Source organism: Streptomyces sp. UG1 (assembly GCF_049974585.1).
Taxonomy (GTDB): Bacteria; Actinomycetota; Actinomycetes; order Streptomycetales; family Streptomycetaceae; genus Streptomyces.
Window position 1 is genome coordinate 115,344 of sequence record NZ_JBNGGG010000016.1, and the last position, 54,635, is coordinate 169,978.

The 54,635-nt window shown below is 72.1% G+C and carries 54 protein-coding genes and 2 pseudogenes (1 of these 56 only partly in view); 26 read left to right on the plus strand and 30 right to left on the minus strand.

From position 1 onward, the window contains the following. Positions 1 to 19 precede the first annotated feature (19 nt). Positions 20 to 715: an ester cyclase gene (locus tag ACP4J3_RS19555; RefSeq protein ID WP_426536058.1), complete on the minus strand. Its 696-nt coding sequence runs from the start codon at positions 713 to 715 to the stop codon at positions 20 to 22. A 113-nt stretch (positions 716 to 828) separates the two neighbouring features. Continuing rightward, a complete protein-coding gene (locus ACP4J3_RS19560; protein WP_426536060.1) occupies positions 829 to 1,344 on the minus strand; it encodes a hypothetical protein in 516 nt (171 codons plus the stop codon). Positions 1,345 to 1,485: 141 nt separating this feature from the next. Here ACP4J3_RS19560 and ACP4J3_RS19565 point away from each other — a divergent pair, with 141 nt between their 5' ends. Beyond that, positions 1,486 to 1,734, plus strand: a complete 249-nt coding sequence (locus ACP4J3_RS19565) for a hypothetical protein (protein WP_426536062.1) — start codon at positions 1,486 to 1,488, stop codon at positions 1,732 to 1,734. An 8-nt stretch (positions 1,735 to 1,742) separates the two neighbouring features. On the opposite strand, the gene ACP4J3_RS19570 is transcribed toward ACP4J3_RS19565, so the two are convergent. From ACP4J3_RS19570 to ACP4J3_RS19580, 3 genes are read right to left on the minus strand one after another with little or no spacing between them, the layout of a single operon-like run. After that, the gene (locus ACP4J3_RS19570; RefSeq protein WP_426536064.1) at positions 1,743 to 2,183 is read right to left on the minus strand and encodes a PRC-barrel domain-containing protein; all 441 of its coding nucleotides are present in this window, start codon (positions 2,181 to 2,183) and stop codon (positions 1,743 to 1,745) included. A 4-nt stretch (positions 2,184 to 2,187) separates the two neighbouring features. Next, positions 2,188 to 2,757 (minus strand): PRC-barrel domain-containing protein, encoded by a 570-nt coding sequence (locus tag ACP4J3_RS19575; RefSeq protein WP_426536066.1) that lies wholly within the window; start codon positions 2,755 to 2,757, stop codon positions 2,188 to 2,190. Then, complete coding sequence (locus ACP4J3_RS19580; protein WP_426536068.1) at positions 2,754 to 2,894, minus strand: hypothetical protein; 141 nt, start codon at positions 2,892 to 2,894, stop codon at positions 2,754 to 2,756. The genes ACP4J3_RS19575 and ACP4J3_RS19580 overlap by 4 nt, the downstream gene beginning before the upstream one ends. A gap of 344 nt (positions 2,895 to 3,238) precedes the next feature. On the opposite strand from ACP4J3_RS19580, the gene ACP4J3_RS19585 reads away from it, so the two are divergent. Next, positions 3,239 to 3,568 carry a hypothetical protein gene (locus tag ACP4J3_RS19585; protein WP_426536070.1) on the plus strand — a complete coding sequence of 110 codons (330 nt, stop codon included), beginning with the start codon at positions 3,239 to 3,241 and terminating at the stop codon, positions 3,566 to 3,568. A 49-nt stretch (positions 3,569 to 3,617) separates the two neighbouring features. Next, on the plus strand, positions 3,618 to 5,042 hold the full coding sequence (locus tag ACP4J3_RS19590) for an FAD-dependent oxidoreductase (RefSeq protein ID WP_426536072.1): 1,425 nt from the start codon (positions 3,618 to 3,620) through the stop codon (positions 5,040 to 5,042). Between the two features lie 36 nt (positions 5,043 to 5,078). Here ACP4J3_RS19590 and ACP4J3_RS19595 read toward each other — a convergent pair whose 3' ends face one another. After that, entirely contained in the window at positions 5,079 to 5,543 is a 465-nt protein-coding gene (locus ACP4J3_RS19595; protein WP_426536074.1) for a winged helix-turn-helix transcriptional regulator, read from the minus strand. 90 nt (positions 5,544 to 5,633) lie between these two features. On the opposite strand from ACP4J3_RS19595, the gene ACP4J3_RS19600 reads away from it, so the two are divergent. The 3 genes from ACP4J3_RS19600 to ACP4J3_RS19610 all read left to right on the plus strand — a co-directional run bounded on the left by ACP4J3_RS19600 (position 5,634) and on the right by ACP4J3_RS19610 (position 7,473). Beyond that, positions 5,634 to 6,134 (plus strand): PaaI family thioesterase, encoded by a 501-nt coding sequence (locus ACP4J3_RS19600; RefSeq protein WP_426536076.1) that lies wholly within the window; start codon positions 5,634 to 5,636, stop codon positions 6,132 to 6,134. Between the two features lie 154 nt (positions 6,135 to 6,288). Next, the gene (locus ACP4J3_RS19605; protein WP_426536078.1) at positions 6,289 to 6,951 is read left to right on the plus strand and encodes a hypothetical protein; all 663 of its coding nucleotides are present in this window, start codon (positions 6,289 to 6,291) and stop codon (positions 6,949 to 6,951) included. Positions 6,952 to 7,092: 141 nt separating this feature from the next. Further along, positions 7,093 to 7,473 (plus strand): thioesterase domain-containing protein, encoded by a 381-nt coding sequence (locus ACP4J3_RS19610; protein WP_426536080.1) that lies wholly within the window; start codon positions 7,093 to 7,095, stop codon positions 7,471 to 7,473. A 24-nt stretch (positions 7,474 to 7,497) separates the two neighbouring features. Here ACP4J3_RS19610 and ACP4J3_RS19615 read toward each other — a convergent pair whose 3' ends face one another. The 4 genes from ACP4J3_RS19615 to ACP4J3_RS19630 all read right to left on the minus strand — a co-directional run bounded on the left by ACP4J3_RS19615 (position 7,498) and on the right by ACP4J3_RS19630 (position 10,514). Beyond that, positions 7,498 to 9,165 (minus strand): dolichyl-phosphate-mannose--protein mannosyltransferase, encoded by a 1,668-nt coding sequence (locus ACP4J3_RS19615; protein WP_426536215.1) that lies wholly within the window; start codon positions 9,163 to 9,165, stop codon positions 7,498 to 7,500. 84 nt (positions 9,166 to 9,249) lie between these two features. Further along, complete coding sequence (locus tag ACP4J3_RS19620; RefSeq protein ID WP_426536082.1) at positions 9,250 to 9,837, minus strand: 2'-5' RNA ligase family protein; 588 nt, start codon at positions 9,835 to 9,837, stop codon at positions 9,250 to 9,252. An 84-nt stretch (positions 9,838 to 9,921) separates the two neighbouring features. Next, the gene (locus ACP4J3_RS19625) at positions 9,922 to 10,203 is read right to left on the minus strand and encodes an exo-alpha-sialidase (protein ID WP_426536084.1); all 282 of its coding nucleotides are present in this window, start codon (positions 10,201 to 10,203) and stop codon (positions 9,922 to 9,924) included. Beyond that, positions 10,200 to 10,514, minus strand: a complete 315-nt coding sequence (locus ACP4J3_RS19630; protein ID WP_426536217.1) for a hypothetical protein — start codon at positions 10,512 to 10,514, stop codon at positions 10,200 to 10,202. Before ACP4J3_RS19630 ends, ACP4J3_RS19625 begins: the two co-directional genes overlap by 4 nt. Before the next feature lie 69 nt (positions 10,515 to 10,583). Here ACP4J3_RS19630 and ACP4J3_RS19635 point away from each other — a divergent pair, with 69 nt between their 5' ends. From ACP4J3_RS19635 to ACP4J3_RS19645, 3 genes and pseudogenes are all read left to right on the plus strand, one after another. Next, positions 10,584 to 10,736, plus strand: coding sequence for a hypothetical protein (locus ACP4J3_RS19635; protein WP_426536219.1), 153 nt, complete (start codon positions 10,584 to 10,586; stop codon positions 10,734 to 10,736). 147 nt (positions 10,737 to 10,883) lie between these two features. After that, positions 10,884 to 10,928, plus strand: a pseudogene (locus ACP4J3_RS19640) (hypothetical protein); the annotation flags it as partial. 51 nt (positions 10,929 to 10,979) lie between these two features. Continuing rightward, positions 10,980 to 11,114: a hypothetical protein gene (locus tag ACP4J3_RS19645; RefSeq protein ID WP_426536086.1), complete on the plus strand. Its 135-nt coding sequence runs from the start codon at positions 10,980 to 10,982 to the stop codon at positions 11,112 to 11,114. Here the strand turns inward: ACP4J3_RS19645 and ACP4J3_RS19650 are convergent. Together ACP4J3_RS19650 and ACP4J3_RS19655 are read right to left on the minus strand one after the other, a co-directional pair. Next, on the minus strand, positions 11,111 to 11,242 hold the full coding sequence (locus ACP4J3_RS19650) for a hypothetical protein (protein WP_426536088.1): 132 nt from the start codon (positions 11,240 to 11,242) through the stop codon (positions 11,111 to 11,113). The genes ACP4J3_RS19645 and ACP4J3_RS19650 overlap by 4 nt on opposite strands. 146 nt (positions 11,243 to 11,388) lie before the next feature. Then, on the minus strand, positions 11,389 to 12,396 hold the full coding sequence (locus ACP4J3_RS19655) for an esterase/lipase family protein (RefSeq protein WP_426536090.1): 1,008 nt from the start codon (positions 12,394 to 12,396) through the stop codon (positions 11,389 to 11,391). Between the two features lie 464 nt (positions 12,397 to 12,860). Here ACP4J3_RS19655 and ACP4J3_RS19660 point away from each other — a divergent pair, with 464 nt between their 5' ends. Beyond that, positions 12,861 to 13,601 carry a DUF1775 domain-containing protein gene (locus tag ACP4J3_RS19660; protein ID WP_426536092.1) on the plus strand — a complete coding sequence of 247 codons (741 nt, stop codon included), beginning with the start codon at positions 12,861 to 12,863 and terminating at the stop codon, positions 13,599 to 13,601. A gap of 48 nt (positions 13,602 to 13,649) precedes the next feature. Here ACP4J3_RS19660 and ACP4J3_RS19665 read toward each other — a convergent pair whose 3' ends face one another. Then, a complete protein-coding gene (locus ACP4J3_RS19665) occupies positions 13,650 to 14,789 on the minus strand; it encodes an FAD-dependent monooxygenase (RefSeq protein ID WP_426536094.1) in 1,140 nt (379 codons plus the stop codon). A 136-nt stretch (positions 14,790 to 14,925) separates the two neighbouring features. Continuing rightward, positions 14,926 to 15,582: a hypothetical protein gene (locus tag ACP4J3_RS19670; RefSeq protein WP_426536096.1), complete on the minus strand. Its 657-nt coding sequence runs from the start codon at positions 15,580 to 15,582 to the stop codon at positions 14,926 to 14,928. A 175-nt stretch (positions 15,583 to 15,757) separates the two neighbouring features. Between ACP4J3_RS19670 and ACP4J3_RS19675 the strand changes: the two genes are divergently transcribed. The 4 genes and pseudogenes from ACP4J3_RS19675 to ACP4J3_RS19690 all read left to right on the plus strand — a co-directional run bounded on the left by ACP4J3_RS19675 (position 15,758) and on the right by ACP4J3_RS19690 (position 16,953). Continuing rightward, positions 15,758 to 15,904, plus strand: coding sequence for a hypothetical protein (locus ACP4J3_RS19675; protein ID WP_426536098.1), 147 nt, complete (start codon positions 15,758 to 15,760; stop codon positions 15,902 to 15,904). A 96-nt stretch (positions 15,905 to 16,000) separates the two neighbouring features. Then, a complete protein-coding gene (locus tag ACP4J3_RS19680) occupies positions 16,001 to 16,207 on the plus strand; it encodes a hypothetical protein (protein WP_426536100.1) in 207 nt (68 codons plus the stop codon). A gap of 22 nt (positions 16,208 to 16,229) precedes the next feature. Next, a pseudogene (locus ACP4J3_RS19685) lies at positions 16,230 to 16,430 on the plus strand (DUF1152 domain-containing protein); the annotation flags it as partial. 19 nt (positions 16,431 to 16,449) lie between these two features. Then, positions 16,450 to 16,953: a DUF1152 domain-containing protein gene (locus ACP4J3_RS19690; RefSeq protein ID WP_426536102.1), complete on the plus strand. Its 504-nt coding sequence runs from the start codon at positions 16,450 to 16,452 to the stop codon at positions 16,951 to 16,953. 19 nt (positions 16,954 to 16,972) lie between these two features. On the opposite strand, the gene ACP4J3_RS19695 is transcribed toward ACP4J3_RS19690, so the two are convergent. From ACP4J3_RS19695 to ACP4J3_RS19705, 3 genes are read right to left on the minus strand one after another with little or no spacing between them, the layout of a single operon-like run. After that, entirely contained in the window at positions 16,973 to 17,824 is an 852-nt protein-coding gene (locus ACP4J3_RS19695) for a PaaX family transcriptional regulator (protein WP_426536104.1), read from the minus strand. A gap of 52 nt (positions 17,825 to 17,876) precedes the next feature. Beyond that, the gene (locus ACP4J3_RS19700) at positions 17,877 to 19,262 is read right to left on the minus strand and encodes an alpha/beta hydrolase family protein (protein WP_426536106.1); all 1,386 of its coding nucleotides are present in this window, start codon (positions 19,260 to 19,262) and stop codon (positions 17,877 to 17,879) included. Further along, the gene (locus ACP4J3_RS19705; RefSeq protein ID WP_426536108.1) at positions 19,259 to 20,620 is read right to left on the minus strand and encodes an MFS transporter; all 1,362 of its coding nucleotides are present in this window, start codon (positions 20,618 to 20,620) and stop codon (positions 19,259 to 19,261) included. The genes ACP4J3_RS19700 and ACP4J3_RS19705 overlap by 4 nt, the downstream gene beginning before the upstream one ends. A gap of 249 nt (positions 20,621 to 20,869) precedes the next feature. On the opposite strand from ACP4J3_RS19705, the gene ACP4J3_RS19710 reads away from it, so the two are divergent. Both ACP4J3_RS19710 and ACP4J3_RS19715 read left to right on the plus strand, forming a co-directional pair. Continuing rightward, positions 20,870 to 22,792 (plus strand): sigma-70 family RNA polymerase sigma factor, encoded by a 1,923-nt coding sequence (locus ACP4J3_RS19710; RefSeq protein WP_426536110.1) that lies wholly within the window; start codon positions 20,870 to 20,872, stop codon positions 22,790 to 22,792. Between the two features lie 110 nt (positions 22,793 to 22,902). Further along, on the plus strand, positions 22,903 to 23,229 hold the full coding sequence (locus ACP4J3_RS19715; protein WP_426536112.1) for an SCO4225 family membrane protein: 327 nt from the start codon (positions 22,903 to 22,905) through the stop codon (positions 23,227 to 23,229). 4 nt (positions 23,230 to 23,233) lie between these two features. Here the strand turns inward: ACP4J3_RS19715 and ACP4J3_RS19720 are convergent, their stop codons facing one another. Both ACP4J3_RS19720 and ACP4J3_RS19725 read right to left on the minus strand, forming a co-directional pair. Next, a complete protein-coding gene (locus tag ACP4J3_RS19720) occupies positions 23,234 to 25,681 on the minus strand; it encodes a SpoIIE family protein phosphatase (protein ID WP_426536114.1) in 2,448 nt (815 codons plus the stop codon). Positions 25,682 to 25,870: 189 nt separating this feature from the next. Beyond that, on the minus strand, positions 25,871 to 27,949 hold the full coding sequence (locus ACP4J3_RS19725; RefSeq protein ID WP_426536116.1) for a SpoIIE family protein phosphatase: 2,079 nt from the start codon (positions 27,947 to 27,949) through the stop codon (positions 25,871 to 25,873). 141 nt (positions 27,950 to 28,090) lie between these two features. Between ACP4J3_RS19725 and ACP4J3_RS19730 the strand changes: the two genes are divergently transcribed. Further along, positions 28,091 to 31,465 carry a pyruvate carboxylase gene (locus ACP4J3_RS19730; protein ID WP_426536118.1) on the plus strand — a complete coding sequence of 1,125 codons (3,375 nt, stop codon included), beginning with the start codon at positions 28,091 to 28,093 and terminating at the stop codon, positions 31,463 to 31,465. Positions 31,466 to 31,727: 262 nt separating this feature from the next. Continuing rightward, a complete protein-coding gene (locus ACP4J3_RS19735) occupies positions 31,728 to 32,546 on the plus strand; it encodes an aminoglycoside adenylyltransferase domain-containing protein (RefSeq protein WP_426536120.1) in 819 nt (272 codons plus the stop codon). Positions 32,547 to 32,555: 9 nt separating this feature from the next. Here the strand turns inward: ACP4J3_RS19735 and ACP4J3_RS19740 are convergent, their stop codons facing one another. From ACP4J3_RS19740 to ACP4J3_RS19765, 6 genes are all read right to left on the minus strand, one after another. Continuing rightward, positions 32,556 to 32,810, minus strand: a complete 255-nt coding sequence (locus ACP4J3_RS19740) for an EF-hand domain-containing protein (RefSeq protein WP_426536122.1) — start codon at positions 32,808 to 32,810, stop codon at positions 32,556 to 32,558. A 72-nt stretch (positions 32,811 to 32,882) separates the two neighbouring features. Further along, positions 32,883 to 33,950: a FecCD family ABC transporter permease gene (locus ACP4J3_RS19745; RefSeq protein WP_426536124.1), complete on the minus strand. Its 1,068-nt coding sequence runs from the start codon at positions 33,948 to 33,950 to the stop codon at positions 32,883 to 32,885. After that, on the minus strand, positions 33,947 to 34,951 hold the full coding sequence (locus tag ACP4J3_RS19750; RefSeq protein WP_426536126.1) for a FecCD family ABC transporter permease: 1,005 nt from the start codon (positions 34,949 to 34,951) through the stop codon (positions 33,947 to 33,949). The genes ACP4J3_RS19745 and ACP4J3_RS19750 overlap by 4 nt, the downstream gene beginning before the upstream one ends. A 42-nt stretch (positions 34,952 to 34,993) precedes the next feature. Further along, positions 34,994 to 36,034 carry an ABC transporter substrate-binding protein gene (locus ACP4J3_RS19755; RefSeq protein WP_426536128.1) on the minus strand — a complete coding sequence of 347 codons (1,041 nt, stop codon included), beginning with the start codon at positions 36,032 to 36,034 and terminating at the stop codon, positions 34,994 to 34,996. Positions 36,035 to 36,157: 123 nt separating this feature from the next. After that, entirely contained in the window at positions 36,158 to 37,792 is a 1,635-nt protein-coding gene (locus ACP4J3_RS19760; RefSeq protein WP_426536130.1) for a cellulase family glycosylhydrolase, read from the minus strand. A gap of 41 nt (positions 37,793 to 37,833) precedes the next feature. Continuing rightward, a complete protein-coding gene (locus ACP4J3_RS19765) occupies positions 37,834 to 38,928 on the minus strand; it encodes a GDSL-type esterase/lipase family protein (protein ID WP_426536132.1) in 1,095 nt (364 codons plus the stop codon). Between the two features lie 159 nt (positions 38,929 to 39,087). Between ACP4J3_RS19765 and ACP4J3_RS19770 the strand changes: the two genes are divergently transcribed. From ACP4J3_RS19770 to ACP4J3_RS19780, 3 genes are read left to right on the plus strand one after another with little or no spacing between them, the layout of a single operon-like run. Further along, a complete protein-coding gene (locus ACP4J3_RS19770) occupies positions 39,088 to 39,873 on the plus strand; it encodes a cyclase family protein (protein ID WP_426536134.1) in 786 nt (261 codons plus the stop codon). Then, positions 39,870 to 40,964 carry a thiamine pyrophosphate-binding protein gene (locus ACP4J3_RS19775; RefSeq protein WP_426536136.1) on the plus strand — a complete coding sequence of 365 codons (1,095 nt, stop codon included), beginning with the start codon at positions 39,870 to 39,872 and terminating at the stop codon, positions 40,962 to 40,964. Before ACP4J3_RS19770 ends, ACP4J3_RS19775 begins: the two co-directional genes overlap by 4 nt. Next, positions 40,913 to 41,512 carry a thiamine pyrophosphate-dependent enzyme gene (locus tag ACP4J3_RS19780; RefSeq protein ID WP_426536138.1) on the plus strand — a complete coding sequence of 200 codons (600 nt, stop codon included), beginning with the start codon at positions 40,913 to 40,915 and terminating at the stop codon, positions 41,510 to 41,512. Before ACP4J3_RS19775 ends, ACP4J3_RS19780 begins: the two co-directional genes overlap by 52 nt. A gap of 18 nt (positions 41,513 to 41,530) precedes the next feature. Here ACP4J3_RS19780 and ACP4J3_RS19785 read toward each other — a convergent pair whose 3' ends face one another. Continuing rightward, entirely contained in the window at positions 41,531 to 43,618 is a 2,088-nt protein-coding gene (locus tag ACP4J3_RS19785) for a 3-hydroxybutyrate oligomer hydrolase family protein (protein ID WP_426536140.1), read from the minus strand. A 26-nt stretch (positions 43,619 to 43,644) separates the two neighbouring features. After that, entirely contained in the window at positions 43,645 to 44,961 is a 1,317-nt protein-coding gene (locus ACP4J3_RS19790; protein ID WP_426536142.1) for a CitMHS family transporter, read from the minus strand. 143 nt (positions 44,962 to 45,104) lie between these two features. On the opposite strand from ACP4J3_RS19790, the gene ACP4J3_RS19795 reads away from it, so the two are divergent. From ACP4J3_RS19795 to ACP4J3_RS19805, 3 genes are all read left to right on the plus strand, one after another. Next, complete coding sequence (locus tag ACP4J3_RS19795; protein WP_426536144.1) at positions 45,105 to 46,040, plus strand: LysR substrate-binding domain-containing protein; 936 nt, start codon at positions 45,105 to 45,107, stop codon at positions 46,038 to 46,040. Between the two features lie 72 nt (positions 46,041 to 46,112). After that, on the plus strand, positions 46,113 to 47,324 hold the full coding sequence (locus ACP4J3_RS19800; RefSeq protein ID WP_426536146.1) for a CaiB/BaiF CoA transferase family protein: 1,212 nt from the start codon (positions 46,113 to 46,115) through the stop codon (positions 47,322 to 47,324). Next, complete coding sequence (locus tag ACP4J3_RS19805; protein WP_426536148.1) at positions 47,314 to 48,246, plus strand: HpcH/HpaI aldolase/citrate lyase family protein; 933 nt, start codon at positions 47,314 to 47,316, stop codon at positions 48,244 to 48,246. Before ACP4J3_RS19800 ends, ACP4J3_RS19805 begins: the two co-directional genes overlap by 11 nt. Here ACP4J3_RS19805 and ACP4J3_RS19810 read toward each other — a convergent pair. Next, positions 48,225 to 49,670, minus strand: a complete 1,446-nt coding sequence (locus ACP4J3_RS19810; protein WP_426536150.1) for a glyceraldehyde-3-phosphate dehydrogenase — start codon at positions 49,668 to 49,670, stop codon at positions 48,225 to 48,227. The genes ACP4J3_RS19805 and ACP4J3_RS19810 overlap by 22 nt on opposite strands. A 136-nt stretch (positions 49,671 to 49,806) precedes the next feature. On the opposite strand from ACP4J3_RS19810, the gene ACP4J3_RS19815 reads away from it, so the two are divergent. Next, positions 49,807 to 50,766: a LysR family transcriptional regulator gene (locus tag ACP4J3_RS19815; RefSeq protein ID WP_426536152.1), complete on the plus strand. Its 960-nt coding sequence runs from the start codon at positions 49,807 to 49,809 to the stop codon at positions 50,764 to 50,766. 139 nt (positions 50,767 to 50,905) lie between these two features. Beyond that, positions 50,906 to 52,870, plus strand: a complete 1,965-nt coding sequence (locus ACP4J3_RS19820) for a collagenase (protein ID WP_426536154.1) — start codon at positions 50,906 to 50,908, stop codon at positions 52,868 to 52,870. Here the strand turns inward: ACP4J3_RS19820 and ACP4J3_RS19825 are convergent. Together ACP4J3_RS19825 and ACP4J3_RS19830 are read right to left on the minus strand one after the other, a co-directional pair. Further along, positions 52,836 to 54,290, minus strand: a complete 1,455-nt coding sequence (locus tag ACP4J3_RS19825) for an FtsK/SpoIIIE domain-containing protein (RefSeq protein WP_426536156.1) — start codon at positions 54,288 to 54,290, stop codon at positions 52,836 to 52,838. The two genes, ACP4J3_RS19820 and ACP4J3_RS19825, sit on opposite strands and share 35 nt — an antisense overlap. Positions 54,291 to 54,302: 12 nt before the next feature. Continuing rightward, positions 54,303 to 54,635, minus strand: the 3' portion of a protein-coding gene (locus ACP4J3_RS19830; protein WP_426536158.1) for a hypothetical protein. 147 nt of this gene lie beyond the right edge of the window; the window shows 333 of its 480 coding nt (coding positions 148–480); its start codon lies beyond the right edge, outside the window — the gene reads right to left on this strand; the stop codon is at positions 54,303 to 54,305.

Consider the following 54,635-nt stretch of genomic DNA (forward strand, 5'->3'; position numbering starts at 1 on the left):
CGGAAGCTGGTCCTGGAGGTCAGCCCTCCACGGCCCCCAACTGCCGCAGCAGCCCGAGGTCGTCCCAGTTCCACCAGCTCTCGGCGATCTTGCCGCCCTGGCAGCGGAACGTGGCGTGGCCGGTCCCGGAGACGTCCCGGTTGGTGGGCTGCATCCCCTGATAGGTGCCGGTGTGCCGGCCCTGGTAGTTGATCCGGCAGGTCACCAGGTCGCCCTCGGCGATCAGGCTCTGCAGAGTGAGCCTCGGGTTGAAGGCGTTGAGGATCTCGCCGTTCTCGCGCTTGGCCTGGGCGAGGTCGACATCGTCGGAGGAGAGGGCGGGGTCGTGCTCCCGGTAGTCGCCGGTGCACAGTTCGTCGGCGAGGTCCAGGTTCTTGGCGTTGATGACCTCGTCGAAGAAGCGGCGGACGACGATCTTGTTGAGCTGCTCGTCCCGTACGACGTCGAGATCGGTGAAGGTGGGTGTCTCCTCGCAGGCGGCGACAAGTTCCTCGAAGATGCGGTTCGTCTCGGGGAGGTTGGAGTTCCTCATCGCCTCCTCGTACGACGGGAACTCCACGATCTCGACGACATGGGTGGGGTCCGAGTGGTCCTGCCCGACGATCGAGTGTGTGGCGGTCCGCTTGCCCTGGGTCGCCTCGACCCAGGTGTCCATCAGCGCGTTGAGTCGGTCGACGTTGCTTGTCTTGCAGTCGATGAGCTGGACGAAGGTCATGAGCCCCTCCCGAGCAATGGACGAGGCGCAACGAGGCGCGTGGTGAGATTGGGGTTATTTCAGGCTATACCTGACCTTTCATCCTCGCTTCCTCTGCGGCCGGGCGCACCGGCTCAGGCCGCGTCGACCTGCGCCTGGAGGCGGACCAGTCCGGCCACGCCGAACTGAAGCGAGATCGGCAGTGTGTGGTGGGCGGTGATGCCCTGCACATGGCGCAGCAGCACGCCCGGCCCGCTCCCGCCGAAGGTGACCGTCGTGCCGGTCTGCAGCAGGATGCCCGCCACGGACAGTGCCCCGTTGCCCCCGGCCGGCCTGCCGCCCACGAGCGTGCCGCGGCCGCCGCCCGGGGTGGCGACCATGCCGAGGTGCTCGGGAACGCCGTCGTCGTTGCGCACCTCCATGGTCAGCGTGCCGTTGCCCGCGTGGTTCAGGTGAGCGACGGCATGCGTCACTGTCAAGTCCACGCCTGGGGCCCGGACCTCGGCCCGGCCGGGTGCGGTGCTGCGGTCGGCCGTCTCGGGGGCGGAGGTGGCGGAGTCCGCGTTCGTGCAACCGGCCGTCAGCGCGATGAGGGCGGCCGCCGACGCGGCGGCCAGGACCGCGCGGGTACGTTGATTGTTGACTGCCATCTTTGCATTATGCGCGGGTTGTTCGGTGACCTTGCTCGCCCCCCCCAGGGGCAGGTGTCCTTAGAGCACGGAGTCGGCACTTCCTGGTCACAGACACGTCATTCGGCGCATCCGGCGGGGCCGGTGGGGCAGGGCGTAGCCATGTTCGCCTGTGCCTGCGCCGACGTACCCGGTATCGCCCGTTCCACCGTGGCGTTCGGGGTCATGATGCCGATCATGCTCCTGCTGCTCGTCGGAGCCGTCCTGACCGCCGTGTTCGCGGTCGCCTGGGGCGTGGACCGGCTGCTGCGTCCTCGCTCCCACGGCATGGGGAACAACAGCGCCGAGCCCGAACACACTGGCCTGGACGCGTTCACCTGGACCGAGGAAGAGCCGTGGGAGCGGCGTTGAGCCGGAGGTCAGGGCGGGGCGGTGACCACGACCGCGTAGCTGCCGACTCCCAGGAGCTCGGTGCCGGGGATCTGCTCCTCGTCGGTCACCAGGTAACTGATGCTTCCTGTCTGCTCGTCGAATTCGATGTCGCGCACGGTGCCTTTGACGAGACCCGTTTCGGTGAGCAGCGGCTTCCCGACGGGGTCGTGCACCGCATGGGCGTGGTCGCCCGGCTCGATGGTCTTCTCGTCGCGGATGCGGTCGGCCGCTGCCACCGCGATCGCGTCCGGGCCGAACGACTGGACGTCGTCCCAGCCGAGGGTGCGGCGTCTGCGCCCCCGGGTCTTCAGCCGTAGCCCGGCGATGCGCGCCGGTGCCGGCGCCACGGTGCACGCGGACACCGTCCCCACGGTCCCGGCTGTCGTGAGGTCCATGACGTCCCGGCCCCGGACTTTGGTGAACAGCATCGTCTCAGCCCTCCCGCGCGTCGTGCCGGAGGTGGTCGCGCAGGTCCTCGGCGGCGGCGCCGAGCCCTCCCAGGTCTCCTGCGCTGTGCTGCGCGGTGGCGTCCGGAACGAGTACCCGTTCACGGGAGACGGTGACGGGGCCGGTCACGGGCAGCAGGCTACGGCGGTGCTCGGCGGTCTCGATCTCGTAGCCCGCCACCCTCGGCGCCCGCCCCGTCTCGACGACCGCGTCGGTGATGACGCCCAGCCGTGTGCCGCCCCGGGTCATGACCGCTACGCCCAGCACATTGCCCCCGCCGCGCGCTCCGACGTCGGTGCGGGCGGCCGAATCGTCCTCCTCCAGCGCGCTCTCGTCGCGCACCATGACCGCGTGCGGTCCCAGGGCGTGGACGTTCTCCCACAGCAGGGCACGGTGGAGCGGACCCGCCAGCAGGCCGCGGCCGGCGAGGGTGAAGCACCGGATGCTGCCCGTGGAGGGGTCGAAGACGAGGTCCTTGACCTGTCCGATGTCCTCCCCTGCCAGGGTGACCACCGGTTTCTTGGCGATCTCACTGGCCCGCATGTATGTGGTCACGGCCGCCGGCCTCCTCGCCTCGGACGGCCCTGCGCGATGACGCCACCGGAGCGGCGCCGCGCCTGCAGGGACACGAGAAGGGCCGCCGCGGCCGCGATGATCGCGACGGCGATGACGAGCCAGGCCCACCACTCCATCTCCGAACCCCTTTGATCACGTTTGTTCCTGATGTACCTCCTGTTCCCTTTCCAGGGTCTCACCGACCGCGGTGGTGGGGCGCGCGGCGCACAGCGCGGTGTCCACGTGGGCGCATGTGCGGCGGGCCGCGAGCGGCCAAGGGGCGAAGGTGTCCGCCGGAAGGCGGATGAACGTGTGGGGTGGGCGCTGAGGCCGGTGGCCGGTGTGTCGAGGAGGCGGGCCAGGACGTAGGCGGCGGACAGGCTGGTGACGTCGCGGATGGTGCCCGGCGACGGCCGTTCCATCGCCTCCCAGGGCCTGGCCGACGAGCAGGTGTTCGTCACCGAGGACCCCACGGCCTTCCATGGCGGAGGAGTTCTTCGGCCCCCTTCTCACCATGCACGTCTACGACGACGCGGACTGGAGCTCGGTCCTCACCCTCGTCGACGCGACCGGCCCCTACGCGCTGACCTGCTCGATCTTCGCCGCCGACCGGACCGCGATCTCCGAGGCCCTCGGTGTGCTGCGCGACGCGGCCGGCATGACCTACGTCAACGACAAGACCGGTTCCCCGCTCGCCCCCCAACGCTGGATCAGCCCTCGCTTCATTGATCCACGGCTCGACCGGTCGCTGATCGGGCACCCCGCGCCGTCGCCGCAAAGGGCCGGAATTCGGTCAACCGGTTGTTGGTGAACGGGATACTGGTGCCCTGTCACGACGTGGTGATCAAGGGAGTTGATCGGTGAACTCTGCCGGAGGAACGGGCAGTCGGGGCGCGGGCCATGGCCGGGGCGGCCGGCACGCGGTCGTCGTCGGCGGGAGCCTCGCGGGGATGCTCGCAGCGCACGCTCTCGCCGGGTACGCCGACCGGGTGACCGTCGTGGAGCGGGACCGCTTCCCGGACGGGGCGGCGTCGCGGCCCGGTGTGCCGCAGGGCCGGCATCCGCATGTGCTGTTGGAGGGCGGGCAGGAGGCCCTGGAGTCGCTGCTGCCGGGTTTCCTGGCGGAGCTGCGGGCGGCGGGGGCGCCTCGGGTGGGCATGCCGTCGGACATGGTGATGTGCCAGAACGGCCGCTGGTTCCGCAGGTGGCCGTCGACGACGCACATATACACCGGCTCTCGCGCACAACTCGAGGAACTGGTGCGGCGGCGGGTACTCGCCAACCCCGTGATCAGCGTCGCGCAGGGCTGTGATGCCGTCGGACTCGTGGGTGACGCCGCACGCGTGCGGGGCGTGCTGCTGCGGGACCGCTCCGGTGACGACCGCGGTGAGCAGCAGGCCCTCGAGGCCGACCTGGTCGTCGACGCCTCCGGCGGCGGCACGAAGGCCCCGCAGTGGCTCGCGGCGATCGGGGCCGAGGCCCCGCACGAGGAGACCATCGACACGGGGCTCGCGTACGCCTCGCGCGTCTATCGCGGCAAGAGCGGTGTCCTGGATGGTGACACGGTCGGCTACTACGTCTATCCGAGCCCCGATCAGGTGCACGCCGGCGGTGCGCTGCCGCTGGAGGACGGCAGCCATCTGGTCATCGTCTCGGGGCTGCGGGGCAGCGAACCGCCCAGGGGCGACGACGAGTTCGTGACGTACACCAAGAGGCTGCCGCATCCGCTGCTGCACCAGTGGCTGGACGAGGCCGAGCCGCTCTCGCCGGCGTTCGGCTACCGGCGGACCGCCAACGTCCGCCGCCGCTACGACCTGACCGACGACGGCCCGGCCGGATTCCTCGCGGTCGGCGACGCGCTGTGCACCTTCAACCCGATCTACGGGCAGGGCATGGCCGTCGCCGCGATGAACGCGGTCGCCCTGCGCGACGCCCTGGCCGATCCGCGCCGCACTCCCACGACGCGGCGCGTACAGCGGGCGCTCCTCGCCGCCTCCCGGCAGGCGTGGGACATCTCCGCAGGGGCGGACCGCAAGATGCCGGGCGCCATCGGCAACGCGGTCGACGGCCGGCCGGCGGACCGTGTCGCCGACTGGTATCTGCGGCGCGTCCAGGAGTGCTACCCCGGCGACCCCGTCGTGGGGCGGGCCTTCCGAGCCGTACTGACCCTCTCCGCGCCCGTCACCGCCCTGTTCGCCCCGCCCGTGGCCCGAGCCGTCCTCTTCCGGCCGGCCGCGCCGACTCCCACCGAGCCACCGGCGACACGGGAGGAGGCGGCGGGCTGAGCGAGGCCGACAGCTCGGGAATCGACGTGCGTCCGGTCACACGGCGTGCGCTGCCGCGCCAGGCCGGGTGTACGCCTGCCATGGGGTGAGAGGCCCGTGAGCGCCCGCGCAGACGACGACCGTCTCCAGCGGTTCACCGCAGTCACGGTGACGCACCTCCAGGGGCGGACCCTCCGGATCCGCCGTGTACCGGTCGCCCCACTGCTTGAGGGCGAGCATCACCGGCCACAGATCCCAGCCCTTGCGCGTGAGCCGGTACTCGTGACGCGTACGGTGGCCCGGCTCGCGGTACGGGACGGTGTCCAGGACCCCGGCGGCGACCAGCTTGCGCAACCGGTCCGCCAGCACCGCCTCGGACATTCCGACATGCCGGCGGAAGTCGTCGAAGCGGCGTACGCCGTTCATGGCGTCGCGCAACACCAGCAGCGACCACTTCTCGCCGATCAGGTCGAGGGTGCGCTGCACCGTGCAGTTCTCGGTGCTCGTCTCCAGCCAGGTCATGTCGCCATCGTAGGCTGGCTTCGACATTGACAGCCAGGTCCCTGCCGCTCTAACTTCGATTGTTGAAGCCAGAGGGGGAGGAAGAGACGTATGACGAGGTCACGCACGTTCGAGTGGCAGGATCCGAGCATCTCCGCGGAGGCTGTCGGCAGGGAGAGCGGTCTGGACTTCCTGCACAGGATGCTGAGCGGACGTCTGCCCGCGCCGCCCATCACCGCGACCCTCGGATTCACCCTGGAGCAGGTCGAGTTCGGCCACGCCGTCTTCGCCCTGGAACCGGGGGAGGAGCACTACAACCCCATCGGCAGCGTCCACGGCGGCGTCTACGCCACCCTCCTCGACTCGGCCGCCGGCTGTGCCGTGCAGTCCGTGCTGCCGGCCGGCATGGGCTACACCTCGATCGACCTGAGCGTGAAGTTCCTGCGGCAGATCAACGTCGACACCGGCAAGGTCCGTGCCGTCGGCTCCGTTCTCAACCACGGCCGCCGCACCGCCCTGGCGCAAGCCGAACTGTTCGACTCCGAGGACCGCCTGCTCGCCCACGCCACCAGTAGCTGCATGCTCTTCCCCGTCCCCCCGACGTCGGGCTGACAGCGGCGACCGGGTATCTCTATCGTCAGGGGGACGGACCGAGATCGCGGGGGAGCACATTCTGGTGAGGAAGTGGCGGCAGCCGCGCCTGCCGACGGCGGATGAGCAGCGCCCAACGCCTCCCGCATCGCGCCGGTCACAGCGAAAGCACACGGTGTCCGAACTGCGGGCGCAGGGCAGGTACGGCCCCGGACTCTGCGACGTCCTCCCCGCCTTCGCGGGCCTCGGTCTCGCCGTACTCGCCCCTGTGTTTCTACTGGTCTGGCTGCAGCGCCGCTACGGCGTCGCCGGAGTTGCGCTCGGCGTCGGCCTGCTGACCGTAATCGCCGTGGTGGGCCTGCGCCTTCGCCGGGGCGTCGTCCGCCGACGTGGCGGCCGCTACACCCCTCAGGAACTCGACCTGCTGGATGAGCGCGGGCTGGCGGAGGCGGTGGCGCGGATCCTGCGGCGCGACGGCTGGCGGGTGGTCGACCTGACCCTGACGAAAGGGCGGCGGCGCCTGCACGCTCGGGACCGCCAGGGCCGCCGGCTGGACGTCAGATTCCGCGCCGAGGAGACGGGCGAAGGGGAGGACAGCCCCGCCACCCTCGTCGAACCGGGCGACCCGGACGCCGACAGCACGGCCCAGGTCATCATCCACCCCGGCGGCTTCAGCCGCGCCGAGACGAGGTGGGCGTCCCTTCAGGGGAACGTCCACCTCGTGGACGGCGGTCAACTGCAGCGCTGGGCGAGGGGCGTCCCGCTGGACGAGCTGGAGATCACGTCGTCGACTTCAGCGAGAAGATCCGGTCGCCGTCGGACAGGTCGAACGACGTGATGCCCGACCCGGCGTGCGGCGTCGGTGCGCCGTGCGCTCCTGGACTGGTTCGCGGTCACGGGCTTCGGGGTGATCCGCACGCCGAGCGGCTTCACGTTCCGCTGGATGCTCAGGGCGGTCAGCTCCTGCCAGGGGTAGTCCTTGACGTACTCGATGGTCGCCGAGAAGCCCTCGGACGACGGAGACCTCCCCCTGTCCGCCCGCCGTGCTTTCCAGGACGTCCTGGAACTCCCGCACCCCGGGATCGGCGCCGGCGCCGCCGTGCCGGAGGACCGCGCGGCGCTGGCGCGCACCCGGGCGAAGAATGTGCTGCGGCATGTCGGGGACGGGCCTTTCGTGGTCGTAGGACGGTCGGCGGGCGGCAATGTGGCGCACTTGGTGATCCATGAGCTGGAAACCATGGGCCGGGCACCGTCCGGCCTGGTCCTGCTCGACACGTACCACGTCACGCCCGGCAGCAGCGGCGAGGACTGGCTGCTGTCCCTCGCCGCCCCACCGCCGCGGGCGAAGGGAGAGCGGTGAGTTCCGCCGCCACCGCGGCGCGCCTCAGATCCAGGTGCCGAGCCACATCCTCGCGTGCCAGTCGGCGTACGGAATGGTCTGCCCGGTGTAGAGCGGAAAGAAGTAGACGAAGTTCCAGGCGATCAGGAGGACGAGGACGCCCGCGGCCACCGCACCCCGCGTCCGGCGTCCCCGAGCCGCGCCCGGTGGGCCCAGCAGGGCTCCCAGCATCATCGTCACGGCCAGGCTCAGGTAGGGGACGAACACGACCGCGTAGAAGGAGAAGATCGTACGGTCCTGGTAGAGGAACCAGGGCAGATAGCCGGCCGCCACCGCGCACAGGACGGCGCCGGCGCGCCAGTCGCGGCGCAGCGCCCATCGGTAAAGGAGATATACGAGGGCGCAGCACGCCGACCACCACAGGAGTGGGGTGCCCAGGGCGAGGACGGTCTGTGAGCAGTCGGCCGTGGTGTGACATCCGTTCTGACCGGACTTCGGCGACTCGTAGTCGAACAGCACCGGGCGGCCGAGGAGCAGCCAACTCCAGGGGTTGGACTCGTACTTGTGCGGGGTGTGCAGTCCGACGTTGAATCGGTAGACGCCGTACTCGTAGTGCCACAGGCCGCGCAGCGGGGCCGGAACCCATGACCATGTACCGCCGCGGCCGTCCGCCCAGTGGCGGGCGTAGCCGCCGTCGGACAGGAACCAGCCGGTCCAGGCCCCAAGATACGTCACGGCCGCGACCGGGCCGAGGGACAGCACCGACCGCCCGAGATCCTTGCGCAGCACCGCGCGGTACGGGCGGCGCGCTCCCGTGACGCGGCGGGAACCGACGTCCCACAGCACGGTCAGGACCATGAAGAAGGCGAGGAAGTACAGGCCGTTCCACTTGGTCGACGCCGCCAGTCCCAGGAAGACGCCGGCGGCGAGTCGCCACGGGCGCGGTCCCGTCCCGGCATGGTCACCGGTGTCGCTGTCCGGGCGCACCCGGCCGTCCTCGCCGACCGGGAGGGCAGCCGCGAGCCGGGCCCGTGCGTGGTCCCGGTCGAGCAACAGGCATCCGAATGCCGCCAGGGCGAAGAACATGACGATGAGGTCCAGCAGCGCCGTGCGGCTCATCACCACGTGCAGACCGTCCACCGCCATCAGGACACCGGCCAGACAACCCAGCAGCGTCGACCGGAACAGGCGCCGGCCTATTCGGCACAGCATCAGCACGGACAGCGTGCCCAGGACCGCCGTCATGAAGCGCCAGCCGAAGGGGGTGAGGCCGAACATCGACTCGCCGAGGGCGATCACCCACTTGCCCGTCGGCGGGTGGGCGACGAAAGCCCCGGTGTCGGAGAGCGGGACGGTCTGAGGGTGCGCGAGGATCTGCGGGTCGGCGATCTTGCGGTCCGGCCAGGTGCCCTCGTAGCCGAGCCGCAGCAACGACCAGGCGTCCTTGGCGTAGTAGGTCTCGTCGAAGACGAAGTCCCGCGGCCGGCCGAGGCGCCAGAAGCGGATCGCTCCCGCCAGCACGGCGACGAGCACCGGGCCCAGCCATTCCGTCGCCTTCGCGGCGCGGTACGCCGACGCCGGGCTGAGGCCGGCGGACGCCCACAGGTGGGTCGGCGGCTTCGGGAAGGGCGGGACGAGACGCTCGCGGATGTCGGTCGGGTGTCGTCCGACGTATCCGAAGCGGCGCAGTCGTTCCTGGGTGATCAGGCTCATCAGACCCAGAGGGTAGATCACCGCTCGACGATCAGCCGGTCGGCCCAACAGCCTCTGGGCGTACGTCAGCTCGACGCCGGCGGCTCACCGTCGGACCTCCCCGCTGCCCAGCGTGATCACGGCTCGGGGACGCATCGGCTCCTCGCCGCGACGGGAGAGCAGCACCACCTCCTCGACCGCCGCCGACAGCGTGCCGAGCCGGGCGGTGCACTCGGCCGCCAGGCCCTTCGGGTCCTGGGTGCGGCCGAGGGACAGATGGGGGGTGAAGCGGCCGCCACGCCCCTGGCAGAGCGGGAACCGCCGTTGCAGCTCGCGGTGGAGGCGGGCCCAAGGTGCCGGGTCCGCCGCGGCCGGATCGAGCCAGACCGTCGAGTAGTGGCGATGCCGGAAGTACCGCACACCGGCGAGGCGTGCCGTGAACGCCGTGCCGGCCATCGCCCCCGCGGCCAGCAGCGGCACGGCCCGTGCGAACTCCTCCTCCGGCACGAAACCGAACAGCAGGTTCACATGGGGAGGCCAGCGCCGTACCTGCGGATCGTGTTCCCAGCGGATGTCCTGGATCGGCGGCCACAGCTCGCGCGGAGGCAGCCACGCCACCGCCGTCCGGGGCGTCGGCGCCACCTCGAGCGCGTCCACCGGCTCGGCCGCGCCGTAAGCCGCGTTCCGGTCCACGCCCTCATGGTCCCAAACCGGGGCGACGACCTCTACACGGTCGTGTCCGGGCTTCTACGAGACCAGCTCCGACGCATACTCCTACTACCAACCGCACCTCCTAAGGCTCTCGCGGAGCCGGATATGGCGGATGACCTTGCGGTGGTGGGTGTAGGCGATGTGGAGGGCCCCGTCCGGGGTCTGCGCGATCGAGGGATACGACAGCTCCCGGTTTCGGCCGTCGCGGGAGTTGTTGGTGAGGCAGTGACCGTCGCCGGTGACGAGGTCGGCGCGCTGCGGCCAGGTGCGGCCGGCGTCGGCGGACAGGGCGAGGCTGAGCGGGGCGCGGGGGGCGCCCCAGAAGGCGGCCGACGGGGCCTGCTTCACCGCGGTCGCCCTCGCCGTGCCGGAGGGTGAGCAGCGAGCCGTCCGGCAGCCGGTGGACGTTCATGTGGACCAGGCCCGTGGAGCCGGGCACCGGCTGTTCGCGCCAGGTGCCGCCCGCGTCGTCGCTGATCATCACGGCGCTGGTGTCGAGGTCGCCGGACCACTTGGTCCCGGGGGCCCTGAGGCACCGGAAAACGGGCAGCAGTGGGGTTCTGCTCGGAGCGCGCCGGGTCCTGTGAGAGGCGGACCGGGTCGGTCCAGGTGGTGGAGCCGGGAGCGAGGCGCGCGAACCATACGGAGATGTCCGCCATGCCCTCCTGCGTGCCGCCGAACCAGACACAGCCGAGTTCCCCGCCGGACAGCACGGTGGGGTTGGCCGCGTGGCTCTGCACCGTCGGCGCGGGCAGGGTGGTGTCGGTGCGGTCGAAGGCGTCGCGGCCTTCGACATCGCGGGGAAGGGCGTGGCCGAGGCCGGTGGCGTGGTCGAGACCCTGCGCCAGGCAGCCGAGATGTCGTCCGTACCGGCCCCCTGACCGGTCCACTGACCGGCCCTTTGAGACCGCCGCCCAGCGGTCCACGCAGCGAAGGACACCACGACAGACGTCTCCAACGGATCCCAGGCCCGGCGCGACCGGATCCTGCACCTGGCCACCACGAACGGCCTCACCAGCGTCGAGGAGCTGTCCCAGCGCTTCGGTGTCACCGCCTCCACCATCCGCCGCGACCTCGCCAAGCTGACCGCCGACCGCCGCCTCGCCCGCACCTACGACGGCGCCATGGCGCTGACCGCCCACCCCGAGGCATCGCTCAGGCAACGCACCGGCGAGGTGTTCGAGGCCAAGCGGGCCATCGCCAGCCGGGCCGCCACCGAGGTGCGCGCAGGGGAGGCCGTGCTGCTGGACGCCGGCTAGACGGTGGGGCCCTCGCTCAAGAACTGCGCTCGGCGAAGGAACTCACGGTCGCCACCACCGGGCTGACGGCCCTTCAGGAACTCTCCGACGTCGAGGCGGTGCACGTCGAATGCCTGGGCGGCACGCATCACCGTCAACGTGATCGCGCCCCCGGCCCCACCGACACCCCGAACTGTCCGACCCGGCTGCGCCCGCACCCCTGCGGCCCTTCCGCCACTGGGCAGGCTCGTCACCCCCGAAGAGTGGCCGGCTCCTCCCGCAGGCCAGGACGACCTCAGCCGCCCAGCACCGGCAGGGACAGCCCACAGCGGACGGGCCGAGCGTGAGCGGGATCGAGGGCGTTGCTCACGAGCTGGGCGGCGTTGGTGTCGTACGCGAGCGACAGGTGCTCGGACATGTCCTGTGGGCAGATCCGCTGGATCAGGATGTTGCGGACGGTCGCCCCCGGACCCGCGGTCAGGAAGTTGTTCCAGTACGGCGTGGCGTGCTCCTCGTACTTGGTGGCGATGACGGTGTAGCGCACCCCCGGCTGGGTGTCCCCGCCCCGGTCGAGCTTCCTGTTCATCTCGGAGCCGACCATCTGGTCCGACCACGCCTGGCCGACCACGGCGGACAACGTCGGGTTGAGCCCCAGCTTGGTGGTCAGGGTGCCGACGCCGGAGATGTTCCCGCCGTGGTTGGAGGGGGCGAGCCCGATGAGAGCGCGCACCTTGTTCCGCTTCGGATGCGCGGGATCGGTGCCGCCCTCGAACCGCAGGTACCAGCGGGGCGTCGGACCCCCGCCCTGGGAGTGCCCGACGAGATCGACCTGGCGGGCACCGGTCGCCTTCAGCACCCGGTCGACGTAACGGGCGACCTGGCGGGCGGACTCGGGGATGGGCCCCGTGGCCTTGACCGGACTGCCCGGCGCCCCGCCGTAGTTGGGGGCGAAGACGCAGTAGCCCTGCCTCTTCAGCCACGGGGACAGCATGCTCCAGTTGATGAACGCGTTCGCCGCCGACCCGTGCAGCAGCACGACCGGGCGCGGATGCCGGCGCGTGGGCCGGCAACCCCAGTCGTTGGCCCCGGCCGGCGGCGCCTCCGGATGCAGCAGCCCTCCCGCCACCGCCTTGGAGACGTCGAGGATCCGGCCCGGTGGCCGCGGAGGTGAGGGGGCGTCGGAGTCGGCGGTGGCCTCGCCCGACAGGCCGGCCGCCAGTGACAGGGCCAGGCCCGCACCGACCGCGGCCCACCTGGCGCGCCGCCGGTTCGACCGTCTCCGGGAAACCTTCCGATCCGACATCAGGCCACTCCTCGTCTCCATGCCAGCCGGGCGCCGACGCGAAGATGATCGAGGAGAGGGGTTCCCGCAGTGCTCAACAGCCGCTCGCGGCACCTCATATGGAGCAGACGGCTTTCATCCGTCCAGCTCACCGGAGCGTGGTCGAACGCGTGATCGTTGAGGGAACGGATGCGCTAAGATTGAACACGAGCTGGTCGCCGCAACTCGGGGTGACTGGTGTTGCGTTGGTGGTCCAAGGAAAGACGTCCCGCTTCCTGCGGGGAGATGCAGGTGCAAGGCCTGCCCGGCGCTCGATGACGAGGCCCGTCCGCACACTGCGGACGGGCCTCATACGTCTCCCTCATTTTTTCTGGGCTTTTCTGGGCGACCCCGGGAACTCACCCACCCCTGCATCCGACTTGTGTGAAGAGACCGCCGTTCGGCGGTCGGCCAGCGAGCCCGTCATCGGTACAAGGGAGTCGTACGTGTCCCGCTCCACTCTGATCCGCAGTCTGCGCCGTACCGGCGTTCTCACCTCGGCCGCCCTCGCCGTGACCGTCGCCGTCGCGGGACCGGCGGCGGCCCACGCCGAGGTGGAGGCCGAGGGCGCCCGGGCCCTCGACCAGAACGTCGCGCTGACCTTCTCCGCGGAGTCCGAGTCGGCCACGGCCGGGATCAGCAAGCTGGAGGTGATCCTGCCGGAGGGGATCAGCCCGCAGGACATCACCTATGACGAAGGGCCCAAGGGGTGGAAGTTCGCCCCCACCGCCCGGGGATACACGGTGTCCGGGCCGAAGCTTGCGGTGGGTGCGGACGCCGAGTACGTCGTGACCGTACGACAGTTGCCGGACGCGAAGGAGCTGGTCTTCAAGACCCTCCAGAGCTACAGCGACGGCAGGGTCGACCGCTGGATCGAGCTGGAGGAGGAGGCCGAGGGAGACGGGCACGGGCACGGCAGCCCCGCGCCCCGGCTGGAACTGAAGGCCGCCGCGCCCGGCGCCGAGCCGGTGAGCCCCACTCCCACCCAGGACCCGTCCGCGCCTGCCTCGAACCCCGCTTCGGACGAGCCTGCCGCCAAGGAGTCCTCCGCGGATCCGGTGGCGGACGACTCGAAGGACGACGACGGCATGCCGGTGGCCGTGCCCCTGGGCGTCGGTGCGGCCGTCGTGGTGGTGCTCGGCGGCGGAGTGTGGTGGATGAGGAAGCGCCGGAGCAGGGCCGCCTGAGGAATTCCTACGTGGGTCCTGCCCTGAGGATTCCTACGTGCGGTCCGGCTATGGGGCGAGCGCCTCTTCGGCGTCGTAGCCATAGATCCAGCCGTTGCTCACCAGGGGATCGGACTCGGCGAGTGCCGTGTCGCGGGCCTGTTGTCCGGGCCCGTCGGGCAGGTGGTTGATGTCCCGGCGGGCGAGCGCCTGCCCGGGGTCCGCCACGGACCCGGCCAGGCAGCGGGCCAGCACGGCGGCGTCCTCGATGGACTGGGCCGCTCCCTGGGCGAAGAACGGGAACATCGGATGTGCGGCGTCACCGAGCAGCGTCACCCTGCCCAGGCTCCACCGCCGCAGCGGCGCCCGCTCCAGCAGCGCCCAGCGCCCGGGGGCGTCGTCGCCGGCCGTGATGAGGTCGGTCACCCGTGGGTCCCAGTCGGCGAACTCGGCGTGGAACTCCTCGACGGTGGCCCTGGCGCTCCACGACTCGTCGGTGAAGTCTCCGGCCGGGGCGACGGCGACGACATTGACGGTGTCGCCGCCGGAGATCGGGTAGTGCACGAAGTGCCGGCCGGGGCCGAGCCAGAGGGTCTGGGCGGGCCGCCGGGCGAAGTCGGGGGCGGCGTGGGCCGGTACGACGGTGCGGAAGGCGCAGATGCCGGAGTACTCGGGCGGCGCGGGGCCGGCCACCGCACCGCGGACGACGGAGTGCACACCGTCGGCGCCGATGACGACGTCGGCCTCGACGCGGCTGCCGTCGGCGAACCCGATCAGCGCGCCGTCGGACCCCGCGTCGACCGAGGCGCACCGCGCGCCCAGCCGGACCCAGTCGTCGGGCACGGCCGACCTGACCGCGTCGAGCAGATCGGCCCGGTGCACGGTGTACGTCCGCTCGCCGTAGAGCCGCTCGCACACCCCGCTCAGCCTCTCCACCGACAGCACGCCACCGTCCGCCCAGCGACGGAACTCCCAGGCCCACTCCAGCGGCACGGCCCGGCGCAGCAACCGCTCCATCACACCGAGGCGACGCAGCAGCCGTACGGCATTGGGGGCCACGATCAGACCGGCGCCGACCTCCGTGAGGGCCGACGCCTGCTCGTACACGGTCGCTGTCAGGCCTGCGCGGCGCAGGAAGGCCGCGACGGCGAGACCGCCGATGCCGCCTCCGACGATGGCGATGCGTGGGCCGTGCGCGACGTCGGGCATGGGGCGGCTCCTTCGATGTGAGGGCAGACGTCCTGCTCACCTCTTGAGCCTCAACTCAGTCGCCGTCGGTGATCGTCACGTGGAGGGTGGGAGGGACGGCTGGTGCCGGGAGGGCTCGCGGCACCAGCCTCTCGGATCACAGACCGTCGCGCACCATCGCGGCCACGATCTGGACGTGGCGGTCTGCCGCCGTGTTCGAGAACTCGTTCTCGTAGTTCAGGCCGTACGGCCAGAAGTGGCCACCGCCGGTGGAGATCCTGGCGCTCGAACCGTCGTACTGCCGGACCAGCGCCGTCGCCTGAGCGCCTGTCCAGGTGCCGCTGCCACCGAGCCGGGACCAGCCCGAGCTCGTTCCCACGCCGATGGTGTGGGCGATCTCGTGCAGCGCGGTCCGCTCGGTCATGTAGGCGCGGTTGCCGAAGCGGATGGTGCCGTTGATGTTGCCGTCGGCGGTGGGGACGCCGGGGTCGTAGCGGACGGTGATGGTCTTGCCCAGGTCGCTGAGGTTGTTGTAGCGGGCCACCGCGGCGTTCATGGCCCTGGTGATGAGGTCGTACGCCGTGCGCTGATCCTCGGTGGGGTTGCCGGCCCGTTCGAGGGTCCAGGTGATGGTGGCCGCGGCCGACACCTGTCCCTGCGATGCCGGTGCCGGCGCCGATGCGGTCTGCGGGGCGGCCTGCGCTATGCCCGGGATCGCCAGCAGGGCGGCTGCCAGCGCGGCCACGACCGCCTTGCTGCGCCAGGGCGGGGGCGGCGTGTGCCGATCGGGTGTCGCGGCTCGTCGTGGACTCATTGCGGGGTCCTCCTGTGGGGGGATGGCCGTAGCGAGTGGGACCCGGGTCGAGTGAGGCGGAGCTTTGCTGGGGCGTACGGCAGTGACTGCCGAGCGGTGGAAAGCGCTTTCCGCAAGCTGTCCGGATGTAATCCTGTGTTTTGAACATGTCAATGAAGGGGGAAGGGGTCTCCTGATGGCGGCCGACGCATGCGCCCCCCTGTCACGCAGCGCGTACAGCCCACTGATCCGCGCCCTGCGCCGCCGCTTGGCCGGGATGGCCTTCATCCCCGCGTGCAGCGCGGTGCTGCACCTGCGGTACGCGTCCTCGATCGGTGCGTAGTAGGTGAGGGCGAAGTAGGCGAACGGGGCGGGGGGTTCGGGGTCGATGCCGACGGCGCGCAGCCAAGTGGTGCCGCCATGGTGGTAGTAGAAGCGCGTGAGCGACCTGTTCATCGCCGCGGGCGGTGGCGGGGACCCCGTGGGCACCGCGATCACCGAGCACTTCACCGGCCTCGCCCACCAAGCGGGCGTACCGGTGATCACACCCACCCCCGGCCGCTTACCCCGGCCGGCTCCACCCTGCACGACCTCGCCGCGCACCTCCCCGCCCGCCTCGTCCTGCTCGACCCGTGGCAGGGCCTGACGGCACTGGCCGAACAGATCCGGTGCTTCGCGACACCGGGTACGACCACGTGCGCATCGTCGACATCGGCGGCGACATCCTCGCGTACGGCGGCGAGAAGACCCTGTGCAGCCCGCTGGTCGACGCGCTCACCCTCGCCGCCTGCCGGCTCGCCGGAGTGCCCGCCACCGTGTATGTCGCCGGTCCCGGAACGGACGGGGAGGTCCCCCGGCCCGATGTACTGGACCGCATGAACGGCGGCGGTGCCGCCCTCACCCCCTCGCACCGAACCTGGCAGCCATCCGAACTGCCCTGTCCTGGCACCCTCGGAAGCGTCCGCCCTGTTCGCGGCGGCGATCGAGGGCGTGCGCGGTCCGGTCCGTACGGTGAGTCACCTCATCCCGCTCACGGACGAGTCCGCCCGCATCCACTCCACCGGCCTGGACGAAGCCCTCGCCCACAACACGGTCGCGGCACACCTTCTCGGCGCACTGCCGCACACCCTGGAGGCCGCCGCCGACCTCTCGGCCGAGCTCACGGGGATCCACGAGCTCGACCGGGAGCGGGTCGGGGCGGACGTGGCGTCCGTCGGGGGAGTCCTGCCCGAGAGCGCACAGGCGGCACGGGAGGCGATACGCGAGGCGGCCTTTGGTGCCCCGCACGTCACCCTCCGTTTCGCGGCCCGCGCGATCGGACTGACCTGGCGCCGGATCCCCGCACTGCGTGCGCTGTTGGGTGCCGAGGGGCCGGTTGTTTCGGTGGCCTGAACCTCGGTGACAGCGTCGGTCAGCGCAGCGGGATGGTCTCCAGCAGGTCGCGGGCCATCCGCTGCGCGGGCCCGGCGGTGTGGTCGGCGACCTGTCGGAAGGTCTCCTGGGCGGGGCGGGCCGGCCACTCCTGGGGAAGGTGTCGGGCCGGCAGCCGGGGGTCCGTCCGGATGGTCCAGAGCCATTCGCTGACCAGCCGCAGCCGGGTGCCGATCGGGTCGTCCCCCGATCCGGCGTTCAGATGCGCGGTCCAGCGCTTGTCGAAGACGACATAGCGGGCGGCGATGCTCTCCAGGTCCCAGGTGTCCCGGATCATCAGCTCGATGTCGGTGACCTCGTCGGCCCGGGCGTGGAAGATCTTGACGTGGGCGGCCAGGCCGAGCTCCGCGACGATCCCGGCGGCGTCGACCTTCCCCGGCGCGATCCACAGCCCGCTGTACAGCGCGCCGAATCCGGACCAGGTGAGCCGGGAGCGCAGGTCGTGGCGCTGTCGTTTCCAGGAGTCGGGCAGGGAGAAGGCGAGCAGGGTCCAGGAGCCGTCCCAGTCGTCGTTGACCGCGCCCTGCTGCCAGATGCGGACACGGCCGTCCTCGAGGACGCGCGTCGCCTGCGGGGTCAGGCCGAAGAACATCCTGCGGCCCTCGCGCCGGCGGCGCAGCAGCCCCCGGTTGACCATGCGGGTGAGGGTGGAGCGCACGGCCTGTTCACCGACCCCGACGCGACCGAGCACCTCGATGATGCTGCCCGAGTACACCCCCACCTCGCCCTCGTCCAGGACATGGTTGCCGAAGAAGGCGAGCATGAGTGACTGCGGGCGCGGCTGCGGCCCCTCCGAGATGTCCTGGCCGTCCAGGATGTCGTGGTCCTCCACGGTGGCTAGGGTACGACCGCCCGCTGGGGACGGGGCGGGCGGTCGTACCACGTCAGCGGCCGTCGGCGGGGTGGGCAAGGTCGTACGGGCGCGGGTACGGAGCGGGGCGGTACGGCACATAGCGGGCGGGCGTCGTCGGATCGGCCTTCGCGGCGCGGCGGTTGAGGGAGTCCGGGGCGGTGCCGGTCCACCTGCCCGCCGTGAGGCGGTCCTCCAGGGTGTCCACGGCGGCGAGCTGTTCGGCGGGGCTGAAGGTGCAGTGGCCGGCGTTGTCGGTGTAGGCCTGCCGCAGTCGGGACGCCGATCCGGCGGCGGTGACGGCCCGCTTCAGGGCGCTCTCCGTCTGGACGGGGACGAGGGCGTCGCCGATGGTGTGGACGGAGAGCTGCGGCTTGGCCAGCCTGCCCGTGAAGGAACTCGTGCCGCTCATCCACGCCACGGCGTCCGGGTCGGCGCCGATGCGCGGGGCGCGGTTGAGGGCGCTGAGGTCGGCCTTGAGGGACAGACCGGCCTTCTTGTACAGCTCGGTGACCTCCTTGCGGACGGAGGACCTGCCGAGCAGCTTCGCGTAGTCGACACCGGTGTTCCAGGACATGTTGCCGCCCGCCCGGCTCTCCGCCTCCTGCCGCCAGTTGAAGGCGGGGAACTTCACCAGGCCCTTGATGGCCTCGTACTGGCCCACCTGCTGGGCGTCCCAGTCCGTCGGGGCGGGACGGGGCTGGGTCGGCTGGTTCCAGCCCGGGATGTTGTGCAGGGCGGCGGCCAGGGCGATACGGGCCCGGCCGGCCGGTGTCGACTGCGCCGAGTCGACCGCGGCCGTCAGGGCGTCGGCCGCGGCGGTGGCGGTCCGCTGGTCGGGGAGGTTCACCAGCGGCAGGTCGGTGTCGGGGGCGACGAGGGTCTTGAGGGCGAAGACGGGGTCGAGGGTGTTGTTCCAGTTGGCGACCCCGCCCTGGACCAGTCCGCACAGGGAGAGCGAACCGTCGATCCGCTCCGGGTGGCGCTCGGCGATGGCGGTGGTGACCAGCCCGCCGTACGACTGTCCCCAGGCGATGGTGCGGGTGGCCGCACCGAAGCGCTCGGCGAAGGCGCTCAGCGTGGCGAGCTGGTCGGGCACCGCGTCCGTCACCGCCCAGCCGGTACTGGCGTAGGAGGAGCCGATGAGGGCGTAGCCGCGCTGGAGGAGGAGCGCCTTCGTGGCGTCGTCCGGGGAGTTCTGGGCGGGGTTGGCCGGGCCGGGGGTGTAGCCGTGGCTGAACAGCAGGACGGTGCCGTTCCAGTCGGCCGGTACGTCCATCATGTACGTGGCGCCGGAGGGGAGTTGGCCGTCCACGTGGGCGGTGTCGGGGGTGGCGGCGACGGCCGGGGCGGGCAGGGCGCCGAGGGCGAGCAGGACAGTGGCGGCCAGGGCGGTGCGGGTGCCGGCGCCGGTCGTCATGCGGTGATCTCCTCCTCGCGGGGTGCGGTGGACGATTCGGTCGCGGAGCCGGACAGGGACGTACGGCTGGTCTCGCGGACGAACCACACCGTGAGCGCGGTGATGAGGGAGCCGCCGCAGATCAGCAGCGCGACGGGGGTGCCGTTACCGCTGCCCGCGACCAGGCTCCCGGCGATCATGGGGGAGAAGCCGGCGCCGATGAGGGTGGCGCCCTGGTAGCCGAGGGAGGCGCCGGTGTAGCGCACCCGGGTGCCGAACATCTCGGAGAACAGGGCGCCCAGCGGGCCGTACATCATGGACTGGGCGATGCCGTGGCCGAGGACGACGGCGAGGATCAGCGCGGCGGGGGACCTGGAGTCGACCAGCGAGAGGACCGGGAACGCGGTGGCGGCCGACAGGACGGCTCCGGTGAGGACGACCGGGCGGCGGCCGACGCGGTCGGAGAGCGCGGACGCGCAGGGCAGGACGGCGAGGGCGACGGTGGCGGAGACCGTGAGTGCGGTGAGCACCTGGGGGCGGGCGTAGCCGATGCCGGTGGCGTAGGCGATCAGGTAACTGGTCAGCAGGGACTGGGCGGTGAAGGCTCCGATGCCGACACCGCAGGCCAGCAGCAGGGGCCGGGGCCGCCGCAGGACGTCGGCGATCGGCAGCCGTGCCTCGGCGCGGTCCTTCTTCACCTCGGCGAACAGCGGGCTCTCGACCACCTTCAGCCGGACGAAGAGCCCGACCCCGAGCAGCACCACGCTCAGCAGGAACGGCACGCGCCAGCCCCAGGCCGCGAACTGGTCCCGGGGCATGGCCACCACGAGGGTGACGACGAGCGAGGACATCAGGGAGCCGAGCGGGGCTCCCATCTGCGTGAAGCTGGACCACAGGCCGCGGCGCCGCTCCCCGGCGTGCTCGACGACCATCAGGGTGGCCCCGCCCCACTCGCCGCCGATGGCGATGCCCTGGAGCACTCGCAGGGTGATCAGCAGGACCGGCGCCCAGACGCCGATCGCGTCGTACGTCGGCAGCAGGCCGATGAGGAAGCTGGCGCCGCCCATCAGGCCCATGGTGAGCAGCAGCATCGACTTGCGGCCGAGCCGGTCGCCGAAGTGCCCGAAGACGATGCCGCCGAGCGGGCGGGCGACATAGCCGGCGGCGAAGGTGCCGAACGCGGCGATGGTGCCGACGGCGGGATCGGCGCCCGGGAAGAACAGCTCGCCGAAGACGAGCGCGGCGACCGTGCCGTAGACGAGGAAGTCGTAGAACTCCACGGCCGTGCCGAGCAGTCCGGACAGAGCGACTCTGCGCAGTTGCCGGGCTCGCTCGGGGTTCGTGGACGGCGAGGGTGATGCGACGGGGGACGGGGACATCGCGCTCTCCCTTGAGCGGGGGAAGGACACCGCGAAAGTAGGCTCTCCTGTGACCGTCGTCAATAAAGTGCACAACATCAAAGTGTGCGGGATGTGACGTCCCCCATTGCGCGCTCGCTCGGACGTCGTGAGTCTCACGGGGAACAAGCGTCCGAAGAAGAGCCCGAGGAACTGTTATCCGCGGTCCACCGAGCGATCTCCCAGGTATCGGACAGCATCGTTCGGCGTCGAGGACAGGGAAGTTTTCTGATGAGTACAGAGCGCACGAGGGAACTCGCGGCACTGGTGACCGCCGCCCGAAGCGGCGATCCGAAGGCTCAGGACACCCTGGTCAGTGCGTACCTCCCGCTGGTCTACAACATCGTGGGGAGGGCTCTGAACGGCTCGGTCGACGTCGACGACGTGGTGCAGGAGACCATGCTGCGCGCCCTCGGCGCGCTCGGCGGCCTGCGCACTCCCGAGAGCTTCCGCTCCTGGCTGGTGGCGATCGCGATGAACCAGGTCCGTGCCCACTGGCACGACCGGCAGTCCGCCCCGGGCGTCATGGAGGAGGTCCAGGACGTCGCGGATCCCGGCGCCGACTTCGTGGATCTGACCATGGTGCGGCTCCAGTTGTCCGGCCAGCGCCAGGAGACGGCCCTCGCCACCCGCTGGCTGGAGCCCGACGACCGGGGACTGCTGTCGCTGTGGTGGCTGGAGTGCGCGGGCGAGCTGACCCGCGCCGAGGTCGCCGCGGCTCTGGAACTGTCGCCGCAGCTCACCGCGGTGCGGGTGCAGCGGATGAAGGCGCAGTTGGAGGCGGCCCGCGTGGTGGTGCGGGCGCTCGACGCACGGCCGCCGTGCGACGAACTGCGGGGTGTGCTGGCGTCCTGGGACGGCCGCCCCTCGGCGCTGTGGCGCAAGCGAATAGCCCGGCATGCCCGGGGTTGTGTGCGTTGCTACGGTCTGTGGAGCGGGTTGATGCCCGCCGAGGGGCTGTTGGCGGGCCTGGCGCTGGTCGCGGCGGCGCCGGCGCTGGTGGAGAGGGTGCTGTCCGCGTCCAGCGGGATGTTCCCGGTGGGTTCGGCCGGCGACGCGACGGCTCCGGTGGGTTGGGCGTCGGATGCGACGGGCCCGGTGGGTTCGGCCCCGGACATGACGGCCCCGGATGCGACGGCCTCGATGGGTTGGCCGCCGGATGCGACGGCTCCGGTGGGTTGGGCGTCGGATGCGACGGCCTCGATGGGTTCGGTCCCGGATGCGACCGCCCCGATGGGTTCGACCCCGGACATGACGGCCCCGATGGGTTCGGCCACCGACGCGACGGCGCCGACCGGTTCGGCCGCCGATACGACGGCTCCGGCGGGTTCGGAGGCCCAGCTCGCGGCGTCCGCCAACTCGGGCCGCGGAGCCGGACATCGCGGCGGTCGCGGCCGGGTCGTCTCGCGCGGCGAGGCCCGGCGGCGCCGACGCGTTCGGCGCAGGGCCGTCGGAGGTGCCGTCGTCGCGGCCTGTGTGACGGGCGGCGGCCTGTGGTTCTACCTCGACACCGCCCCCGGGAAGGGCACCGAGGAGGCGACGGCCGCCGCGCCCACCGCGGCAGCCCCGGTCCCGGACCTCGCGGAGGCCACCCCGATCGAGACCTCCGCCTCGCCCTCCCCCTCCCGGACGCCGTCCAGGACACCGTCGAAGAAGGCGACCCCCTCCAAGTCCGCGCAGCCCACGAAGAAGGCCGCGCCGGCTCCCAGTCCCACCCCTGAGCCGATCCGCAGCGCGTCCAGCACGCCGCAGGAGCAGTCGGCGGCCCCCACGGACACCGTGGCGCAGGTGGTCGCCCTGGTGAACAAGGAGCGGTCGGCCGCAGGCTGCGGCCCGCTCGAGGAGGACGCGCTGCTGAACAAGGCCGCCCAGGGCCACTCCGACGACATGGCCGCCCGTGACTTCTTCGACCACACCAACCCCGACGGCGCCGATCCCGGGCAGCGCATCACCGCCGCGGGTTACCGCTGGTCCACCTTCGGCGAGAACATCGCCCGGGGCCAGCAGACCCCGGAGGCGGTGATGGAGTCCTGGATGAACAGCCCCGGCCACCGCGCCAACATCCTCAACTGCTCGTTCAAGGACATCGGCGTGGGCATCAACAACAGCTCGGGCGGGCCCTGGTGGACGCAGAACTTCGGCGCCAAGCAGTGAGTGGCGAGGTTGGGTAGTCGCGCATGGGGTACCTGAGTACGGCTACTCAGGCCGTCCCGGGCGGCTCGGGGGATCGTGGGAAGTCGACAGCGATCTCAGGGGGTTCGGAAATGACCGGTTCTCAGCATTCCTTCGTGGCGGCGACGCGCCGCAACCTGGTCAATCCGGCGGCGTTGGGTTATCTGGCCGTCGTGGTCGGCGTGTTGGCGTGGGTCGGTCTCGACGCGCTGCTCGTCGAGCACCAGGACGCCAGCCTCGCCGGGGTATGGGCCTTCCTGGTCACCGGGCCGACCTCATGGCTGTTCCTGATGCTGCCCGGCGTGCTGCCGTGGGCCGGCGTCGTCGTCGGTGCCCTGGTGCAGGCGGCGGTGCTCGGTGCCGCGTACCACCGTCTCGCGGGCCGTCTCCACCACCGTACGCGTCCGAACGGCGCCTGAGCACTCACGCGTTGGGGCTCTCCGGATCCGCCGACAGGGGCTGCTCGGCCCAGATCGTCTTTCTGTTGCGGCCGTAGCGCGTGCCCCAGCGCTCGGCGAGCTGCGCCACCAGGAACAGGCCGCGGCCGCCCTCGTCGGTGCTGCGGGCCTGGCGCAGGTGGGGGGAGGTGCTGCTGGAGTCGGAGACCTCGCAGATGAGATGGCCGTCCCTGATGAGGCGCAGCAGGACCGGGCCGCCGGCGTACCGGTAGGCGTTCGTGACCAGTTCGCTCACGATCAGCTCGGTGGTGAAGGCCAGCTCCTGAAGGCCCCACTCGGTCAGCAGGTCCCGTACCAGCGTCCGGGCCCGGCCGGCCGCGGTGGGCTCGGCCGGCAGCTCCCAGGTGACCACGTCCTGCGGCGCCAGCACCCGGGTCCGGCCCAGCAGCAGCGTGACGTCGTCGGCGGGGCGGGCCGCCAGCATCGCGTCCTCCACCGCCTTGCAGGTGTGCTCCAGCGACCGGGCCGGACCGGCCAGCGCGGTGCGCAGGAGTGCCAGACCCTCGTCGATGTCGCGGTCGTCGGCCAGGAGGAGACCGTCGCTGCAGAGGGCGATCAGGCTGCCTTCGGCCAGTTCCAGCTCGGCCGTCTCGAACGGCAGTCCGCCGATGCCGAGCGGTGGTCCGGCCGGGACGTCGATCGGGCGCATCCGGCCGTCCGGACCCAGCAGGGTCGGCGGCGGGTGCCCTGCGCGTGCCATGGCGCAGTGCCGGGAGACCGGATCGTAGATCGCGTACAGGCAGGTCGCGCCCACGATCTGCGGGGTGTTCCCGTCGGCCTGCCGCTGTTCGGTCGACAACTGGTCCACCAGGTCGTCGAGCCGGGCGAGGACCTCGTCCGGGGCCAGGTCGAGGTGGGCCAGGGTGCGCACGGCGGCGCGCAGCCGGCCCATGGTCGCCGAGGCGTGCATGCCGTGCCCGACCACGTCGCCGACGACCAGCGCGACGCGCAGCCCCGACAGCGGGATGACGTCGAACCAGTCGCCGCCGACCCCGGTGGAGGCCCGCGCGGGCAGATAGCGGTGGGCCGTCTCGACCGCCGGGTGCTCGGGCACCTCACCCGGCAGCAGGCTGCGCTGCAGGGCCTCGGCGGCCTGGTGCTGCTGGGTGTAGCGGCGGGCGTTGTCGATGCAGACCGCGGCCCGCGCGGCGAACTCCGCCGCCAGGGTGAGGTCGTCCTCCTCGAACGGCTCCGGCTTCTTCGAGCGCCACAGACAGACCACGCCGAGGACCACACCGCGCGCGGTCAGCGGCACCGCCATCATGGAGTGCACGCCCATCGCGAGCGCGTTCGCGGCCCGTTGCGGCTCGGCGGCGGACCACGCCTGGCTGTCCTCCAGGGCGGGCAGCAGGATCGGCCGCCGCTCGACGAGGCAGCGGGCCGGCGCGGTCCGCTCGGGGAAGGAGAACAGCTCACCCTCGGGACGCATCACCCGCATCGACTCGGGCCGGATGCCGCGGACCGCCATCCTGCGCAGCGGGCCCCTGGAGTCCGGGGCCGGCTCCTCCCCACGCGGCACGGGCTCCAGCAGATCCACCGAGACGGCGTCGGCGAGTGCGGGAACCGCCGCCTCGGCCAGCTCACGCGCCGTCGTGGTCACATCCAGCGTCGTGCCGATCCTGGCGCCGGCCTCGTTGAGCAGCGCGAGCCGCCGACGGGCCCGGTGGCGGTCGGTGACGTCCTCGACGATCTCGGTGACGCCCAGCACCCTGCCGGAGGGGTCCTGCATCCGGAAGGCGGACACCGAGACGATCAGCTCCTTGCGGGGCTCCCGCAGCAACCGGCAGGGCTGCTCGGCGAAGATCACGGGCTGACCCGTCTCCAGAACCCCACGCAGCCTCTCCTCGACCAGTTCCGTGTCCGGGCCGAGCAGGAAGTCGGCGGTACGAAGCCCGCGGTACGCCCCGGCCGGCAGCCCGCCGAACCGTGCGATCGCCCGGTTCACCCGCAGGATGCGCAGGTCCGGACCGAGAACCGCGACACCCACCGGGGACCGGAGGAAGAAGCCGTCCAGCACGGCGCGGTCGATCTCCCACTGGGCGATGTCCTCGGCGAGCGAGCCGACGAGGAGCCATTCGACGGCCGAGTCCGGCCGTCGCACCCGCCGGGCCCTGAACCCCACGTACACGCGGTGGCCGGCGCGGTGCCGGACCGGCAGCAGACCGAACCAGCCGTCCTCCCGCAGACAGATCGCGGTCGCCTCGGCGATCGCGGCCTCGTCACCGCCGTCGACCAGGACCTCGCGCGCCGGCCGGCCCAGCACCTCGTCGGCCCGGTGCCCGAGCAGCGCCGTGGCGTGTTCGCTCCAGGCGACGACCCGTCCGCGGGCGTCCAGAACGACCGCTGCGGACCGGTGGACGGAGAACGGGTCCTTGGGGCTCTCGCTGAGTGACGTCGGGGATGTGCCGTCCATCTCCCACCCATCTCGCGCCGTTCCCGGGTGCCCGCTGCACGCGGCCCCGGCCGGACCGGCTGGTCCGCACGGCAGGCCGCGCAGCGGCTCACTCCCAGTATCGACTCTGCGGGCACCGCGTGCCTGGTCACCGGGGACGGGGCGGTCCCGACGGGTGACGCGCCCGGCCCACGGACGGGCCTTCGGGATTCATCGGGGCAGCGCACGGGCGAGGAGCACCGCCACGTCGTCGTCGGCCGCCTCCGGCATGACGTGCGCGAGCAGCTCGTCGCAGATCTCCTCCAGGGGATGCCCGGGATGCCGCAGCGCCCGGGCCAGCTTGCGCATGCCCTGGTCGAGGTCCGTGCCCCGGGTCTCGATCAGGCCGTCGGTGTAGGCCACCAGGAGGCTGTGGGGCGGCAGGACCATGCGCTGGACGTCGCAGTCCTGCCCGCCCAGCCCCAGGGGCGGGCCCGGCGGCCCGTCCAGAAAGGCTATGGTTCCCCGCCCGTCGGCGACCATGGGCGGCGGATGGCCCGCTCTCGCGATCATGCAGTGCCCGGCGGCCGGGTCGTGGACGGCGTACAGACAGGTGGCCATCTCGTTGTCGCCCAGGTCCGCCACGGCGGCGTCCAGGGCGCGCAGCACCTGGTCGGGCGCGGTGTCCCGGCGCGCCAGGGTGCGCACGGCGGTGCGAAGCTGCCCCATGACGGCCGCCGCGTGGATGCCGTGCCCCATCACGTCCCCGATCACCAGCGCGGTCCGGCCGCCCGACAGGGCGATGGCGTCGAACCAGTCGCCGCCGACCTCGTGGTCCCCGGCCGGCAGATAGCGTCCGGTGAGCTCCAGACCGCTGACGGTGGGCAGGACGGGGTTCATCAGGCTGCGCTGAAGGGTCAGCGCCGCGTCGCGCTCCCGGCCGTACATGCGCGCGTTGTCGATGTTCAGCGCCGCCCGCGCGACCAGCTCGTCGATCAGCAGCGTGTCCTGGTCGTCGAACGGCTCCCGGTCGCGGGTGCGGGTCACCACCACCGCGCCGAGCACCGTGCCCCGGGCCACCAGCGGAACCAGGCGGGCGGATCCCACCCGGGCCCGCAGGTACTCGCGCAGCGGGTCGGCGCCGGGGGTGGGGATCAGCGGGCCGATGTCGCTCAGGTACAGGTTCATGGGCCGCCCGGCGCCGATGACCTGCTCGTACACCGAGCCGGGCGGGACCTGCTGGGTCATGCCGACCGCGAGGTGGTCGGCCGGTGCGGCCGGATCCGTGAAGGCGGCCGCGACCCGGCGGACCACGCCGTGCGCGGACGCGGCGGTCTCGTCCGGAGCCACCGCCTCCTCCAGTAGTTGCACGTCGGCGGAGTCCGCGAGCCGGGGCACCAGGACCCGGACCACCTCCTGCGCCGTCCGGGTCAGATCCAGGGTGGAACCCATCTGGGTCCCCGCCTCCGCCAGCAGGGCCAGTCGCCGTCGCGCCCGCTCGACCTCCAGATGGGCCCGCTGCCCCTCCGTGACGTCGATCAGCGAGGCGATCACCCCCACCCGCTGCCCGCCGGCGCCGAGCAAGGGGGCGTAGGAGCAGGACCAGGTCCGCTGCTGTTCCGGGTCGGCCGCGTCGGCGCCGGTGTGCCGGTGGTCCACCACCGCCTCCCCCCGGTCCAGGACGCGCCGCATCATCGACTCCAGGGCGTCGGTGCCGGGGGCGACCTCGGTGACACGCCGGCCGATGTGCTCCGCGACCGGTACCCCGTCCATCCGGGCCAGCGCCTCGTTGACCCGCAGGAACCGCAGATCGGCCCCGAGCATGGCCAGGCCGACCGGGGACTGCGTGAACAGGCCCTCCAGCGCGGCCAGCGCATCGCGCATCCGCTCCACCGCCGAGGTCTCCGCCGCGATGGCCAGCACACCGGGGCGCCCCCGCACATCCGCGATCGGACAGTGCCACAGCTCCATGTCGACCACGGTCCCGTCGCGATGCCTGACCGGCAGCCGCGCGACCACCGCTCCGCCCGTCCGCACCGTCCGGCTCAGCCGGTCCGCCAGCTCCAGGTGGCCCTCGGGCACGAGCACGCGCCTGACGTCCTGGCCCACCATCTGCTCCGCGGTGTGACCGAGCAGGTCCTGCGCGGCGAGCGACCACTGCACCAGGAGCCCGTCGGCGTCGACCACCCAGAGCGCGAGCGGGAGCAGATCCTGGAACACCCCCGCACGACCCACCGTGGGCGAGCGCCGACCAGGCGTTTCGCCGATCGTGTCGTGGGCACGTGCATCGCGGTGACTCGCACTGGTCATCAGGGCACCTCGCTCACACCACCCTTGACCACAGGAAGCTCAAGGACAGCGTAGGCCGCAAGTGGCCCGGCTCACATGGCGTGAAAAGGGCACCGCCGACACCATGGGTGTCCGTCACCCGGCAGGCTGAAGGGATCAAGAATGTTCCGCAAGGTGCTGGTCGCCAACCGCGGTGAGATCGCGATTCGCGCTTTCCGCGCAGGCTACGAGCTGGGCGCGCGCACCGTCGCCGTCTTCCCGCACGAGGACCGCAACTCCCTGCACCGGCTGAAGGCCGACGAGGCCTACGAGATCGGCCGGCCGGGACATCCGGTGCGGGCCTATCTCTCCGTGGAGGAGATAGTCCGTGCCGCGCGCCGTGCCGGAGCCGACGCCGTCTACCCGGGTTATGGATTCCTCTCCGAGAACCCCGACCTCGCCCGCGCCTGCGAGGAGGCGGGCATCACGTTCGTCGGGCCGAGCGCGGAGATCCTGGAGCTGACCGGGAACAAGGCCCGTGCGGTGGCCGCCGCACGCGCGGCCGGCGTACCCGTCCTGGGCTCCTCGGCGCCGTCCACCAACGTGGACGCACTCGTCAGCGCCGCCGAGGACATCGGCTTCCCCGTGTTCGTCAAGGCCGTCGCGGGCGGCGGCGGGCGCGGCATGCGCCGGGTCGAGGACCCCGCCCACCTGCGCGAGTCCATCGAGGCGGCGTCCCGCGAGGCGGCCTCGGCGTTCGGCGACCCCACGGTCTTCCTGGAGAAGGCCGTCGTCGAGCCCCGCCACATCGAGGTGCAGATCCTCGCCGACGGACAGGGCGACGTCATCCACCTCTTCGAGCGGGACTGCTCGGTGCAGCGCCGCCACCAGAAGGTGATCGAGCTGGCGCCCGCGCCGAACCTCGACCCGGAGCTGCGCGAGCGGATCTGCGCCGACGCGGTGCGCTTCGCCCGGCAGATCGGCTACCGCAACGCCGGCACGGTGGAGTTCCTGCTGGACCGCGAGGGCCACCACGTCTTCATCGAGATGAACCCGCGCATCCAGGTCGAGCACACGGTGACCGAAGAGGTCACCGACGTCGACCTGGTGCAGGCACAGCTCCGCATCGCCGGTGGCGAGAGCCTGGCCGACCTGGGGCTGGCGCAGGAGACGATCACCCTGCGCGGCGCCGCGCTCCAGTGCCGTATCACCACCGAGGACCCCGCCAACGGCTTCCGCCCGGACACCGGCCGCATCAGCGCCTACCGCTCGCCGGGCGGCTCCGGCATCCGCCTCGACGGCGGAACGACCCACGCCGGTACGGAGATCAGCGCGCACTTCGACTCGATGCTGGTGAAGCTCACCTGCCGGGGCCGGGACTTCGGCGCCGCCGTGGGCCGCGCCCGGCGTGCCGTCGCCGAGTTCCGCATCCGCGGCGTGGCCACCAACATCCCCTTCCTGCAAGCGGTCCTCGACGACCCCGACTTCCAGGCCGGCCGGGTCACCACGTCGTTCATCGAGCGACGCCCGCACCTGCTCACCGCCCGCCACTCCGCCGACCGCGGCACCAAGCTGCTCACCTACCTGGCCGACGTCACCGTGAACAAGCCGCACGGCGAACGGCCCGACCTGCTCGACCCGTTGACCAAGCTGCCCGCCCTGCCGGCCGGTGAGCCGGCGGCCGGGTCCCGGCAGAAGCTCGCCGAACTCGGACCCGAGGGCTTCGCGAGCTGGCTGCGCGCCTCGCCGACCATCGGCGTCACCGACACCACCTTCCGCGACGCCCACCAGTCGCTGCTCGCCACCCGCGTGCGCACCAAGGACATGCTCGCCGTCGCCCCGGTCGTGGCCCGCACCCTGCCCCAGCTGCTGTCCCTGGAGTGCTGGGGCGGCGCCACCTACGACGTCGCCCTGCGCTTCCTCGCCGAGGACCCGTGGGAGCGCCTGGCCGCCCTGCGGGAAGCCGCGCCGAACATCTGCCTCCAGATGCTCCTGCGCGGCCGCAACACCGTCGGCTACACGCCGTACCCCACCGAGGTGACCGACGCCTTCGTGCAGGAGGCCGCCGCCACCGGCATCGACATCTTCCGCATCTTCGACGCCCTCAACGACGTCGACCAGATGCGGCCCGCCATCGAGGCCGTACGGGAGACCGGGACGGCTGTCGCGGAGGTCGCCCTGTGCTACACCTCCGACCTGTCCGACCCGTCGGAGCGCCTGTACACCCTGGACTACTACCTGCGCCTGGCCGAGCGGATCGTGGACGCGGGCGCCCATGTGCTGGCCGTCAAGGACATGGCGGGCCTGCTGCGGGCACCGGCCGCGGCGAGGCTGGTGTCGGCCCTGCGCCGGGAGTTCGAGCTGCCGGTCCACGTGCACACCCACGACACCGCGGGCGGCCAGCTCGCCACTTACCTGGCCGCGATCCAGGCCGGCGCGGACGCGGTGGACGGAGCGGTGGCGTCCATGGCCGGCACGACCTCGCAGCCGTCGTTGTCCGCGATCGTGGCCGCGACCGACCACTCCGAGCGGCCCACCGGCCTCGACCTCCAGGCCGTCGGCGACCTGGAGCCGTACTGGGAGAGCGTCCGCAAGGTCTACGCCCCCTTCGAGGCGGGACTCGCCTCCCCGACCGGCCGCGTCTACCACCACGAGATCCCCGGCGGGCAGCTCTCCAACCTGCGCACCCAGGCGGTCGCGCTGGGCCTCGGCGACCGCTTCGAGGAGATCGAGGCGATGTACGCCGCCGCCGACCGGATGCTCGGCCGCCTGGTGAAGGTCACGCCCTCGTCCAAGGTGGTCGGCGACCTGGCGCTGCACCTGGTGGGCGCCGGAGTGTCCCCCGAGGACTTCGAGTCGACCCCGGACCGCTTCGACATCCCCGACTCCGTCATCGGCTTCCTGCGCGGCGAGCTGGGCACCCCGCCCGGCGGCTGGCCCGAGCCGTTCCGCAGCAAGGCGCTGCAGGGCCGCGCCGAGGCCAAGCCGGTGCGGGAGCTGGGCGCCGACGACCGCGAAGGGCTGGCCAAGGACCGCCGGGCGACGCTCAACCGGCTGCTGTTCCCGGCGCCGACGCGCGAGTTCGAGACGCACCGCGACACCTACGGCGACACCAGCGTGCTGGACAGCAAGGACTTCTTCTACGGGCTGCGCCCGGGCCAGGAGTACGCCGTCGACCTGGAGCGCGGGGTGCGGCTGCTGATCGAGTTGCAGGCCGTCGGCGACGCGGACGAGCGCGGCCTGCGCACCGTGATGTCCACCCTGAACGGCCAGCTGCGGCCCATCCAGGTCCGCGACCGGGCGGCCGCCTCGGACGTGCCGGTGACGGAGAAGGCCGACCGGGCCAACCCCGGTCACGTCGCGGCGCCGTTCGCCGGCGTGGTGACCCTCACCGTCGCCGAGGGGGACGAGGTGCCGGCCGGGGCCACGGTGGCCACCATCGAGGCGATGAAGATGGAGGCCTCGATCACCGCCGCGAAGGCCGGCCGGGTGGCCAGACTGGCCATCAACCCCATCCAGCAGGTCGAGGGCGGCGACCTGTTGGTGGAACTCGCCTGAGCAGGGCCGCTGGTGCCGGTTGGGCCCCGCGCAGGGGGGACTTCTGCGCGGGGCGCCGTCCGTGGTGCGACGGTAAGGCGCCCGGCCCGGTCTGCACCTGCGCATCGCACGGGGCGCGAAACGGCCGGGGGATGCTCGTCCCTCGCGACGCGCCGCCCGCTGATATCGGCGAGATACCGGTTGCTCCGCCGGCCGGGGCGCTTCACCCGGCCCGGATGCTCCCAGGCAACCGTCGACCTCCGGCCTCCACGACACTGACCGTATGACCCGGACTCTCGCGGACCCGCGCTCCGTCCCCGCCGAACTCCGCCCGTATCTCCAAGAGGTCGTCCGCCGTACGCACTCCGTGTGCGGATCCCACCTGGTGAGCGTCATCGCGGTCGGCTCGGTCGCGCTCGGCGACTACCGGCACGGGCGCAGTGACACCGACGTGACGGTGGTCGTGGACCTGCCCCTGCCCCGGGGAACGCTGACCGAGCTGGCCGCCGCGCTCACGCACCCCGCTCTGCCCTGCCCCGCCGCCGGACTGGAGCTGGTGGTCTACGACGAGGGCTTCGCGGCGCGGGCGTCCGGCGAGGCCGGGTATCTGCTGGACCTCAACACCGGCCCGCTGCTGCCCGGCAAGGTCAGCCTCGACCCGGCGCGGTCCCCGGCGTTCTGGTACGTCATCGACCGTTCCGTCGCCCACCAGGCCGGGCGAGCGCTGCACGGCAGGCCCGCGCGGGCGGTGATCGCCGAACCCGCCCGCGCCGATGTGCTCACCGCGCTCCGCGCCTCCGTCCGTGAGCACAGCACCGGCGAGGGACACCTGGCCGACAACCGGGTCCTCAACGGCTGCCGCTCGGTGCAGTACTGCCGCACGGGCCGCTGGCAGGCCAAGCGCCGGGCGGCGCGGGCCGTCGCCGCCGCCGAGGCACGCTTCCGGCCGCTGCTGACGGCGGCGGCGCACAGCTACGAACGCCCCCGCACCGCCGCGGCGGACCTGCCCGCCACCGAGGTACGGGCCTTCCTGGCCTGGGTGGCCGAACAGGTCGACGCAACGGCCGACAGCGAGCGCAGGCGTCGCAAGCCGGGCGAGTGACCGCGCCCCTCAGCTCCAGCCGAACCGGCGGTCCACCACCGCCGCGAACTCCTCCAGAGTCACCACGTCGTCCCCGTTCTGGTCGGCGGCGTCGAACAGCGCGGAGGAGGCGTCCTCGTCCCCCAGGCCCCAGAACGGCAGATCCCCCGATGCGGCCAGCGACGGGCCCTTCGTGCGCAGGGCGATGATCACCTCTGCGCGGGTCAGGGTCCCGTTCGAGTCGAGGTCGAGCGCCTCGAACAGCTTCCGGGCCTTGTCACTCATCGTGTCACCTTCGTCCCTGTCGGCAGGCGGGCCTGCCACCCCGTTACCAGACAAGAACGCCTCCGTCGCCCCTCAGGTTCCCTGCCGGGCACGCCGGGTGCGGGCAATCAGCCACATCAGATACGGCGCTCCGACCGCCGCCGTGAGCACCCCCACCGGCAGCTCGACCGGCGAGAACAGCCGGCGGGCCAGCAGGTCCGCGACGACCACGATCGCGGCGCCGGTCAGGGCGGAGGACAGCAGCGGGATCTGGGCGGTACGGGTCAGCCGGTGGGCGATCTGCGGGGCGAGCAGCGCCACGAAGTCGACCGGCCCGGCGGCCCCGGTCGCCACGGACGCCAGCACGACACCGAGCGCGGTCAGCCCCAGCCGCACCGGCCCGAGCCGCACGCCCAGCGCGGTCGCCGTGCTGTCGTCCAGGGAGACCATCCGCTGGGCGTGCGCCGCCCACAGCAGCGCCGGCACCAAGGCCGCGAGGACCAGCGCGAGCGGCGCGGACTGGTCGTAGCCCCGGCCGTTGAGCGATCCCGTCAGCCACACCTTGGCCTGCTGGGCCACCAGATAGTCGCCCTTGGTGAGGAACAGCCGGGTCAGCGAACCGAGCGCGATCGACACCCCGATCCCGATGAGCACGAACCGCGTGGCGTGCAGACCGCCGCGCCAGGCGAAGACGTAGACGACCGCGGCGGCCGCGAGCCCGCCCGCGACCGAGACGTACGGCAGCACGCTGTACGACGTCAGCCCGAACGTCAGCGCGGCCACGGTCGCCGCCCCCGCGCCGTGCGTGATGCCGATGACGTCCGGACTGGCGAGGGAGTTGCGGGCCACGGTCTGGATCAGCGCGCCGGAGACCCCGAACGCGGCGCCGACCAGCAGACCCGTCACCAGCCGGGGCAACCGGAGCGTGCCGACGACCAGTTCGTCCGGGCTCGGCTGCCCGAGCAGCACGCGGACGACCTCGGCGGGGGAGACGTACGACTCGCCGACGCACAGGGACACGACGACCGCCGCCGTGAGGAGGACGGCCAGTCCGGCCGCGACGGCGACGGCCCGGCGGTGCAGCAGGAAGCTGCCGTCGCCCACGCGCAGGACGGTGTAGCCGGAGGGGCGCAGCCGTGGTCGCTGCAGAGGCTGTGTCATGCCGGAACCGTCGCCTTCCTGCGCACCAGCGCGATCAGGAACGGCACGCCGAACAGCGCGGTCATCACCGCCACCGGCACCTCCGAGGGCGCGAACAGGACACGGCCGAGGACGTCCGACACCAGGATCACCGCGGGTCCCAGCAGCGCCGACAGGGCCAGCACCCAGCGGTGGTCGGCGCCCACCAGGGCCCGTGCGATGTGCGGGACGGCCAGCCCGGTGAACGCGATCGGACCGGCCATCGCGACGGCGACCCCGGTCAGCACGGTCGCGGCCAGCGCGCCGACGGCCCGTACCAGCGCGACCCGGTGACCGAGCCCCCGGGCCACGTCGTCACCGAGCGCCAGGGCGTCCAGGCCCCGCGCCACGACGGCGACCAGCACCAGGCCCACGAGAAGGAACGGCCAGGTCTGTGCGACGACTTGCCCGTCCCGGCCGCCGATCGAGCCGACGTCCCAGAAGCGGAACTCGTCCAGGGCGCGGGCGTCGGTCGTGACGATGGCGGAGACCACGGAGGCGATGAACGCGTTCATCGCGGCCCCGGCCAGCGCCAGTTTGACCGGCGAGGCACCGCCGCGCCCGCTGCTGGCCACCGCGTACGCGGCCACCGCGGCGAGTCCGGCACCGGCGAACGCGAACCAGACGTAGCCGCTGGGCGTGTGCACCCCGAGGAACGCGATGGCGCAGACGACGCCCAGCGCGGCGCCCTGGCTGACGCCGAGGACGCCGGGCTCGGCGATCGGGTTGCGGGTGATGCCCTGCATGACCACCCCGGCGACGGCCAGGGCGAGCCCGACCATCACGCCGATGACCGTGCGGGGGACCCGCAGTGCGCGCACCACCTGCGCGTTGTCACCGCTGTCGCCGCGCAGCAGGGCGTCGAACACCTCGGCCGGCGGGATCTGCCGGCTGCCGAGGGCGAGACTGAGCAGGGCGGCGAGCAGCAGCAAGAGGGTGCCGGCGACCGTCCAGCCGATGCGCCGCCGGGTGGCATGGGACATGCGTTTCCTCTTGCTGTTTCCTGTCGTTGCTGCCGGCCGACCCTACTTGGTCAGGTACTTCTCCAGGTCACCGAGGACCTCGTCGGCCGCGGTGACGCCCAGGCCCAGGTACCAGGTCTCGTCCGGCACGTCGTGCGCGCGGCCTTCCTTGACCGCCTTCAGGTTCTTCCACAGCGGGTTGCCCTGCGCGCGGGACTTGTCGGTGGCCTTGGGGTCGCCGTACACGCCGGTGAAGATGTAGTCGGCGTCGGCCTGGTCGATGTTCTCGGCGCTGACCTCGGCGGCCAGGTCGTTGATGTCCTGGTTCTTCGGGCGCGGGATCCCCGCGTCCTTGAGGATGGTGCCGATGAAGGAGGCGTTGGCGTACAGCCGGATCACGCCGTCGGGCAGGTAACGCACCATCGACACGGTCGGCTTGTCGGCGCCGAGCTTGGCGTCGAGCGCGTCGACCTTCTTGTCGTACGCGGCGAGCTTCGCCTCGGCCTCGGCGGTCTTGTCCAGGGCCGCGGCGTTCAGGAGGTAGTTCTCCTTCCAGGTGAAGCCGGGGCGCAGGGAGAAGACGGTGGGCGCGATCTTCGACAGCTCGTCGTATTTGTCCGCGGCGCGCAGCTGGCTGCCGAGGATCAGGTCCGGCTTGAGGCCGGCGATCGCCTCCAGGTTGAGGTTGTTGATGGTGCCGACGTTCGCCGGGGATCCGGCGTCCTTCTTGAGGTAGGACGGCAGCTCGGGGGAGCCTTCGGTGGGCGCGAGGCCGACCGGCTTGATACCGAGCGACACGACGTTGTCGAGCTCGCCGACGTCCAGGACGACGACCCGCTTGGGCTGAGCCTTGATCTCGGTCTCGCCCATGGCGTGTTCGACGGTGCGCGGCCACTCGCCCGGCTTGGCGTCGGTGCCCATCTGAGCGGTCTTCTTCGCGGCGTCCGCGAACTCGTCACCGCCCTGAGCCACGGCCTTCTTGTCCCCGGAGCCGGCCGCGGACTCCTTGCCCGCGCTGTCGTTGGAACCGCCGCAGGCCGCGAGGGACAGCGCCGCGGCGACGGCGAGAGCGACGGCGGCGGTGCCGCGACGGTGGTGAAGCATGACAGGGCTCCCTTGTGGTGCACATTGGGTCGGCTGTTAGGCCAGCCTCACCTTATCCAGATCTTTCATGTGCCCTACAAGGGAGCCTGTGTGGTTCCTGTCACGGTCTTGTGGCGCGGCGGTTCAGCCCGATGAGCAGGCGGAGGCGTTGAGCGTGAAGGCCGCGGGGCTCGGGTTCGTGCCGCCCTTCGTGGCCGTGAAGCCGAGCGTCACCGAGCCCGCCGGGGCGATCGTCGCCGTGTACGACGCGGAGGCGACGCTCACCTCGGCGCCGCTCTGTGTCACGGTGCCGCCCCACAGGTTGCTGATGCGCTGGCTGTCGGCGAAGGTCCAGCGCAGCGTCCAGCCGTTGATGGCCGAGCCGCCGGTGTTGCGGATGACGATCTCGCCCTGGAAGCCGCCGGGCCACTCGTTGGAGACCCGGTAGGCGACCGCGCACGCCGCCGACGAACCACCGGAGGACGTCGTGACGGTCACCGTGCCGGAGCGCTGCGAGCGGTTGCCGGCGGCGTCGCGGGCGTAGACGGCGAAGGTGTACGAAGTCTCCGGGGCGAGGCCGGTCACGGTGACGGAGGTGCCCGTTGTCGTCGTGGCGGCCGTCTCGGTGGTGCCGCTGACGCGGACGACGTCATAGCCGGTCACGCCGTTCGCGTCGCTGGAAGCGGCCCAGTTCAGGGTGACGGACGAGGACGTCACGGTGGCGGCGGTCGGCGTTCCGGGGGCGGTCGGGGCGGTGGTGTCGCCGCCGGAGGACGAGTAGACGGCGGCCTCCTCGGACGTGGCGGCGATGCCGTTCGCGCCGTTGAAGATCCGCTGCCCCCACGAAGTGAGCTGGTTCGGGTCGAAGTTCGTGACCATGTCCAGGTACTCGACGCCACCGCCGTTGCCGCTCCACGACCAGCCGAGATAGCCCAGGCCCAGTTGCCGGGTGACGGCCAGGATGGTGTCCTCGTCGGGGTTGCCGTCCGAGTGGTTGTGGCCGAACTCGCCCACGACGATGGGGAGTTTGGCGGTGACGAAGCGGTTGAGGTAGTCGCTGATCTCGGCGGCCGTGTCGAAGACGCCGTACATGTGGATGGAGAAGACCGTGTTGGCGTCCGGGTCGGCCGCGAAGACCGAGGCGGCGTTGTCACGCATCGTGAACGCCCAGTCCTGACCCCAGTTGGGCGCGTCGACCATGATGGTGTGCTGGAACCCGGCGTCGCGCAGCTTCTGGATCGCCGCCTTGGTGTCGGCGGTCCACGCCGTGTAGTTGGTGTTGCCGTAGGGCTCGTTGCCGATGTTGACGATGACGTAGTCCTCTTCGCCGGCCAGCGCGCTGCGCACACTGATCCAGTAGTCGGCGGCCCTGGACAGTGTGGCGGCGCCGCTCTGCTCGCCGTAGCCGGTGGTGTCGTGGACCTCCAGGACGCAGATGAGCCGGTTCTGCTTGCACTGGGCGACGACGTTCGCCACGTCGGCGGTGTCGTTGCGGGTCCAGCGGTCACCGCTGGAGAGGACCACGCGGACGGTGTTGGCGCCCTTGGCCTTGATGTGGCTGAGGGAGCTGATGCGGTCCGGGAACCAGGTGTGGGCGTGGTTGACGCCGCGCATGACGAAGTCGTTCCCGTTCGACTCCAGCAGGCGGCCGTCGGCGATACGGAAGCCGGGCGGCGCCGCGTGGGCGGGTGTGACGAAGGCGATCAGTGGGAGGAGGAGTCCCAGGAGGGCGGCGGCCACGGTGGCCGGCGTCGGGACGGCCGGGGTGCGGGATCTCATGGCGGCTCCAGGAGAGGGGAGTTGGGGGGGAGAGCGGAGTGTCAGGCGGCCCTCGTCGTGCAGCTCACGTCCGCCGACGGAGCACCGGCGGCAGCCGGGGTACTGGCGATGAACCCGAAGGTCGCGCTCGCGCCGGGTGCCAAAGTTCCGTTCCACGAGGCGTTGGTGACGGTCGCCGTGCCGTCGGCGCCGGTCGTGAGGGTCCCGTTCCAGAGTTGGCCGATGCGGGCACCGTCGGCCGGCGTGACCGTCGCGGTCCAGGCCGAGACGGCGGCGGAGGACCCGTTGGTCACCGTCACCTCGCCCTGATAGCCGCCCTGCCACACGGAGACGGCACGGAAGGACGCGATGCAGCCGGCCGGATCACCCGGGTCAGTGGGATCGCCCGGATCTGCGGGGTCCGCGTCGAGGAGCGCGGTCAGCGCCGGATACCAGCGGGCGGCGATCTTCTCGTCGCCGGAGGCGCTGGGGTGCACACCGTCGTAGGTGTCGGTGGCCGTGTCGAAGCCCGTCCACTGGTCGACCACGGTGACGGGGGAGCGGCTGGTGCCGGTCGCCCGGGCCCAGTCGGGGATCCGCGCGTTGAAGTCGACGACGCGCTGCGCACACCCCGGGCAACTGCTCGGGTTCATCGGGATGAGCTGGGCGACGAGGATCCTCATGTCGGGGTTGCTCGCCCGCATCTGCTGCACGAGCTTGCTGTAGGCGGCGAGGATGCGGTCGGGGGCGATGGAGCTCCACACGTCGTTCGTGCCGAAGTGCATGACAACGATGTCCGGCAGTGTCGCGGCCAGTCGGCCGGGCAGCAGGTTCTGATCGGCCACGTTGGTGACCAACTCGCCGCCGTGGCCCTCGTTGTCCCCGTCGTGCGCCTGACCGCAGCCCTGAGGAGGGAGGGTGCCGACGAAGTCGATGTCCGTGTATCCGGTGGCCTGCAGGCGGTTCCACAGCAGCGCGCGCCAGCAGCCGGGCGAGCCGGTGATCGAATCGCCGAGCGGCATGATGCGCACGGGGGCCGCCTGGGGCGCGGCTGCGGCGCGCGGCGCGAGCGCGGTGCCGACCGGCAGGAGTAAGGTGCCCAGCAGGGCGAGCAGCGGAATGATCCGCAAGGGTAAGCAGTGACGGGTGCCGCGCATGGTGTCCCCTTCCCTGGCTGCATCCATCAGCGCGTTCCACCTGTAGATGTGGGAGCGCTCCCAATAAACCATCAAGCCATCGTTGTCATTGACGCGTCAAGAGGTGCGGGAAGGACTGAGATGCTGTCAGAGCGAGCACCGTCCGCTTCAGGAGGCGCCATGTCCGAGTCATCCGTACTTGCCGCGCTGGTCTCCGGGTTGCGAGGTGGATCGATCGAAGTCGTCGACCTCACCTCGCCGTTGTCGTCGTCGACCCCGGTGATCCAACTGCCGCCCCAGTTCGGGCAGACCGCCGTCTTCGAACTGGAGGAGATCAGCCGCTACGACGACCGGGGCCCCGCCTGGTACTGGAACAACTTCCGCAGCGGCGAGCACACCGGCACCCACTTCGACGCCCCGAACCACTGGGTCACCGGCAAGGACCTCGCCGACGTCGCCTCGGTGCCGGCGCGCAGGCTGATGGCCCCCGCGGCCGTACTGGACTTCACCGCCGAGGCCGCCAAGAACCCCGACTTCCTGGTGGAGATCGACCACGTCAAGGCCTGGGAGACGGAGAACGGCCCCCTGCCCGACGGGGGTTGGCTGCTGCTGCGCACCGGCTGGGACACCCGCTCGCACTCCCAGGAGGAGTTCCTCAACGCCGACGAGAACGGCCCGCACACCCCCGGCCTGTCGGCGGAGTGCGCCCGCTGGGTCGCCGAGGACACGCCCGTGATCGGCCTCGGCGTGGAGACGGTGGGCACGGACGCCGGTGCCGCGCACTCCTTCGACCCCGTCTTTCCCTGCCACTCCTATCTGATGGGCAGCGACAAATACGGACTGACGCAGTTGCGCAACCTCGCCGCGCTGCCCCCGACCGGCTCCGTCGTCATCGCCGGACCGCTGCCCATCGTCACGGGCTCGGGGGCACCCGCGCGCGTGCTCGCCCTGGTGGAGCGCTCATGAAGGTCGCGGAAGCGGTGGGCCGGGCGCTGTGCGCGGCCGGGGTCGGCCAGGTCTTCGGGGTCGTCGGATCGGGCAACTTCCACGTCACCAACGCGATGGTCGCCGCGGGCGCGCGGTTCGTCGCCACCCGCCACGAGGCCGGCGCGACGACGATGGCCGACGCCTACGCCCGCACCAGCGGCGAGATCGCGGTCGTGAGCGTCCATCAGGGCCCCGGTCTGACCAACGCGATGACCGGCATCGCGGAGGCGGCGAAGAGCCGTACGCCGCTCGTCGTGCTGGCGGCCGAGGTGACCGAGCCCCGGTCCAACTTCCACGTCGACCAAGAGGGGTTGGCCCGCGCCGTGGGAGCCGCCACGGCCCGGGTCACGTCGGCCGAGCAGGCCGTCGGGCAGACGTGCGCGGCCGTTGGGCTGGCGGTGCGCGAGCGGCGCACCGTCCTGCTCAACCTGCCGCTCCCGGTGCAGGCGCTGGAGGTCCCGGACGGCGCCCTGGCCCAGGCGGCACCCCCCGCGCAACGGGCCGCCGTGGAACCGGAGGCGGCCGATGTGGCGGCGCTCGCCGAACTGCTCGGACGGTCCCGGCGCCCGGTCTTCGTGGCCGGCCGCGGATCGCGGGAACCCGGCGGCAAACAGGCCCTGGAGGCCCTCGCCGAGCGCTGCGGCGCGCTGCTCGCGACCTCGGCCGTCGCCCGTGGGCTCTTCCACGGCAACCCGTGGTCCCTGGACGTCTCCGGAGGCTTCGCCTCGCCGCTGGCCGTGGAGCTGATCCAGGGCGCCGACCTGATCGTCGGCTGGGGCTGCGCGCTCAACATGTGGACGATGCGGCACGGCGGGCTGATCGGCGCCGACGCCACCGTCGTACAGGTCGACGACGACCCCTCGGCACTCGGCGCACACCGCCCGGTCCACCTCGGCGTCACCGGCGACGTCCGCCTCACCGCGCGTCAGGTCGCCGAGGCGGGAGCCGGGCCGCGGGGGGGGGCTACCGGACCCCGGAGACCGGAGCGGCGCTCGCCGCGCGACTTCGCTGGCGCGACGTGCCGTACCAGGACACGAGCACGCGCGAGCGGATCGACCCGAGGACGCTGAGCATCGCCCTCGACGAGATCCTGCCCGCCGAGCGCGTCGTCGGCGTGGACTCCGGCAACTTCATGGGCTACCCGACCATGTACCTGTCGGTGCCGGACGAGCAGGGCTTCTGCTTCACGCAGGCGTTCCAGTCGATCGGGCTGGGTCTCGCGACCGCCGTGGGCGCGGCACTGGCCCGGCCGGACCGGCTGCCCGTGGCCGCGCTCGGGGACGGCGGCGCGCTGATGGGCGCCGCGGAACTGGACACCGTGCGCCGGCTGCGACTGCCCATGGTGGTCGTCGTGTACGACGACGAGGCCTACGGCGCCGAGGTCCACCACTTCGGCCCCGACGGGCACCCCCTCGACACGGTGCGCTTCCCGCCGACGGACATCGCCGCCGTGGGCCGGGGCTACGGCTTCGAGGCCGTGACCGTGCGGTCCCGGGCGGATCTCAAGGCCGTGGTGGACTGGGTCGCCGGGCCACGGACCGCGCCGCTGCTCATCGACGCCAAGGTGGTCGCCGATCACGGGTCCTGGTGGCTGGAGGAGGCGTTCCGCGGGCACTGAGCCCCTGCCCAGCGGTGATCAGTCGGGGACCCGTACGACACCACCGGCGACCCGGATCAGGTCACCGCCGGCGGGACGCCGGGCGATCGGGGGCACGTTGGCAGCCTCCAGGTCCGGCGCCCGCCCCGGTGCGCCGCCGCGCGGGACCGTGCGCACGACCTGGCTGGGCGGCAACTGCGCACCGTCCCGCAGCCGCCCCCACATCAGGTCCAGGGCCTGCTGGTAGTAGAACCCCAGCGGCACATACCGGTTGTCGAAGCCCGGCGCCGTGGAGTCGACGTGCTGGGCGTGGGTGACCTCGATGTAGCGGACGGTGCCCCGGCCGTGCTGTGCGCGGGAGTCGAGGCCCAGGTAGGGGCGGGAGCTGTGGTTGACCGGCACCCGGGTGTCGTCCCTGCCGTGCACGAGGAGGGTGGGCTTGCCATGCAGGTCACCGGTGCGACGGGTGGCGTCCAGGCCCTGCGCCACGCGTCGGGCCCAGTCCCGCTCGGCCGGCCGGGCGTCCGCTCCGGGGAAGGCCAGCCGGTACACGCACCGCTCTCCCTGCAGGTTGTAGTCGTGAGCGCCCTGCGGGCCGAGGGACTTGGCGTCCGCGACCGGGCCGCCCGGCGAGTTCTCGTCGATCAGCACACCGGGGGCCGGGGCACGGCCTCCGCTGGTGGCGAAGGCGGCGGCGAGTTCCGCGCGGGTGTACGGCACGGGGTGGCCCGAGGCATCGGTCCGGGCCCATCCGTAGCCGCACAGTGAGTCGGTGACCGAGGCGCGCGCGAAGCTCATCGCGTAGGAGACGGGGGTCTGCGGGTCGTAGTGCGCGAGTTGCAGATACGACGACTGCGGCTGGAACCCCGCCCGGACCAGCGCCTGTTGGGCGAGCCCGGGCAGCCCCGCCGGGCCGGTGCGCGCGGCGTCGCGGCGGGAGATCAGACGCGGGTCGTCGCCGACGAGATCGGCACAGCGGCGCCGGGCGGCGGCCTCGTCCAGCGAGGCGTAGCCGGGTGCCGTCGGTTCGGTGAGGGCCGCGCACGGCTGGAGCATCGAGGCGAGGGCGCCGTAGCGCAACAGGGGCAGGCCCGCCGACGGTACCCGCCGGTCGCCCTGGACGACCCTGACCCCGCCCAGCGGCGCCAGGTTCATCTGCGGTTCGGAGGCGACCACGGCGTCGACCAGCCCGCGCCGGTCGTCCTCGCCGGCCGCGACGGCGGCGCCGCCGCCGTTGGACACCCCGGTGGCGATGACGGTGGTGGTGGCGGGCGTGTAGCCGGCGGACGGCGCGCCCTCGCGCCAGTCGCGGTTGAGCAGGGCGAGCGTGAGTTCCACCGAGCGCAGCACGTCGCGCCCCCAGGTCGCCTGCGGATTCGTGCCGCTGTGCGCCATCTTGTACGCCACCCGGTAGGGGCGTTCCGCGTCGAAGCGGGCGCGTTCGGCGTCGTCCAGTCCGGCGTCGAACGCGGCGCGGTCGCCGACGGCCGTGCGCGGGCCGGTCGTTCCGTCGTACGCCATCACCGTGCCGGAGTGCAGATCGTCGAAGGCCGGGCCCATGCCCTTGTCGGTGTAGGCGACCGCGCAGCGCCGGTGCAGTCCCCAGGCACCCGCCGAACCGGTCATGCTGTAGACGCCGGCCAGGCCTGTCGCGGGCGCCGCCACCACGCAGGGCCGAGTGCGGTCGAGATCCGCCGGGACCTGGACGACGTAACTCACACTGGCCGCACCGCGACCGGCGACGGCCCGGTACTCGGTGCCCGCGACCCTGCCGTCCCCCGGGACGGGACGTCCGCCGTCGATATCAGGGCCGTAGAGCCTGCCGAGGCCACCGCTGTCACCGACGAACAACCCCGCCGACGCCCAGACGGCCCGGCGCCGCAGTTCGGCCGCGGTGGGGTGGTCGGGGTCGGCGGGCGCGGGCGGGGTGGCGTCGCGCAGCCCGCTGAAGCCGAGGCCGGCCGTGAGCAGGTCGTCGGCCCGGCCGTCGTAGCGGATGGATGTCAACTCAGAGATGTACGGCGGCAGTTGGGCGGGCTGCTCGATGGCTGCCGCATCCGTCACGGGCAGTGCGGTCGCGGCGAGCAGCACCGTCAGGACGAGCGCCGGGTGGCGGCGTCTGGTCATGGGCTACGGCTCCTTCGGGAAGGCGGCTACAGAGGCAGTGCGCCGGTCAGCAGGGCTGCGGCCGTCATCACCAGCGTCGTCGCGAACGCCCAGCGGAAGACGAAGCGCTGGTGCTCGCCGAGTTGTACGCCCGTCATGCCGATGAGGATGAAGGTGGCCGCGGTGAGCGGGCTGAGCGGAAAGCCGGTCGTCATCTGGCCGAGCACGGCGGCGCGGGCGATCTCGGCGTGACCGGTGCCGAAGGAGTCGGCGGTCTGGGCGAGGACGGGCAGGATGCCGAAGTAGTAGGCGTCGGGCGTGAAGACGAGGCTGAGCGGCATGCTCGTGACGGCGACGACGACCGGCAGATGCCCGCCGAGGGCGTCGGGGACGACACCGACCAGCGCGGACGCCATCCGCTCGATCATCCCGGTGCCGGTGAGCAGGCCGGTGAAGACGCCCGCCGCGAAGATCATCGTGGTGACGAGGACGACGTTCTTGCCGTGCTTCTCCAACTGCGACTGCTGGTCCTCCCAGCGGGGGTGGTTGACCAGCAGTGCGATCACGAAGGCGAGCACGAACAGGACCGGCAGCGGCATGGCCTCCAGGACCAGGCAGACCAGCAGGGCCAGGGTCAGGGCGAGGTTGAAGGCCGTGAGCGCGGGATGGTGCGGCCGCTCGGCCACCCGGGGGGTGCCAGGGCCGTCTCCCACCGTGGACTTGGCCTCGTCCCGGCGGGTGTCGTCAAGCGCCCCGAGCCGGTTCCGCTCGCGCCGCCCGATCAGATACGCCGCGAGCAGCACCCACAGGACGCCGGCGCCCATCGCCGGCAGCAGCGGCGTGACGATGTCGGAGGTGTCCAGCTTCAACGCGGCGGCCGCCCGGGCCGTCGGCCCGCCCCAGGGCACCATGTTCATCAGGCCCGCGGCCAGACACACGATCGCGGCCAGCACCAGCCGGCTCATGCCGATCCGCCGGTACACCGGAAGCATGGCGGAGACGGTGATGAGGAACGTCGAGGCCCCGTCGCCGTCCAGCGCGACGCACAGGGTGAGGACGGCCGTGCCGACGGCGATGCGCACCGGGTCGCCCTTGGCCGCCCGCAGGATCCAGCGGATCAGCGGTTCGAACAGCCCGGCGTCGATCATCAGGCTGAAGTAGAGGACGGCGAAGGCGATCATGATGCCGGTCGGGGCGACCTTGGTGATGCCGTCGAGCGCCATCGGCCCGATGTCCCCGGCGCGCCCGGCGGCCACCGCCCCCACCACCGGCACCAGCACCAGCGCCACCAGCACGGAGACCCGTTTGGTCATGGTGAGCAGCAGAAAGCCGCCGATGGTGAGGAAACCCAGAGTCGCCAGCATGGCCGCCCACTTCGTCGTCCGGTCGGGTGTGCCGACGAGTGTCCGAGCGGCCAGTGATCCGGGTCCAGCATCAGACACGGATCTGTTCATGCGTTCTGTGCATGGGTTCCGCGGGCTGACGCGCGCGCCTACGCTCGCGGCCCATGGACGTCACCCTCCGCCAGCTCGCCGCGTACGCGGCCGTCGCCCGGGCCGCGAGCTTCACGGCCGCCGCCGGCGAGATGCACATGTCCCAGTCGTCGCTCAGCCGTGCCGTCGCGGAGCTCGAACGCACCTTGGGAACCCGGCTGTTGGAGCGCGACACGCGCAATGTGCAACTCACCCCGGCCGGGGTGGAGGCGCTGCGGGTCGCTGACCAGATCCTGTCCACCCACCGGGCGGGCATCGCCCAGCTCGGCCGCTTCCTGGCCGGCGAGCGCGGCGCCGTGGCCCTGGCGACACTGCCGTCGCTGGCCGCCGTCCTGCTGCCGCCGGTCATCTCCGCGTTCCGCGCCCGCCGCCCCGAGGTGACCGTGCGCATCCTGGACGGTCTGGAGCGGGCGGCGCTGGAGCGGGTCGCCGACGGTGACGCGGACTTCGCGGTGAGCACGGTGGCCCGGCCCCGCACGCCGGGACTGGAGCTGCGGCCGCTGGTCCGGGACCGCTTCGAGGCGGTGCTTCCGGAGGGCCACCGGCTCGCCGAGCGGCCCGAGGTGACCTGGCGGGAGCTGGGCGGGGAGCCCTTCCTCGCGGTGGGCGCGGACTCCAGCGTGCGCAGGATGACCGACACCGCCTTCGCCAAGGCGGGCGTCGAGGCGCGTCCGGCGGCCGAGGCGGCGAACGTGGCGACGGTCGGCGGACTGGTCGCGGCCGGACTCGGGGTCTCGGCGATGCCGGCGCTCGTCCACCCGCTGGTGCCGCCCGGCGCCTGGGTACGCCGACCGTTGGTGGAACCCACCGTCGAACGCCACCTGCACGTGGTGCTGCCGCTGCGCCGCGCACTGCCGCCCGGAGCACGGGCCTTCCTGGAACAGCTCGAGGAGTTCCGCGGGAGCGCGTACCGGCTGCCCGAGGGCGTGTCCTGGGACGAAGGGAGCTGATGCGCGATCCGCATGAATTGATCCTCTGCCATTGCTGGACCCGCATAGGCTCCGGCCCGCAGCCTGATCCCCATGGACGACAGCGACGGCACACGACAGGGACAGTTGACGGGGCTGAAGGTGGTGGAGTTCGCCCATGTGGTCGCGGGCCCGCTGGCCGGCGCGATGCTCGCCGACCAGGGCGCGGACGTCGTGCACGTGGAGCCGCCCGGCACGGGGGACGCGGCCCGCCTGATGGGGCCCCGCCGCGACGGAGTGCCCCTGTGGTTCAAGGTCGCCGGGCGCAACAAGCGGTCCGTGACGCTGGACCTCCACCACGAGGAGGGGCGCGCGATAGCCCGGGAACTGGTCGCCTGGGCCGATGTGGTGATCGTGACCCTCAGGGCCGGGCGGCTGAAGGCCTGGGGCCTGGACTGGGACGCGGTCCACGCGGTCAACCCGCGCGCCATCCTCCTGCAGATCTCCGGCTTCGGCGCGACCTCGTCCCGGGCGGACGCCCCCGGCTTCGGCAAGATGGGCGAGGCCCGCAGCGGCGTCGTCCACCTCACCGGCTTCCCCGACGGCCCGCCCGTGCACACCGGCTTCTCCCACGGCGACGCGGTCACCGGCCTGATGGGCGCCTACGCCGTCCTCGCCGCCCTGCACCGCCGCGCCACCGACCCCGCCTTCGACGGCGAGTGGATCGACCTCGCCCTCTTCGAGCCGCTGTTCCGGCTGGTCGAGTGGCAGATCATCGCCTACGACCAGCTCGGCACCGTCCCCGAACGCGCGGGCAACCAACTGGCCGTCGCCCCGGCCGCGGTGATCAACACCTACCGCACCGCCGACGGCGACTGGCTGACGGTCACCTCCGCCACCCTGCGCTCCGTCCGCAACGTGGCCCGGCTGCTCGGGCTGCCGGAGGAGGAGTTCGCCACCGCCGAGCAGCAGCACGCGGGCCGGACCCGCCTGGACGACGGCCTGCGCGCCTGGATCGCCGAGCGCCCGGCCGAGGCGTGCCTGAAGGCCTTCGAGGACGCCGAGGTGGTGGCGTCCCGGGTCTTCACGGCGGCGGACATCGTCCAGGACCCGGTCTACGCCGAACGCGAGGACATCGTCACCGTCGACGACCCCGACCTCGGACCGGTGCGCATGCAGTCCGTGATCCCGCACTTCCGGCGCGTCCCGGGTGCGGTGTGGCGCACCGGCCCGTCACTCGGGGCGGACAACGACCTGGTGTACGGGCAGTGGCTGGGCATCGGCGAGGAGCGGCGCGCGGGACTGGAGGAGCGGGGTGTCATCTGAACGCGAGGGCGGCAGGGCACCCCTGCGCTCCCTGCTCTTCGTCCCCGGCAACCGGACCGAATGGCTGGCCAAGGCCCGGGCGGCGGGCGCCGACGCGGCGATCCTCGACCTGGAGGACGCGGTCCCGCAGCCGGAGAAGCCCACGGCGCGACAGGCCGTGGCGAAGGCTGTGGCCGAGGCGCACGGCCCGATGCGCCTCCTCGCGCGCGTCAACTCACTGGAGGCATCGGCCGGTTGGACAGGCGTCGACGACCTGCGCGCCGTGGCCCGCCCCGGGCTGTACGGCATCGTCCTGCCCAAAGTGCGCTGCGCCGACGACGTACGCCTGGCCGACCGGCTGCTGAGCTGGTGCGAGCGCGAACAGGGCCTTCCGGAGGGGCACTTCGCGCTCGTACCTCTCCTCGAAACGGCCCGGGCACTGCGCGAGGCCTACGACATCGCCCGCGCCGCCCGCCGCATCGCCCACCTCGGCGCGCTCACCGCGCCGGGCGGCGACGTCGAGCGCGCCGTCGGATACCGCTGGACCCCCGAGGGCACCGAGACCCGGGAACTGCGCGCCCGCGTACTGCTGGACGCGCGCGCCGCGAACCGCCCGTATCCCGCCACCGGCCTGTGGGCCGACGTCGCCGACCTCACGGGACTGCGGCACTTCGCGAAGCAGAACCGTGCGCTGGGCTACGAGGGGATGATGGTGATCCACCCGTCCCATGTACCCGTCGTCAACGAGGTGTTCGCGCCGAGCGCGGACGAACTGCGTCGCTACGAGGCCCTTGTGGCCGCGGTGTCGGAGGCCCAGGCGCGTGGCGCGGGCGCCGTCCTCTTCGAGGGGCGGATGGTCGACGAGGCGATGGCGGCGACCGCCCGGCACGCGCTCGCGCGGCACCGGGCGGCCGGACGGGATCAGACCGCCGGGGCCGGGTAGGTCGGGTACTCCACCCCGGAGACGTGCTGGACGACCCGGATCACCTGGCAGGAGTAGCCGAACTCGTTGTCGTACCAGAGGTAGAGGATCGCGTTGTCGCCCTCCACCTTCAGCGCGCCGGCGTCCACGATCGAGGCGTGCCGCGAGCCGATGAAGTCGCTGGAGACCGCGTCGGGCGCCGTGATGAAGTCGATCTGGCGACGCAGCGGCGAGGTCAGCGACACCTCGCGCAGGTGGTCGAGGACCTCCTCGCGGGTCGTCTCGCGCTTCAGCTGGAGGTTGAGGATGGCGATCGAGACGTCCGGGACCGGGACACGGATCGAGCTGCCGGTGATCCGCGCCTTCAGGTCGGGCAGCGCCTTGGCGACGGCCGAGGCGGCGCCGGTCTCGGTGATGACCATGTTCAGCGGCGCGGAACGGCCACGGCGCTCGGACTTGTGGTAGTTGTCCAGCAGGTTCTGGTCGTTGGTGAACGAGTGGACGGTCTCCACGTGCCCGCGCTCCACGCCGTACTCGTCCTCCATCGCCTTCAGCGGCGGGACGATCGCGTTGGTGGTGCAGGACGCGCAGGACAGGATCTGCTCGTCCGGCTTGAGGGTGTCGTGGTTGACGCCGTGCACGATGTTCGGGACGTCGCCCTTGCCCGGCGCGGTCAGCACGACCTTGTCGATGCCGGGGCGCAGGTGCTGGGACAGGCCCTCGCGGTCGCGCCACTTGCCGGTGTTGTCGATCAGGATGGCGTTCTTGATGCCGTACGCGGTGTAGTCGACCTCGCTCGGGTCGTTCGCGTAGATCACCTTGATCGCGTTGCCGTTGGCGATGATCGTGCTGTTCGCCTCGTCGACGGTGATCGTGCCCTGGAACTGGCCGTGGATGGAGTCCCGGCGCAGCAGCGAGGCCCGCTTGACGATGTCCTGCTCGCCGCCGCCCCGCACGACGATGGCCCGCAGCCGCAGGCCGTTGCCCGAACCGGCCTTCTCGATCAGCAGCCGGGCCACGAGCCGGCCGATGCGGCCGAAGCCGTACAGGACGACGTCACGTCCCTCGCCGCGCTCGATCTTGTTGGCGCCGGTGGCACCCGCGACGGCCTCGGCGGTGAACGCCTCCACCGTCAGACCCCGGTCGTCGGCCTTGTACGTCGCGGCCAGCATGCCGATGTCGATCTGCGACGGGCCGAGGTCGAGCTCGGTGAGGGCCCGCACGAACGGCAGCGTCTCGGTGACCGAGAGCTCCTCACCGGCGATCTGCCGGGCGAAGCGGTGGGTCTTGAGGATGCTGACCACCGACTTGTTCACCAGGGAGCGGCTGTGGAGGAGGACGGTGACGTCCCTCTCCCGGTGCAGCTTCCCGATGAGCGGGATCATCGACTCCGCGATCTCCTCGCGGGTCTTCCAGTTGGTGAACGAGTCGTCGTTGACAGTCACGGGCCTATCTTTCGAGCTAGGTGGCGCTCATATGCTAACCGCAGGGTGCGACGGGCGTTCAAAGGGGGGCCTGTGTGGGGTGGGATGCCGGATTCTGTAGTGACTGGCACGAAATGCCGGAATAGGAGTATTACGGGTGGAGCTTGAGCTGCGGCATCTGCGGGTGCTGTGTGCGATCGCCGATGCGGGGAGCGTGGGCCGGGCCGCGTCGGACCTCGGGTACTCGCAACCCGCCGTGAGCACCCAACTCCGGCGTATCGAGGGGCACTTCGATGAGCCGCTGTTCGAGCGCGGGCCGAGCGGGGTGCGGCCGACGCCGTACGGCGTCGAGGTGGTCGCCCAGGCCCGTGACGTCCTGGCCCGTGCCGCCGCGATCGGCCGCCGTCGGGCAGCCGGCTCGGCGTCGGCGCGGGTGGCCCTGCGGGTGGCGGCGACGAACTCCCCGATGCTGGCTGGCATGGTCTCGGGGGTCCGGGCCCGGCTCCCGGACGTCTCGCTCTCCGTGAGCAGCGTGTACGCCTCCTCGCGCATCGTCGAGCTCCTGGAGGACGGCGCGCTGGACGCCGCGATCGCCGCGGACTACCCCGGAAGGGAGCTGGCGCACCCGGAGGGGATCGGGCATCGCGGGATCGTCACCGAGCCGAACTTCGTGGCCCTGCCGTCTCGCCACCCGCTCGCACGCCGCGCTCAGATCTCCCTCGCCGAGCTGGCCGAGGAGGCGTGGTTCCTGACACCGGACGACGGCGCCGGATGGCCCGGCGTCTTCTACATGGCCTGCGCGGCGGCCGGCTTCACGCCGACGACGGTGCACGAATTCCTGGGCGACCGGCAGCAGTTGCAGGGGATGATCGCCGACGGCCTCGGCGTGGCCGTCGTCCAGGCGACGACACGGCCCATCCCGCAGGTGGTCATCAAACCCCTGGCCGGTACGCCGCTGTGGTGCCGCTACGTGCTTGCCTGGCGGCGTGACACGGTGACCGAGCAGACGGCCGACGCGCTGCACCAGTGCGCCACCGCCGCCTATCGCCAACTCGCGGCCCAGTCCCCGCATTTGAAGGCCTGGGCGGCGCGCACCTGGAGCGTGTCGAAGGCGTAGTAGCCGGCGCCGGGCGTTATGGCTCGTCCGCGCAAGGTGCTATGTCACACACCATTGTTGAGGCGCCTGGGCGTTGAGACAGTGCCTCACACGCCTCGGTACCCCCACTCGGAGGCGCATCCACCCTGGAGGAATCCAGATGCGCTACGGCTTCGTGCTGCCCAGACGCATGACATCCGCCCTCGCCGCCTGCGTCACCCTCTCCGCCCTGCTGGCGACCCCGGCACTCGCGGCAACTCCGACCAGGACCGCCCCCGCCGCGGTCACGCCCGGCACGACGACGACACCCCCACCACCGACCGGCCCGACCCTCAACACCACCGCCCGTCCCGCCGTACAGGACCGGCCGCTCACCCCGGTCCACCTCCCGCCCCTGACACCGACGCGCCTCCCGACCCGCCCCGGCACGGAGCCCGGCCTTCAGGCAGCCCCCTGCACTCCCGGCGACTTCGGAAGCAGGACCGGCGCCGCACTCGTCGCGTTCGTCAAGGCCTCGACCACCGGCTGCGTCAACACCCTCTTCGGGGTCACCGGCGCGGACGCGCGCGCCGTCTTCCGTGAGTCCCAGATGGTCACGATCGCCCAGGAGTTCACCCGCACGGCAGCCGCCTACAACGGCGACAACTCCGCCGGCGTGTGGCAACTCGTCCTGTTCCTGCGGGCCGGCTACTACGTGCAGTTCAACAACCCCGAAGACGTGGGCCCGTACGGCAAGGTCCTGGCCGCACACACCACCCGCGGCTTGGACACCTTCTTCGCCCGCCCGCGCTCCGGGGACGTCACCGCCGCCAACGGCGACGTGCTCGGCGAGGTCGTCATCCTCACCGACAGCGCCGACCAGCAGGCCCGGTATCTCCGGGTCTACCAGCGGATCCTGAAGGGCTACGACAGCTCCTACGACGCCGTCCTCAGCATGCTGGCGGCCGTCAACGCGGTCCACACCCCGCTCTGGCGCGGCAACTGGAACCCGCGGTACGTGAGGGCGGTCACCGCCGACCCTTCCGTCGTCGCCACCCTGCACACCTTCGCGCTCGACCACCTCGACCTGCTGGGCACCGACCGCGCCTACCTCACCTCCAACGCCGGGATGAACCTGGCCCGTTACGTCGAGCACCCGGCGCTGCGCACCACCGTGCGCCCCAAGGCCAGGCACCTGCTGGACAGCACCCGGATCACCGGCCCCACGGCCGGACTGTGGGTGGCCGTGGCGACGCAGGCCGACTCCTACGACCGTGCCAACTGCGCCTACTACGGCGTCTGCGACCTGGCCGGCCAACTGACCCGGGCCGCCCTACCCATCACCCACGCCTGCGACGCCACCCGCACCATCCGGGCCCAGTCCCTCACCTCGGCCGACCTCGACGCGGCGTGCGCCAGCGTGCTCGGCCAGGACGCCTACGTCCACGACCTCGTCAAGGACGACGGCCCCATACCCGGGCAGTACCTGTCGACGCTCGACCTGGCCGTCTTCGCGAGCGCTCAGGACTACCGGACGTACGCCGGGGCGATCTTCGGCATCAGCACGGACAACGGCGGCATGACCGTGATCGACGACCCGACGGACCCCGCCAACAAGCCGTTCGCGGTCATGTACCGGAAGAGCCAGGACACCGGGCACGCCGCCCGGATATGGAACCTCAACCACGAGTACACGCACTACCTCGACGCCCGTTACAACATGAAGGGCGACTTCGCCCAGCAGACCTCGGTGCCGGACGTGTGGTGGATCGAGGGCGTGGCCGAGTACGTCTCCTATGGCTACCGCCGCATCACTTACGACCGGGCCGTCACCGAGGCGGGCAGGCACACCTACCGGCTGAGCACCCTGTTCCAGAACACGTACACCAACAGCGACGTGACCCGCATCTACGCATGGGGCTATCTCGCCGTGCGCTACATGTTCGAGAGGCACCCGGCCGACATCCACCGCATGCTCGCCCGCTTCCGCGTCGGCAACTACGCGGGCGGCTACGCCGTCTACACCGACGACATCGGCACCCGCTACGACGCCGACTTCGACGAGTGGCTGACGGCGTGTGCCGCCGGCGCCTGTGCGGCGGCGCCGGCCGTCAGTCGAGGGCCGTCTCGGGAATCTGCACGTTGATCAGCTCCCCGGAGCGCGGGTCGACGGTCAGGCCCCGGCCCGGTCTGCGGTTGCGCAACTGGGCCTGGGTCAGCCGGACGCCCAGGATGTCGCCCTCCATCACGTTCTGAGGGTCGAGGAGCACGCCCCGGCGGTGCCGCTTCAGGGCACTGAGCCAGCCCATGGCACCCGCCATCGTCTCCCCGGTGACACCGGCGGCCACGCCCACGGCGCGGTCCCGGCCGGACTCGACCAGGGCCCGCAGGTCCTGGTCGATCTCCGGCAGGATCAGCAGGTCGGCGTCGTCGACGAGGACCACGCGGGGTTCGCCGCCGGTGCCCAGGGCGGTGGCGAGCTCCTGCGCCGTGGAGGACTGCGCGGTGAGCAGCCGCACCCCCGGATGACCGTTCAGCGCCCGCAGCGGCGACTCCCGTGGTGTCAGGACGACGAGCCGGGTGCCGGACGCGAGCAGCGAGACCGCCAGGCTCGCCAGCGTGGTGCTGCGGCCGGAACCGGGCGGACCGGCGACCACGAACGCCGGCGAGGAGCCCGCGAAGTCCACCCCGACCGGTGCGACGTCGTCGCCCAGCCCCAGCAGACCCCACAGGGGCCGGCGCAGTTCCGCCGGCACCTTCTCGTACGCCGCCGTGAACTCCACCTTGGCCGGCAGGGTGCCGATCCGCACGGGCCGCCGGGCGGCGGGCAGCCCGGCATCGCGGCGGGTCGCCTCGGCGCCGATCGCGCGCAGCGCCTCCGCCTGCTCCTGACCACTCGCGCCGGGCGCGAGCAACGCCACCTGGATCTCGGTCCCGTCGGAGGTCCAGCCCTGGCCGGGGCTGATCACGTCCGGCAGATCGCGGGGGCGCACTCCCACGACGTGGTAGTCGGTGCGGTCGTTCAGCCGCAGCAGCAGCTTGTTGTCGTTGAGGGCGGTGGCACGTCCGGCCAGCAGGGCTCGCTCGGACGTGGCGACGACGTGCAGACCCGCGGCGGCGCCCTCCCCGAGCAGCCGGTTCACCTGGTCCGTCTGCCGGCCGCCGTTGTGCTCGGCGATGAGGTCCACGAGTGCGTCCCAGCCGTCGACGAGCAGCAGGACGTGCGCCGGGCGGGAGGAAGCGGGCACGACCTCCCGCAGTTCCGTGAGGTTCGCCGCGTGATGCCGGGTCAGCAGCTCCTGGCGGCGGTGCAGTTCGCCGTCGAGCCGGGCGAGAAGCCGTTCCAGCCGCTCGGTGTCGCCGCGCGGCACGACCGCGCCGCAGTGCGGCAGCACGCCCATGGCGGACAGGGCGCCGCCCGCGAAGTCGATGCCGTACAGATGGACGTCCGCGGCGGTGTTGGCGCGGGCGAGTGCGCCTGCCATGGTCCGCAGCACCTGGGACCGCCCGGAGCGGGGGATGCCGACGACATACAGGTGGCCGAAGGCGGCGAGGTCCAGCCGCACCGGTTCCTGCGCCTAGGCACCGGGCAGGTCCGACAGGGCCCACGGCACCGCGGCCGGGCGGGCGTCACCGGTCTGCTCGGGCTGCGGCAGCTCGTCGATCAGCACGGACCGGCCCAGCGGGGGCAGCCAGGGGCTGGGCTGCGGGGCGCGGCCGGTGAGTTCCGCGGCCTCGCGCAGGGCGTCGACGAGGGCGTTGAGGTCGGTGAGGGAGTCGTTGTCCGTGGTGGGAGCGCTGGGCTCCGCCTCGGTGACCGGTACGCCGACGGCGCGGCCGAGTCGCTGCCACGGCAGCTCGGTACTCCAGATCCGGGGCGCCTCCGCCTCGGTGGCGCGCTGCGGCTGCCG

Excerpts from the sequence above, each read along its gene's own strand:
- ACP4J3_RS19795 (WP_426536144.1), top strand. The coding sequence starts at position 45,105 with ATGGACGTCACCCTCCGCCAGCTCGCCGCGTACGCGGCCGTCGCCCGG.
- ACP4J3_RS19630 (WP_426536217.1), bottom strand. The coding sequence starts at position 10,514 with ATGGCGGACATCTCCGTATGGTTCGCGCGCCTCGCTCCCGGCTCCACC.
- ACP4J3_RS19645 (WP_426536086.1), top strand. The coding sequence starts at position 10,980 with ATGGCGCTGACCGCCCACCCCGAGGCATCGCTCAGGCAACGCACCGGC.
- ACP4J3_RS19750 (WP_426536126.1), bottom strand. The coding sequence starts at position 34,951 with ATGTCCCATGCCACCCGGCGGCGCATCGGCTGGACGGTCGCCGGCACC.
- ACP4J3_RS19740 (WP_426536122.1), bottom strand. The coding sequence starts at position 32,810 with ATGAGTGACAAGGCCCGGAAGCTGTTCGAGGCGCTCGACCTCGACTCG.
- ACP4J3_RS19755 (WP_426536128.1), bottom strand. The coding sequence starts at position 36,034 with ATGCTTCACCACCGTCGCGGCACCGCCGCCGTCGCTCTCGCCGTCGCC.
- ACP4J3_RS19595 (WP_426536074.1), bottom strand. The coding sequence starts at position 5,543 with ATGACCTGGCTGGAGACGAGCACCGAGAACTGCACGGTGCAGCGCACC.
- ACP4J3_RS19770 (WP_426536134.1), top strand. The coding sequence starts at position 39,088 with ATGTCCGAGTCATCCGTACTTGCCGCGCTGGTCTCCGGGTTGCGAGGT.
- ACP4J3_RS19555 (WP_426536058.1), bottom strand. The coding sequence starts at position 715 with ATGACCTTCGTCCAGCTCATCGACTGCAAGACAAGCAACGTCGACCGA.
- ACP4J3_RS19720 (WP_426536114.1), bottom strand. The coding sequence starts at position 25,681 with ATGGACGGCACATCCCCGACGTCACTCAGCGAGAGCCCCAAGGACCCG.
- ACP4J3_RS19715 (WP_426536112.1), top strand. The coding sequence starts at position 22,903 with ATGACCGGTTCTCAGCATTCCTTCGTGGCGGCGACGCGCCGCAACCTG.
- ACP4J3_RS19785 (WP_426536140.1), bottom strand. The coding sequence starts at position 43,618 with ATGACCAGACGCCGCCACCCGGCGCTCGTCCTGACGGTGCTGCTCGCC.
- ACP4J3_RS19585 (WP_426536070.1), top strand. The coding sequence starts at position 3,239 with ATGGCGGAGGAGTTCTTCGGCCCCCTTCTCACCATGCACGTCTACGAC.
- ACP4J3_RS19820 (WP_426536154.1), top strand. The coding sequence starts at position 50,906 with ATGCGCTACGGCTTCGTGCTGCCCAGACGCATGACATCCGCCCTCGCC.
- ACP4J3_RS19580 (WP_426536068.1), bottom strand. The coding sequence starts at position 2,894 with ATGGAGTGGTGGGCCTGGCTCGTCATCGCCGTCGCGATCATCGCGGCC.
- ACP4J3_RS19745 (WP_426536124.1), bottom strand. The coding sequence starts at position 33,950 with ATGACACAGCCTCTGCAGCGACCACGGCTGCGCCCCTCCGGCTACACC.
- ACP4J3_RS19650 (WP_426536088.1), bottom strand. The coding sequence starts at position 11,242 with ATGCGTGCCGCCCAGGCATTCGACGTGCACCGCCTCGACGTCGGAGAG.
- ACP4J3_RS19565 (WP_426536062.1), top strand. The coding sequence starts at position 1,486 with ATGTTCGCCTGTGCCTGCGCCGACGTACCCGGTATCGCCCGTTCCACC.
- ACP4J3_RS19615 (WP_426536215.1), bottom strand. The coding sequence starts at position 9,165 with ATGAGCCTGATCACCCAGGAACGACTGCGCCGCTTCGGATACGTCGGA.
- ACP4J3_RS19710 (WP_426536110.1), top strand. The coding sequence starts at position 20,870 with ATGAGTACAGAGCGCACGAGGGAACTCGCGGCACTGGTGACCGCCGCC.
- ACP4J3_RS19665 (WP_426536094.1), bottom strand. The coding sequence starts at position 14,789 with ATGCCCGACGTCGCGCACGGCCCACGCATCGCCATCGTCGGAGGCGGC.
- ACP4J3_RS19730 (WP_426536118.1), top strand. The coding sequence starts at position 28,091 with ATGTTCCGCAAGGTGCTGGTCGCCAACCGCGGTGAGATCGCGATTCGC.
- ACP4J3_RS19700 (WP_426536106.1), bottom strand. The coding sequence starts at position 19,262 with ATGACGACCGGCGCCGGCACCCGCACCGCCCTGGCCGCCACTGTCCTG.
- ACP4J3_RS19560 (WP_426536060.1), bottom strand. The coding sequence starts at position 1,344 with ATGGCAGTCAACAATCAACGTACCCGCGCGGTCCTGGCCGCCGCGTCG.
- ACP4J3_RS19655 (WP_426536090.1), bottom strand. The coding sequence starts at position 12,396 with ATGTCGGATCGGAAGGTTTCCCGGAGACGGTCGAACCGGCGGCGCGCC.
- ACP4J3_RS19670 (WP_426536096.1), bottom strand. The coding sequence starts at position 15,582 with ATGAGTCCACGACGAGCCGCGACACCCGATCGGCACACGCCGCCCCCG.
- ACP4J3_RS19735 (WP_426536120.1), top strand. The coding sequence starts at position 31,728 with ATGACCCGGACTCTCGCGGACCCGCGCTCCGTCCCCGCCGAACTCCGC.
- ACP4J3_RS19775 (WP_426536136.1), top strand. The coding sequence starts at position 39,870 with ATGAAGGTCGCGGAAGCGGTGGGCCGGGCGCTGTGCGCGGCCGGGGTC.
- ACP4J3_RS19760 (WP_426536130.1), bottom strand. The coding sequence starts at position 37,792 with ATGAGATCCCGCACCCCGGCCGTCCCGACGCCGGCCACCGTGGCCGCC.
- ACP4J3_RS19570 (WP_426536064.1), bottom strand. The coding sequence starts at position 2,183 with ATGCTGTTCACCAAAGTCCGGGGCCGGGACGTCATGGACCTCACGACA.
- ACP4J3_RS19705 (WP_426536108.1), bottom strand. The coding sequence starts at position 20,620 with ATGTCCCCGTCCCCCGTCGCATCACCCTCGCCGTCCACGAACCCCGAG.
- ACP4J3_RS19725 (WP_426536116.1), bottom strand. The coding sequence starts at position 27,949 with ATGACCAGTGCGAGTCACCGCGATGCACGTGCCCACGACACGATCGGC.
- ACP4J3_RS19675 (WP_426536098.1), top strand. The coding sequence starts at position 15,758 with ATGGCGGCCGACGCATGCGCCCCCCTGTCACGCAGCGCGTACAGCCCA.
- ACP4J3_RS19800 (WP_426536146.1), top strand. The coding sequence starts at position 46,113 with ATGGACGACAGCGACGGCACACGACAGGGACAGTTGACGGGGCTGAAG.
- ACP4J3_RS19765 (WP_426536132.1), bottom strand. The coding sequence starts at position 38,928 with ATGCGCGGCACCCGTCACTGCTTACCCTTGCGGATCATTCCGCTGCTC.
- ACP4J3_RS19600 (WP_426536076.1), top strand. The coding sequence starts at position 5,634 with ATGACGAGGTCACGCACGTTCGAGTGGCAGGATCCGAGCATCTCCGCG.
- ACP4J3_RS19790 (WP_426536142.1), bottom strand. The coding sequence starts at position 44,961 with ATGCTGGCGACTCTGGGTTTCCTCACCATCGGCGGCTTTCTGCTGCTC.